Here is a 57,671-nt window from a genome sequence, read left to right on the forward strand (position 1 = left end):
CGGAATTTAGCGCCCGAATTTCTGCGGTGGACGCAGAACTCGGCATGCGCAGGTATAATGTTCACTTTGTGTACATTATACCATATTCACTTCGTGAATACGGTGTCTCCGACGGAATTTAGCGCCCGAATTTCTGCGGTGGACGCAGAACTCGGCATGCGCAGGTACAATGTCCACTTTGTGAACATTATACCATAATACCAGTTTTATTTTTTAGAAAATAGTTCCACATAAAAAATAACCGCCATAATAATTAAGCTGAGAAAAAACATGACGGGAAAAGCCATTGTCTGTCCGCGTGGCCGGGGATGAAATATCTGCCCTATGTCAGATGTTTCTTAAAAATAGATAAAATTTTAACATATTTATTGCACAAGTAAAATACGTTTAGTATACTAATAAATATCCCGGTAATGCAGTGATACGCAATTAACCGGACAGAGTAAGGTAACGGAGTAATCAGAAATCAGGTGGCGGTTATGATATTTATCGGCGGAATCAGTTCCGGAATGAAACAGATAGAATATTTAAAAACGGTAATCTGCAACAGATGCGGAGCCTATGGAAGATATCAGGTTTATATGACCTATATGTATTTCAGCTTTTTCTTTATCCCTCTGTTTAAGTGGAACAGGCGCTATTATGTGAAGATGTCGTGCTGCAATGCCGTGTACGAGCTGAATCCGGAGATTGGCCGGATGCTGCTTCGGGGAGCGGATGTCGAAATCCGTGACGAAGACCTGAAACTGTGCCGCGAGGGAAATGGAAACCCGTGGGAGCAGGAGGAACGTGCAGGACATACATATGGGGAACAGAACGGCTCCAACTGCCTGCCGGAGCATTCGGGAAAGAAGTGCCCGAACTGCGGATACGAAGCGGCGGAAGATTTCTCCTACTGTCCGAAATGCGGCAGCAGGCTGGAAGATTAGATTTACGTTTGAATCAAAGAAAAGAGAGGTAGAGAAGATGTTAAAAGCAGGAATTCAGGGAAGACAGGAAGTAATGGTGACAGAGGACAATTCTGCAAACGCTCTTGGAAGCGGTCTTCTGGAAGTATTTGCAACACCGGCTATGGTGGCTCTTATGGAAAAAACAGCATGGATGAGCGTTGCCCCTTATATGAATGATGGTGAAGGAACCGTTGGAACGAAGCTGAACATCAGCCATATGTCCGCCACACCGACGGGAATGATCGTATGGTGTGAGAGTGAGTTAACGGAAGTTGACGGAAGAAGATTGGTATTCCATGTGGAGGCCTTTGATGAGAGCGGAAAAATCGGCGAAGGCGAGCATGAGAGATTTATTATAAAAAATGAGAAATTTATGAGTAAGGCGGCGGCTAAAAGGAAATAGTGGATGAAAAATGAGGACGCCGCCGGACGGCCGGGGGACGGGGCGGTGGTGTTAGAGGTTATGAGTCTTTGGTTTCGGGCGGATGGTGTCGTGAGGTGGGGGAGGAGGAAGAAAGAAACCTCCTACGGGGACCGCTTCCGCTTATGGAATGCGCAGCGCTTCTAAGCTCGATAATACCTCGCTAAGAAGCGGCGGATTCCAACGTCCCCTGCGGAGGTTTTTTCTTCCTCCTCCCCCACGGGAGTCTATGAACCGGAACCAAAGACGCCGGGGGTATCGCCCACCCCGTCCTCCCGGCCGTCCGGCGTCTGAACTGTCCTATTTCTTCAAAGGGGGGAGGAGGGATTGCCGAGGCCACTACCCGTATCAGAAAGAGGTAAGGGAATTATGGTTGGAATAATAGATTAAATGCGTAACAAAATGTTTCTATTTTTGCTATGCGCTGCAGCTTCAAATTAAAGAGGAGATTAATTGCCTTTGCTAAACGAACCGCCACCTCTATATGTATTTACAGTACAGGTATACGTCTGACCGCATTTAGGACATTTTATGACATGATAAATGACATCATCTTTCCATTGCCCATTCACATCTTTGTGACAACCTAATTCACAGTTGCCGTCAATTAAAACGAAGTGTTGGATATCAATAAGTTCTTTGATATAGTTAACAGCCTTTTCATACTCGTTAGGTGTCTGAAATTTGTTTTTCAACTCTATTTTAGAGCAATAATCACACATACCGTTACCTTTCTTAATTTTCTTTCCATTTCTTTCACTAAACCCTTATGCGAACTGGATTTTATTGGTGGGTTATTTCGGTACTTCCCATACGCCTGTTTGCTCATTTTTCTTCAACACCAATGTATACCCACCATCACCCTGATAGAAGTAAATCTCCAAATCATCTGGTGCTATATCTAGTGCAAACGAATTTTCAGAACCAAACGAACTATTTAATCCACCGAAAGTAGAGTAAAACTTCAAGTAGTGAGGTTTTACACCACCACCTTCATCTTTATAATCTCGGATATAGCCCATAGAGGATGCAACTGCAACATGGAGTGTTATTTCAGTGCCATCTTCTGATTCAGAATAATCAGTCAATACTACACTTGTCTGCTTCATAAAACCTGTCCCCACAAGGTAGAACACGCTCATTGAAATTGCAACAGTTAATGCGGCTGCTATGATTTTTTTCAAGTTTCGTACCTCCTTATCTAATTCTGTATTTTGAACTTCTGCGATATATATTAAGCATTGATATGTAAAATTTTCTTCTCTAGTTTGCCAAATATCCGCTGAATTTTACGTATTACGCGGTGGTCCATGATTCAAAAAAAATATACTCATCTCCCGTTTCAATCAGATAATCGAAAGAGTTCCAAGCATTAAGATCACCATATCGAGTTATAGAAAGAACAGGAGATGGGATTGCAATATCAAGTAATTTATTCTTAATATCGAATCCGTCTATGGCATCCGCCTGCATATATTTGATACTTGAAGCGCCCTCACACGAGAAGTATTTTGGTATCCAATAATCCTTTAAATGTTTTTTCCACTCATCAGTTTTGAAATTATTCTTCCATGGTTTCTCTGTTTTCTGCCATTCCTCATGCTCATATAATGAATAGATAAAAAGGATAGGAAGCGCCATTTCTAAGGAATTACAGCATGATTTAGAAACTGCGCAAAAATAGGCCCCTTCTTCCCTACAGTCATGTGAATATACGCTATTGCTGCGTATGCTGTCTTTATAATTTTCTATAGCTATTTTTGAGGCACATTCAGCAAAATAATCTATATCGCCAAATAACTTACTTACTGTATTTTTCATAAAAACAACCTCCTGTTTCTATATCCGTACTTAGTGTCTAATATAAATTGCCGTTCCTTCGCTCTCCTTGCCTAATGCGCATTATTTCCAGCTATTTGTTTCATTCTACGTTTTCTATACAATTCTGTCAAATGTACATAGAGCGCCTTAAGGCTTCTCGCATGCATCCCCCTCGCCCCCAAAATCAGGACAGACAGTAGTGGCCGTTCCGGGACGGGGTGGACAACAAACCCGGCGTCTTCAGTCCCGGGTCATAGACTGCCCGTGGGGGAGGAGGAAGAAAAAATCTCCGAAGGGGACGTTGGAATCCGCCGCTTCTTAGCGAGGTATTATCGAGCTTAGAAGCGCTACGCATTCCATAAGCGGAAGCGGTCCCCGCAGGAGATTTCTTTCTTCCGTAGCCCCCACCTTACGTTATCCATCCTCCCGGGACTGAAGACTCACAACCTCCCACTCACCACCCCGTCACCTGCCGTCCTCATTTTTCATATTGAAGCCCCCCGGCTTTTAGAATATAATAAAGAGAACACAAAACTCAGCATTCAACACACGATGGCAGGCAAGGAGGCCGAAAATCCATGAAAATAACCTATATACATCACAGCTCTTTCTCCGTAGAGTTTAACCATGTAACCATGCTGTTTGACTACTATGAGGGGCCTCTGCCCGATTTTGACAGGAGCAGGCCGCTGGTGGTTTTTGCCAGCCATTTTCACGGTGATCACTTTGCACCGGTGATATTTGACCTGGCGGAGGGGAGAGAGGATATTCAATATGTTCTCTCCAAAGACATTAACAAAAAGAAAGTGCCGGAGCATCTGCTTGATAAAGTGATGTTTGTAAAAGCCGGTGAGAAATACAGGCTGTATCCCGGGAAAAACGAAAAGACGGAGGAAGGCGGAAATGCGGAGCCGGACGGCGTTACCATGGATATAGAGACTTTTAAATCCACCGATGAGGGCGTGGCATTCTGGATTTCCTGTGAGGGAAAAGAGATTTACCATGCCGGAGATTTGAATAACTGGTGGTGGGAGGGCGAGGACAAAGCCTGGAACCACAATATGGCGGCCAATTATGCAAAAGAGATGGATAAGATGACGGGACGCACGGCGGATGCGGCTTTTATTCCTCTGGATCCGCGCCTGGAACAGTGGTTTTATCTGGGGATGAAAGAATTTATGGAAAAAGCCGATGCAAAAGCCGTAATTCCGATGCATTTCTGGAAAGACTACAGTATAATTGAAAAGATGAGACAGCATCCGTCCAGCAAAGGATGGAGAGAGCGTCTGATAGAGATTCACAGAGAAGGAGAGGAGCTTGACATATGAAATTCACATTTGCACATAATAACTTTAATGTAGTAAACCTGGAGAAATCCTTAAAATTCTACGAGGAGGCGCTGAACCTCAAAGAAGTGCGCAGAAAAGAAGCAGCGGACGGCAGCTTTATTCTGGTGTATCTCGGCGATGGTGAGACGGGCTACCAGCTTGAGCTGACCTGGCTCAGAGACTGGGAGAAGGATTCTTATAACCTGGGAGATAACGAGTTCCATCTGGCATTTGTAACGGATGATATGGATGCATCCCTGAAAAAGCATAAGGAGATGGACTGCGTCTGCTTCGAAAACCCGGCCATGGGAATCTACTTCATTTCGGATCCGGACGGATACTGGCTGGAAATTGTGCCGGCAAAATAAGAATGCCGCAGCCCTAAGGCCAAATGGAAATTGGGACAGTAACCAAAACAACAACCGAAACAGTGAGGAGAAAATCATGCTTATAAAAAACGGACGGGTCATAGACCCGGATAGCGGCTTTGACGGCCCCGCCGATTTACTGGTTGAGGACGGGAAGATAAAAAAGATAATCAGACGCGGAACCAATGAAAACGGCCCCGCCGAAGCGCCGGAAAACAGCGTCGGGGAAGTGATCGACGCGTCGGGGCTTATCGTTGCCCCGGGACTGGTGGACGTGCATGTGCATTTTCGCGATCCCGGACTGACATACAAGGAAGACATCGTGACGGGAGCGGCCGCGGCAAAGGCGGGCGGTTTCACGACGGTGGTCTGCATGGCAAACACGAAACCGGCTGCCGACAATCCGGAGACGGTCGGATATATTATTGAAAAAGGGAAAACAACCGGGATTCACGTGCTGGCGGCCGCGGCCGTGTCAAAGGGCCTGAAGGGACAGGAGCTGACCGACATGGAAGCGCTCAAGGCCTGCGGAGCCGCCGGATTTACGGACGACGGCATTCCCCTGATGGATGAAAAACTGGTGAAAGCAGCCATGGAGAAGGCAAAAGAGCTTGATCTGCCCCTCAGTTTCCACGAGGAGGATCCTGCATTTATCTTCAATAACGGAATCAACCGGGGCGAAGTTTCTGAGAAACTGGGCATCGGAGGTTCTCCCGCGCTTGCAGAGGATTCTCTGGTGGCCCGTGACTGTATGATCGCCCTCCACACCGGGGCGGCGGTCAATATCCAGCATATCAGTTCCGGAAATTCCGTGAAAATGGTGGCTCTGGCCAAGGAGCTGGGCGCCGATGTGTGGGCGGAGGTGACGCCGCATCACTTTACACTGGATGAGACGGCTGTGCTTGAGCATGGGACTCTGGCAAAGATGAACCCGCCCCTGCGCACGGCAAAGGACAGGGAGGCGCTGATTGAAGGGCTGAAGAGCGGAGCGATCGATATTATTGCCACGGATCACGCCCCGCACAGCAAAGAGGAGAAAGAAAAAACGTTTACGGAAGCGCCAAGCGGAATTATTGGCCTGGAGACCGCCCTTCCTCTGGCAGTCACAAAGCTTGTAAAGGCCGGACATCTCACCTACCTGGAGCTGATGGAGAAGATGTGTCTGAATCCGGCCAGGCTCTACCGCCTGGAATCAGGGCGGATCAGAGAGGGCGGGGATGCCGACCTCGTGATTTTCGACGACAGCGAGAAGTTCATTGTCAGGGAGTTTAAGTCCAAATCCTCCAATTCTCCATTTGCGGGAGAGGAGCTTTACGGTAAAGTGAAACTCACAATCTGTGGTGGAAAGGTGGTATATCGGGCGTGAGCAGACATTATAAAGCGCTTTTAATGGATGTGGACGGCACACTCCTGGATTTTGACAGGGCGGAGGCCGCGGCATTTGTAAAGGTGCTGGCAAAATACGGTTTAGAGCCGGAAGAGCGCTATGTGCAAGAGTATCACAGAATTAACCAGGAGTGCTGGGAGGCATTTGAAGTCGGACAGATGGAGCGGGATGATGTTCTGACGGTCCGCTTTGAGCGCTTCTTCGGCGCCCATAACCTGCCGGTGAGCGGCAGGGAGGCGGAGGATGCATACCGCGTCTGGCTTGGAGAAGGTGCCTACCTGATGGAGGGCGCGCTGGAAATTCTCGATTATCTGAAAGAACGGTATGAGCTCTATGTGGTGACCAACGGCGTCGGCGCCACACAGAGAAAACGGCTTAAGGCCTCGGGACTTTCCGGGTATTTCCGGGAGCTTTTTATCTCCGAGGAAGCGGAAAGCCAGAAACCGCAGAAGGAATTCTTCGACTACTGTTTTGCCCGCATTCCGGATATCAGGCCGGAGGAGATGATGGTGATCGGGGATTCCCTGACATCCGATATCCAGGGCGGAGTGAATGCGGGAGTCGACACATGCTGGTTTAACCCGCAGGGGAACGAGAACAGGAAAGCGCTCCCGGTAACAAGAGAAATACGCAGGCTTTCTGAGCTTAAAACATTCCTGTAATACTGACAAGGAGAAACAATGATGAAAACAATGTTAAAGCGCGGAGCCGGTATTCTGATGCCGATTTTCAGCCTGCCGTCCCCATACGGAATCGGCACTTTTGGAAAAAGCGCATATGAATTTGTGGATGCCCTGAAACGTGCAAGACAGAATTACTGGCAGGTGCTCCCGATGGGGCCGACCAGCTACGGCGACAGCCCGTACCAGTCCTTTTCCGCCTTTGCCGGAAATCCTTATTTTATCGACCTCGATACGCTGAAGGAAGAAAAGCTTCTGACCCAGGAGGAGATAGACGCCTGCTACTGGATGGAAAAGCCGGAAGAGGTCAAATACGACGCAGTGCATTATTACCGTTTTCCCCTTCTGAGGAACGCATTTGAAAGAAGTTTACATAAAGAGACGGAAGAGTATGCAAAGTTCTGTGAGAAAAACAGCTACTGGCTTCCCGACTACAGCCTCTATATGGCCCTTAAGAAACATTTTGAGGACAGAGAATGGCTGACCTGGGACGAGGACATCAGACTCCGGGATCCCGAGGCGATTACAAGGTATGAAAAAGATCTGGAAGAAGAGATAGACTACTGGAAATTCCTGCAGTATAAATTCTTTGAACAGTGGGAGAAGCTTAAGGCCTACGCGGCGGAGAATGCGGTAAATATTGTCGGGGATATCCCGATCTATGTGGCGCTTGACGGTGCGGACGTGTGGAGCCATCCGGAGCTTTTCCAGCTGGATGAGAACGAGCTGACGCCGGTCAGGGTGGCCGGAGTGCCGCCGGATGCATTTTCCGACGAGGGACAGCTCTGGGGGAATCCTCTCTATGACTGGCAAACCATGGAGAAGACGGACTTTGCCTGGTGGAGGGAGAGGATGAAAGCTTCTGCCGAGCTCTACGACGTGATCCGCATCGACCATTTTATCGGAGTGGTCCAGTACTACTCCATTCCGTACGGAGCCAAAGACGCGAAGGACGGAAAATGGGAGAAGGGACCCGGAAGGAAGCTGACGGATGCAATCAACGAGGCGGTCGGGACGACAAAAATTATCGCCGAGGATCTGGGAATCTTCAGCCAGGATGTAAAGGATTTGCTGGCGGAAACAGGCTATCCGGGAATGAAAATCATCGAATTTGCTTTCAGCGGAGACCGTTTTAATGAACATCTTCCGCACTGCTATGATCCGAACTCCGTTGTGTACGGCGGAACCCATGACAATGAGACGCTGGCCGGATACTTTAAGCCGGAGAAAAGACAGTGGTGGGAACTTCAGTATATCGCGGATTATCTGGGCGCGGCCCATCAGACCGAGGTCGTAGACAAGGTTTTCCGCGCGGCCTACGGTTCCGTGGCAAGCGTGGCGATTTTCCAGATGCAGGATGTGCTCAAACTCGACAACTGGGCGAGGATGAACACGCCGAGCACGGTGGGGGAGAACTGGAGATGGAGGATGAAACCCGGACAGTTCGGCGACGAACAGACGGGATATCTGTCCTGGCTGGTTGATACATTCGGGCGTTTCCAGGATGGCCGTTAAATCAGACTCAAACCGACAACCGAAGGAATTATGACAGGAGGACATTATATGCAGAAAAGAAAGACCGGAAAATATGCAGCAGCGCTGCTCTTAACAATATCCATCGCGGCCCTGGCAGCCGGCTGCGCAAAGAAGACGGATCCTGCGGGAACGTCACAGCCGCAGGGAGAGACGGGAACCTCCCAGGCCGTAGTTACAACGGAGGAGAGCACCGAAGATCCGAGGACAATGCCGGAACTTAAATCCGAAGATGAGATTAACATCATGTGTGGCACCGTGAAAGACGCGGGAATGAATACGCTGGTGGTGGCTAATGAGGAGTACCCGGGCGGCGTCGTGTTCGCCAAAGAAGATGCGGCGGTGAGCCTGTCCGAGGGACTTGTCATCGATCATGAGGTCACCGTATTTTACCGCGGGAAAATAAACCTGACAGACTCCAAGTCCGTGACCGCCGAGCTGGTCCGGGACCCCAGAGAGGGAGATAAAGACTGCCGGGCGGGCGTTGTTTCAGGCGAAGTGCTCGGTGTCGGCATGAGCGTCATCACAATTCGTACGGAAGAGGGAACCGAAGTCTCCTTTGAGCAGGATCCCAAGCCGGTTAATCTCTCGGCGGGACCCGTGGAGGGCGATGAGGTCACGATTTTCTATTCCCACAAAAAGGACGGGACGATTTACGTGCCGGAGCTGATCCAGGATAAAGAAAAGTAACCGGGAGTCGGTGACGGAATCAGGAAAGCCGAAGGCCCGATGGCACAGTAAGAAGAATTCAGAATTTAAACGCAAAACGGACAGGACTGAAGAGGCCGATTTACCTTCAGTCCTGTCCGCTTTTTTGTAACACGGTAAAACTTTTCCCAAACCTGCATTTTCAGCATAGTCGGCATAGATTACGAGTATATTTACGGTTCCTGGCTGACGCCTTCCAGAACAATATTACCGCTGGACAGGAGCGCGCCTCCGCAGCCGTCTATGCGCTTTGTCCCGGCTGCGTAGAATTCGCCGCCCTTCTGCATTACGCTGTTTACCATGGTGCTCATGGCCTGGTCCACGGCAATGCGCACGGGGCGGTGGCCTTTTTCTTCCAGCAGCTTTACCGTATCTTCGGATATCCCAAACTCAATTTCCAGCCCCTGCGCCCTGGTCAGGCAGTTCACGTACGGAGCGTTTACGAGCTGTTCCGGGTTCATGCCGAAGTCAACCGCATTGATGATTCCCTGGAGCGTACCGGTGATGATTCTGGGGCCTCCGGCGGCTCCGATGGCGAGAAACGGTTTTCCGTCTTTAAACACCATGCTCGGGCTCATGCTCGACAGCGGAGTTTTGCCGCCTTCAATGCTGTTGGCGCTTCCGTAGGCCAGGCCCTGGCTTGTCATCGCTCCTGCGGCGGCCGAGAAATCGGACATGGCGTTATTCAGGATAAATCCCAAGCCGTCTACCACGATTCCGCTTCCAAACCAGTCCCTGACGGTCTGGGTCTGGGAAACGGCATTGCCGAACCGGTCCATGATGGAGAAATGGGAGGTATTTCCCGGATACTCCTTCGCCTCGATTCCCTCGGCCGGCGCATATTCACCCGCATGGCCGTCCGTCAGCCGGAATCGTTCCCCGGCATGTGTTTTACTGGTCAGGCGTTCGGTGTCCACCGCCACAAAGTCCGGGTCGCCCAGAGCAATGCTGCGGTCGGCAAATCCCAGTTTCATCGCCTCTGCGATCGCGTGGATGCTGGCCGCGGTATTGTGCCCCATGCTCTGCAAGTCACTGTTTTCCAGGATATTGAGCATCTCGATCAGTGCGCATCCGCCGCTTGGGGGAGCGAAGGAAACGACATGATATCCCCGGTAGTCCGTCTGAACCGGGCGGCGGAATTTAGGCTGATACTGTTCCAGATCCGACCGCTCAAAACAGCCCCCGCGCCTGTTGATTACAGCCACGATCCGTTCTGCAATTTCACCGCTGTAAAATACGTCGACTCCCCTGTCTGCGACGGTTTCCAGCAAAGCGCCCAGCTCGGGATTCTTCTGAGTTTCACCAAAACGGTAAAATTCTTTTTCTCCCTTTAAGTACAGCTTCCGGAAATCCCCGGAAAGGTCCATTTTGCGTTTCACGGAGTCATCATACATGGTCAGCGCTCCGGTGTAGCTGGTTCCGAATCCTTCCTTCGCATACCGGATGGCGGGGGCGGCAGCTTCTTTAAAGGACATTGTTCCGAACCGTTTCAGCATATTGTCCATCGTCCTGAGAAGGCCCGGAAGGGCTACGGACTGTCCTCCCAGATCCTTCCACTCGTCCTGAACTTCGCCGTCCTTTAAGAACAGATCCGGCCCAGCCTGCGCGGGGGCGGTTCCCCTTCCGTCGAGAGCGTAGACCTCGTCGTCTTTTTCACTGTACAGGAGGCTGAAACAGCCTCCGCCGATTCCGGAATGATGGGGTTCCACCACGGATAATGCCAGAGAGACGGCCGCCGCCGCATCGAAAGCATTTCCCCCGTTTTTTAATATCTGGAGGCCTGCCCTGGCTGCATAGATATTGTTGCAGCTCACCGCGCCGTAATCACCGCGGGCGACCGGTTTATCCCAGTGGGACGGCCACATGTAAATCTGTTTTTTCTGTTCCTGGCACATATTAAGCTATCTCCTTTTTACTCGTCATAAGCGAGACAATAATTCCGACTGAATATGTAACAACCACAACCGGATATACTGCTTCCATCTTGTCGGTCAGTCCGAGAAGCATCCAGGTAACGCCCACTACCATACCGGTCAGCATGCTCCAGAAAGCGCCCTGCCTGGTGCAGCGTTTCCACATTAAACCGGCCAGGATTGCGAAGCTGACCGGGGCTGCCGCTACGTGCTGAAGCGTTAAGAACAGGTTGGTCAGAGACTGGCTGGGAATCAGGAAAGCCGGAATCAGGGTAAGGTAGGCAAAAATAAACGTAACGGATTTGGAAATTTTTAAGACCTTCTGATCATCGGCTTCCGGTGCGATTTCCGTCTTGTAAATATTCGTGATGATGGTTCCCGTAGCAAGCATCATGGTTGCCATTGTAGCGGCGATGATCATGGTTGCAAATGCAAAGATGACACCGGCGAAAACAGGACTGCTGAAGGTTTTAACGGCATAGGCAAAAGCAGTTGAACCGTCGCCCAGATCGGCGCCGGACGCTTTTGACAGCATACCACAGATTGCCGTGAAAAAACAGATCGGTGCGGCGATCAGATAGCCGAGAATTGAACCGGTCCTTGCAGCCTGAGGGCTCTTTGCGGCCAGAAGAGGCTGAAGCACGGCCTGCATAACCGCGGTGCTGATGCATCCGCCCAGGATCCACGCAACGATACGCTGTGTCGGCATATTCCCCATGGAATCATATTTTTCAGGAAGCTGGTCAAATAAGCCGCCGAGGCCTCCGAAATTGGAAAGCGTTGTGAAGGTAAAAATAATAAGCAGGATGTAGATACCGATGCAGACAACACGTCCTACGGCCGATGCTCCCTTCATACCGGAAAAGCTGGTGTAGAGTACGGCTACGGTAACGCCAATCAGCATTGCGGCCATCAGGTTCATACCCGGCAGTACAATCTGGATGATGCTGGCTACCGTCTTTAACTGAATCGGGATATAGAGAAATCCGTAAACGATCCAGGCGTAGGAGTATAGGCGCGTGGTCTTTTTGTCAAACCGGTTCTGCAGATAAGCGGGAACCGATTCGCCGGGCATTCTTTCCCGGATAATTTTGGCGAAGACGGCCAGGGCGATAAAATAGAAAGAACCCGCGATGGAATACCATGCGCCGGAAATTCCGAGATTGTAACCGTTCTGCGCCGCGCCGACAACGGCCATGCCGCCGATTTGCCACGCTGCAAAAATACAGCCGAGGGAAACGGCGCCCATTGTCTTGTCTCCGCCGGACCACTGATTCGCCGATTTCACTTTTGTACCGGCATAAACTCCGACCCCAATGATCAACATAAATGTAATAATCCATACAGCAATTAACATACTTCTCCTCCTTTGATTGTTTGACAATGAAGAGCCGCCGTAGCGTACTTTCCGTTGTTTACACTGACACTTTGTTTAGTTTAGCATTGCCGATAAAATGAACGTCCTTCCCCTCCTCACCTTCCAGTAATATATTACATATTACATGTTACATATCGATAGTATAGCACGATTGACTCGGATGTCAATTATTTTTCGCGGAAAATGTCTGTTTTTGCGGTTCGCGCTGCTATCCTCGGGTTTTCTGTGGACTTTCGCTACGCTTCACTCACAAAAAACACCACGCGGGATCTCGGCTGTAAATAGTAACGTCTGAACCCGCTTTTTCTCTCAATTTAAGGCGGTAACCCAATTCCCGAGTGTGCGGGTTTCCGTTGCATTTTTTTGCTTTTGTCGTTATACTTGTTTTATGGATATGTAATATATTTGATATGAGAGAAATTTGAGAGAAAACTGTTTTACAGAAGTAACCGTTTGGACGGCCATACTTTATGAAGTGGAAAATGATAAGGCCGCCGGGCCGTTACGCAGATTAATAAATGGAAGGATTTTATACTTATGAATGATGAATCTCTGCTGGGTGGAGGGTATATCCACACGAATACATTTAAGGAACAGGCATATGAACTGATTAAGGATGCCGTGCTTTACAACCGTTTCCGGATTGGAGCGGTCTATTCACAGGAAGCAATCTGCAATGAACTGGGAATCAGCCGCACGCCGGTGCGCGAGGCCCTGCTGGAGCTGCAGAAAGAAGGTTATGTCTGTTTTTGCCGGGGCAAAGGCGTGAAAGTAGTTCCCGTGACGGAGGATGACGCCAGGGATATTCTGGAGATGCGTATGTTAATGGAACGCAATAATGCCAGGCTGGCCGCCGTGAGGAGCACGGACGAGGAGATAGAGGGGCTGCTTCAGTGTCTCGATGAACTGAAAAGGAATCTGGATTCCAGGGACAGCCGTTTCCTCTACCGGATCGATCACAAATTCCACCGTGGGATTGCCAATGCGACCCACAATGGATGGATGAGCCGCGAGACGGGGCTGCTTTTAGACAATTACCTGCGCTTTGAGGTTAAATCAGTGTATAATAACTCGATTGATGCCCAGATTGTATGGGAAGAACATCAGGCTATCGGCGCTGCCATCCGTGATCGCAACCCGGAAAAGGCCGAGCAGGCCGTGAGCCGCCACCTGAACAATTCCTATAAGCGGACGCTCAGTCCATTATGGGAGGAGTAGGGAAACAAAAGTACGGTTTAAAATGCCGTTGGATTTACACAGATATTCCGAAATTAAAAATACACTCAAAGACCCGCTCTTCGAAGACCCGCAAACTGGTTTCGAGGGGCGGGTCTTTTATCAAACTTCCCATTATTCTGTTTTTTCTTTATCCTCATAGTCCACCAGATATCTCTCATAGGCATTAATTACCGTGGTATCACCATAAACGGAATTCCGCTTGAAATTTCCCCCATAATTTGCGTGGACATGGCCATGGATAAAGTAGGCCGGTTTGTATTTTTCCATCAGCCTGTTAAACGCCTGGAAACCGGTGTGCGGGAGATCCTCCCCGTCGTTAAAGCCGTAGGCCGGGGCGTGGGACACGAGAATGTCAAAGCCGCGGCTGTAGGCCAGTTTGGGCCAGAGCCTGGAGACACGCCGGTTCATGGCACCCTGGGTATACTGGTGGACGCCGTCGCGGTAGCGCATGGAGCCGCCCAGACCCAGGATCCGGATGCCTTTGTAATTGTAAATTTTATCTTCAATGCAGATACAGCCTTCCGGCGGCGTCTGTTCATAGCAGTCGTCGTGGTTGCCATGGACATAGAGCACCGGAGCGTGCGTAAACGTGGCCAGAAAGGAGAGGTACTGCGGGGCTAAGTCACCACAGGAAATGATAAGATCGACCCCGTCCAGCTTTGATTTCTCAAAATAATCCCAAAGGGATTTGGACTCCTCGTCAGCCAGTGTCAGTATTTTCATTTATAAAATCCTCGTATGTTATTCTGAATCCGTATCCCGTCGGATGCCTGCCGTCCTCAGCCCGGCCGGAATGGGCGGGGCTGTACAGGAACCATGGGTTACTGTGTCTGGTATCGTTTTTATGCGCTATTAACTTTAGAGCCAGATATGGCGCCGTGGTATCACCCGGAGTGTGATATCGCCCCAAAGCGTGATATTGCCTTTGGAGTTTAATACCGCCTCAGATGTCCTTGGGCCTGCGGAGTCCCTGCAGGCGGACAACCGGCCGGGCCTCGTCGGCCAGCATCTCAAAATCGGGAATTGTGCCTATAATATTGTCAGCCAGCCAGTCCATCGTGATAATTTCCTCGGGGGTTAGGATGTGATCGTCGTCCTTTTGAACCATACCGTCCTGGGAATACAGCGTTCCGGAAAATGGATGGAATGAACCTGATTCCACGGCGCGGCGCATGAATTCCACCAGCTTTTTGGTGCCGGGAGCAAGATTCTGGGTGTAAATAATATCCACAACCCCGGCCGACAGACCCCACCAGTAGTTCAGGGCCCTGCTGTCGGAGGATTCATTCTCATCCCAGGATCCGCTGATGATACTGCTGATAATTTTTTCGTAAAATTTTCCCCAGTTCCACAGCGGTGTGGCCGCGTTGAACGGCATGCTGCCGTCTGCGGCGTTTTCGAAGCGGTACAGGCCGAACTGGCGTGAGGCAAACCGCGGGATAATCATATCCTGGCTGGATATATAGGAAATATGGTGTTTTCTGAAATACTCCACGATATCATCCTCTTTCACCGTGGACCATTTCAGGTAAATCTCGGCTCTTGGATTCACCATCCGCGCGCCCAGGGCGAACGCGTTGATATTGGCCGTCATGCCGTATATCGGATAATCGGCAATGTAGCCGATGTGGTTATTGTCCGCCAGGGAGCCCGCAATCATTCCGCACAGAAACTTTGCTTCATACATCCTCCCGTAATAGGTTCTGATATAGCGGTGGGAGGTATTCAGCGAACAGTTCAGTATCTTGACGTCCGGGTATTCCACCGCCGCTTTCAGGCTGGCGGGAATAAATTCGGGGGTGGTGGTGAAAATAATGTCGCATCCTGCATCAATGGCTTTCTTGATTGCCGCCTGGGCATCCTCCCCTGCGGTTACGTTGTCGATGCAGATCGTCTCGGCCTGACCCTTGAAAATCTCTTCCACATGGCGTCTGCCCAGTTCATGGGCGTAGGTCCAGCTTGATGTGGCGGCGTTCTTGGAGTGGATAAACGCGATCCTGACCTGTTTTGGGGAAGGTGGAAGCAGGATGTCGATAAATTTTTTCCTGGGCGAGGCGTCCACGGGATCCATGACCAGTTCCACGGACTGTTTTTCCTTGAGAAGCGTAAATTCATCCCAGATTTTCGCCATGTTCTCTTTCACTTTGGACGACGGCTCGTTAAGAAGCGACGCATAGCCGTATATTTCAATATAGGACAGAAGAGCGTCGCCGGTTTTAACGGGGAGCCGGGAACCGCCGCTGGCCATGTAGGCGCTGCGGAATTTTACATAGGCTGCGGCAAAATCCATCCGCATCTCCTCGGACCATACCGTCTTACTGTCACCGGCCACGGCGGCGGCCAGGCGGGTGAAGCCGCCCTCACGTCCGAACAGGACATAGTTGATATTGGTCAGCCTGTGGAAATTCATATACTCATAGTAAATGATATTGTCGGTTTCCTTCGTCCTCCTCGGAATCAGCCGGGTGACAACGGCGGGGATAAAGGGGGAGTCAAAATACTTCAGGACACTGACCCGTTTATTACCCTCCATGATGTAAAAACGCCCCATAAATTCGCAGGCGGTTACCGGCTCACGGATCCCCTCCTTCAAATGGGAATCACAGAGATTAATCCATTTGGAGGCAAATTCCGAGTGGGGATCCAGAAGCGGCATGTAATTTGGGGCAAATGCCGTCCGCCTGCCGATACTCCTCGTTCCGGCAATCAGCTCCGCCGGAATCTGCTGCAGTCCGAGCCGCACCTCAGATACAATATCGATATGGGAAATACTTTCATCAAGGGCCTGCAGGTAAGGATAGCTGCCCTCCGAAAGATGGCGCTGGTATTCCTTTTTTCCTGCTTTGTAGGCTTTTGAATAATCATCATAAGACATAAGGGACCTCCTGTCTGGTTCGTATAGCCGGAGATTTTTTGTTGGTTTGAGTATAGCACAGGTGGGCGGAGGGTGCAATGAGGGAGAAGTGGTTGAGATGCGAGGACGCTTCTGTAAGATGGCGGACGGGGGAGTGGGGTGGTGTATATGAGTCTTCAGTCCCGGTTTGTAGGGGGTGGTGAGGGGGAATCCGGAGAAAAAAATTCCTGCGGGGACTCGCTCCCGCTTATGAAGCGCACAGCGGATGCTAAGCTCGTGAGGGACCTCGCTAAGCACCGGCGGGCTTCAAGGTCCCCTTCGGAAAGTTTTTCTCCTCCTTCCCCGGGCAGGTTGTCGACGGGACTGAAGACTCAGGGAAGGTGTTGCCCCGTCCGTCAGCTTCAGAGGCTGATTGTCTCTTTCGTCAAGTGCGGGGAGAGGGATTGTCGCAGCCGCCACACTACGCAGAAACGTAGTGGTTTTAAGAATAGTTCCCTCTTGAAGAAACAGAACAAATCAGCGGCCGCAGGCCGGGTTTCGGAATGGCGGTAAAACTTTGCGTCTTCAGTCCCGGGCCATAACCCTCCTTCCCCATTCCGCCCCCCGACCGTCCCGGCGGCGTTCTCTTTCTTCAATAACAGTGGCGGTTTTTTCGAAAATTGCCGCAAACCCCTTGTTTTTCAGGGATTTTGTGAAATCGGTCTTGCAAAATTATTATTTTCCTGTAAAATAGAAGAGACGCAGTGGGAGGGGCATGAAAAAGCCTCTTTTTCTATCCCTGCAGTTTGTCAGTGAACGAGAATAAACAGTCAGTCATTATAAAGCAGTTAATTATGAAAGGGAATCAATATGATTAGTACAAGTAATGTAACGTTACGTGTAGGCAAGAAGGCATTGTTTGAAGATGTCAGCATTAAATTTGTCGAGGGAAACTGTTATGGAATGATCGGCGCCAATGGAGCCGGTAAATCTACATTTTTAAGAATTCTGTCCGGACAGCTTGAACCGACCAGCGGAGAGGTCGTTATCACCGCGGGACAGAGACTTTCCTTCCTGCAGCAGGATCATTTTAAATATGATGCCTATACGGTTCTGGACACCGTTATTATGGGAAATGCCAGACTGTATGAGATAATGAAAGAAAAAGAAGCAATTTACATGAAGGAAGATTTCACCGATGAAGATGGAATCAAGGCCGCCGATCTGGAGGGCGAGTTTGCCACGATGAACGGATGGGAGGCGGAATCGGATGCCGCCAATATGCTGAACGGACTCGGTATCGAGACGGACTTACACTATAAAATGATGGGCGACTTAAACGGCGCTCAGAAGGTAAAAGTCCTTCTGGCCCAGGCATTATTCGGAAACCCGGATATTCTGCTGCTCGATGAGCCGACCAACCATCTGGATCTGGACGCTATCGCCTGGCTGGAGGAATTCCTGATTAATTTTGAGAACACGGTTATCGTGGTATCCCATGACAGGTACTTCTTGAATAAGGTCTGCACCCAGATTGCCGATATCGACTACGGCAAGATCCAGCTTTACGCAGGAAACTATGATTTCTGGTATGAATCCAGCCAGCTTATGATTAAGCAGATGAAGGAAGCCAACAAGAAGAAGGAAGAGAAGATCAAGGAACTGCAGGAATTTATCCAGCGTTTCTCGGCCAACGCCTCCAAGTCAAAGCAGGCTACTTCCAGAAAGAAAGCGCTTGAAAAAATCGAACTGGATGAGATCAGGCCATCCAGCCGTAAATATCCTTATATTGATTTCAGGCCGGAGCGCGAAATCGGCAACGAAGTGCTGACCGTGGAGAATCTTTCCAAGACAATCGACGGAGTGAAGGTCTTAGACGGAATTTCATTTATCCTGAACAGGGAAGACAAGGTTGCCCTGGTCGGACCGAACGAGCAGGCCAAGACGGTACTGTTTAAGATTCTGGCAGGTGAGATGGAGCCGGATGAGGGAAGCTATAAATGGGGACTTACCACATCCCAGGCATATTTCCCGAAGGATAACAGCGCCGAGTTCGACAACGACGATACGATTGTGGACTGGCTGACCCAGTACTCTCCGGTAAAGGATGTAACGTATGTCCGTGGTTTCCTGGGCAGGATGCTGTTTGCCGGTGAGGACGGAGTGAAGAAGGTAAAAGTTCTTTCCGGTGGAGAGAAGGTCCGCTGCATGCTTTCCAAGATGATGATCTCCGGAGCCAACGTGCTGATCCTAGATGAGCCGACCGACCATCTGGATATGGAGTCCATCACGGCGCTCAATAACGGTATGACAAAATTCCAGGGCGTAATTATTTTCTCATCACGTGACCATCAGATCGTGGAGACAACGGCGAACCATATTATGGAGATTGTAAACGGCAAGCTGATCGATAAGATTACCACATACGACGAATATCTGGCAAGCGATGAGATGGCCAGAAAACGTCAGGTATTTACAATAACAGACAGCCAGGAAGAGGATGACTGATTTGTATCATAATCAATAAACAACGAAAAGCACGCTTCACGAGCTTTTCATTGCCACTCAATAAAAAAGGCAGATGTTCCGGTCATGGAACATCTGCTTTTTTTATCCGCTGCCGACGGCCTGTCCTGCTAAAAATCGTCACTTCATTGTGGCAGATTCTTTGGCTTTTCATCTTTCTTCAGCTTTTCGGTATTTTCCAGATAGGTGAGATAGTTAACATAATCCACCAGCTGCCTCTTTGATTTACCGCTGAATGAATCGATTCGGCAGACAAAATCGCCGATTGTGACATTCTGAATCAAATAATTGGAAAATTCAGGAGGGATCTTGGGATAATCTATGCGGCCTAGAAGGAAATCCGTACTGACATTATAGTAGGAGGACAGGTTAAGTAAATGCCGGACAGGAAGCTCCGTTTTACTGGTTTCGTAACGTGAGTAAATCTGCTGTGTTGTACCAATGACCCGGGAGATATCCTCCTGAGTCTTGCCGTTCTTTTCACGCAAAAGACGGAGACGTTCACCGACAATTCCCATGCCATCACCTCCGGTTCTACAAACTTACACAATTTAGTTGTAGAACCAATTTATCATACATTGATTATATTGTATTTCAATACTCATAAAATGATGTATGGCTATGGACTTTTACTCTTTTTATTTGTAAAATAATAATCAAATACTCTTAATAGGACCTTCTTTTCTGTATTGGACCGGCGATTTACCAACCTCGCGTTTAAAAACCTGGGCAAAATATGACTGGGAGGAGAAACCGGCCAGCGAGGCTATCTGGGCAATGGAATGATCGGTCGTGGCCAGCAGTTCTCTGCTGATTGCAATACGGCGGGCATTCAGGTAGTTGATTGGAGACAGGCCCGTATATCTGGTAAATGCGTGAACGAGATAGTATTTGCTCATATGCGCCAGGGAGGCCAACTGATCCAGGGTGATATTGTCCGCGTAGTTAGAATCCAGATAACGCTTAATCTGGCTGCATTCCTTTGTCATCCTGGAAGCGGTAAAGTGTGTGGGCAGCAGATTCTGCCTGCGCGCGATCCGAATCAACAGAACTTCCAGAAGAGCCTGACAGGCGGTGCCTGAGTAGTCTTCCTCACTTTCCGCTTCCTCCAGAAGAAGTAAAAGCACTGAGAGAAGGTTCGTGTCCGTACCGTAGTGACAGATAAAATAGCGTTCCAGGCATTTGCTGTCCCGGAAGGAAACGCCGTTTACCCCAACCACGATATATTCCAGCGGGTGCAGGGGAACGGAGCGCTCCGTATGCTCCATGTCGGGGGGAATGATAATAAGATCACCCTCGACCACCGGGTATTCCTCGCCCTCTAAGATAAAGCGGCCCCTGCCTGCCGTAATATAAATAAGTTCGGAAAAATGATGGATATGAGGGATGCTCTGCCAGTCATCTTCATACTTGGATGTGGATACATATAAGAGACTGCCGGTCAGTTTTTGGCCGTCGTGGTTTTTTAAAATAAAGCGATTACTGCTCATAATAGTACCTCCTGATTGGGATGTTAAGAAAATTATAGAAAAAATAAAAGAATTTGTAAATATCAGGTTGAATATTGTCGATATGGGAGCAAGAATTATAAAAAAGCAGGCAAGAAACTGATAGCGTACAGGTGTGAGAATGAATATAATCATAGTACAAAGAAAGACACTTGAATAATGCAGTACAAAAGATTTTGGAGGAAGCGTAATAATGAATGTAAGAGGAAGACTTACTCTGCCCACAGACGTGGACATGGTGGATGAGACACTTAAGTTAAAAGAAAGACTTGACGCAGATGCACTCAGAGACTGCGACGGGACAGAGATGCCTCCTGAACTTTTAAAAACAGGAGCAAAGATCTACGCTACTTATTATACAACGAGAAAAGACAACGACTGGGCCAGGAATAACCCGGAGGAGGTCCAGCAGGAGTATCTGATTACAGACCGTATGACAGCCAAGAGCTGGACGCTCTCCATTGAATTAATGAAGGGATTCCATACACAGCAGCTTAAGGTCAATACAATCGACGATCCGAAGCGCTGGTGGGAGGTTGTGGACAGGACAACCGGTAAGGTGATTCCGGTTGAAAACTGGTTTTACGACGATGCTACGGGGGAAGTTATTATAAAAAGTATCCCCTATCATCAGTATACGGTCAGCTTTCTGGCTTTCCTGATCTGGGATCCGGTCCATATGTACAATTATCTGACTAATGACTGGCAGGGAGCGGAGCACCAGATGACGTTCGATGTGCGCCAGCCCAAGACACAGGCTTATGTCAAAGAAAAGCTGAGACGCTGGTGTGAAGAGAACCCGGATGTGGATGTTGTCAGATTCACTACCTTCTTCCATCAGTTTACCCTGACCTTTGACGATCAGAAACGGGAGAAATACGTGGAATGGTTTGGCTACAGCGCCAGCGTCAGCCCCTATATCCTGGAACAGTTTGAGCACTGGGCAGGCTACCGGTTCCGTCCGGAATATATTGTAGATCAGGGCTATTTTAATTCCACCTTCCGTGTGCCGTCCAGAGAATTCAGGGACTTCATCGAATTCCAGCAGATTGAGGTCAGCAGGCTGGCCAAGGATCTGGTGGATATTGTACATGCCTATGGCAAGGAAGCCATGATGTTCTTAGGCGATCACTGGATTGGAACGGAACCGTTCGGCAAGTATTTTGACAACATTGGACTGGATGCCGTGGTGGGCTCCGTCGGGGACGGTGTAACAATGCGCATGATTTCCGATATCAAGGGAGTAAATTATACGGAGGGACGTCTTTTACCGTATTTCTTCCCGGATGTTTTCACCGAGGGCGGGGATCCAATCGGTGAGGCGCAGGACAACTGGATGAAGGCCAGAAGGGCGACCCTGCGTTCTCCTCTGGACCGTATCGGTTACGGCGGCTATCTGAAGCTGGCTTCGGAATGGCCTGGTTTTATTGAACAGATTGAGAAAGTAGTAGGGGAATTCCGCCAGATCCAGGAGGCGATGGAGGGAACCAGCTCCTACGTGGCCCCGTTCAAGGTGGCAATCTTAAACTGCTGGGGAGAGCTGAGAAGATGGATGTGCAACCAGGTCCATCATGCAATCTGGCACCGCGAGATTTATTCTTATGTGGGCGTCATTGAATGCCTGAGCGGAATGCCGGTCGATGTGGAATTTATAAACTTCGACGATGTGCGCAACGGAATTGATCCGGACATCAAAGTAATTATCAATGCCGGAGACGCTTATACGGCCTGGAGCGGAGCGGAAAACTGGGTGGACGAGAAAGTGGTTACCGCCATCCGCCGCTTCGTGGATCAGGGAGGCGGATTCATCGGAGTCGGAGAGCCGACCGCGTTCCAGCACCAGGGACGGTATTTCCAGCTCAGCGATGTGCTGGGGGCCGACCGTGAGATGGGATTCTCCATGAGCACGGATAAATACAACGAACTTGCAGAGAATTATAAAGAGCACTTTATCCTGGAAGATATCAGCGGAGACATTGATTTTGGAGAGGGCAAGAGCCGCATTTATGCCCAGGGAGAGGGATACCAGATCCTGGATAAAGACGGGGAGTACAGCAGACTGATCGTAAATCAGTACGGCCAGGGACGCAGCGTGTACTTTACAGGACTGCCGTACTCGCCGCAGAACTGCAGAATTCTTCTCCGGGCCATCTACTTTGCCGCCCACAGGGAAGAAGAGATGAAGAAATACTATGTTACCAACGTCGAAACCGAGGTTGCCGCATTCGAGAAGGCCGGCCGTGTTGCCGTAATCAACAACTCGAAGGAGGCTCAGAAGACGGAGCTGTATATCCATGGCTCCTTAAAATGCAGTCTGGATATGAAGCCGATGGAAATGATATGGGTTGAGATTTAGGCAGTGTAAAAAGACGCGGATGGGAGAGCGTGGACATGGTGGTGAAGGGAAGATAGCGGCCGGGACTGAAGATGCGAAGGGCGGCGCCGCCATCGTCCCGGACTGCCGCCGCCGGGTGTCCTGTTTTACCGGAAAAACAGAACTTTTATTTAGTCCAGAAGGTTGAAGCGGTGGAGGGTTTGAAGCCGATATTGTAATAAAATTGCTGCGAGGAGCCGACATAGGCGTGTTTAGCACCCAGTGCGGCGCAGCGGCGGATGGCTTCGAGGACAGCCGCCCGGCCGAGCCCCATTTTCCGGTAGACAGGATCCGTAGCGACCGGTTCCACCAATACGTCCGTCGAGGCATTATCCTGCCACATACCGCAATAAGCGGCGAAATTTCCATCCGGCGCCACAATCGCAATTTTCAAGTCAAGATTTACATTAGGGCGTTCAAATTCCTTTCTGAACCCATCCAAATCATCCTGCGAGGGCAGATAGGGGCCGTCCCCGTCCAACTCGTGGTTAAACCCGTTCCAGAGAATCCTTCCATACTGATAAGGGTCAAACGTATCTCTCATACTGGTAACAACAAATCCTTCAGGCAACTCAAATTCAAGCCGGTTTTCATCCATCTCAAAAATAGAAGTACAGTCCTTATACTGAGTCGGCCGATATCCCATCCTTAAAGCAGCATCCTGAAACCTTCCGTCCTCATCCCGGACAGCAAGCATCACCCCATCCGGCCCCGCCAGATGCGTTTCTGCATATGCAATCATCTCCACATAAAGATTGTCAAAGCCATCCTTCAAAGAAAAGAAACAGCACCCATCCAGCACCGTATCATACAAAACAACCCCAACAATCTCCCCGTCTTTTTCCCATATACCAATCCGCGGCAGTCCCTCCACATCCAGATAAGCATGTGAAATCATCCAATCCCACCGCCCAAACGAAAAACCGGCCCTGCCGTTAGTAAGAAAAAACTTCCTCAACCGACAATAATCAACGCCATACCGCGTATCCATAACATAATTCCGAAACAAAACAAACACCCCCTCTTATCCTCCCAGCATTCTATATCCCATACTCTACCACACATCCCCTCACTAATACAGTTCTATCTCTTCATCAATCCCAAAGTGTTCCCGCCCCCCTCCCCTCCCCATTCAAAAAAGTCCCGGAAAAATCAGCCGACGCGAGGATGGCGGGCGGTTCCGATCCCACCCGGTCTTCAGTCCCCCGGAGTCCCCGAACGCGAATCATATCCCGGGACTGAAGAAGCAGCCACCCCAACTGCGCCCGCCATCCTCACGCCGGCGTCCTCATTTTTCAACACACCATTCTATTTTTGAATGCAACCCATAACTATTATTCAGTTGCGTAATACATAAAACAAGCCTATGATGAACTCATAAATAGTTTCTGCGACACGAAGCACAGGGCAAAAACTATTAATTTCAAAGAGGAAAGGAAGAAGATTATCATGGCAAACAAAAAAGTGGAAATTATGATTGACGATGTCAGGCTTGTTGCGGAGCTTTATGTTGACGACGCTCCGGTAATCTGCAACATGATTTTAAACAATCCGGGACAGAGGGCGATCATCCAGCACGCGAAATTGAACGGGCAGTTATTCTTCGGCACGCTCCCCTATGCCTGTGGATTTGAGAACCAGTGCAGAGGCGGAGATTTGGAGACATTTGATCTGGCATATTATCCTCCAAGAAACCAGCTCTGTTTCCTGTATGGAGTGGGAACGGACGAGCCGCTGCCTATCAGCCGCATCGGCCGTATCGTAGAGGGCATGGAGGCAATGCAGGTAGTTGGAATCAAGAACTGGTTAAAACAGGGCAGTATGATGACAATTGTCGGTGAAGTAGAATAAGGAGGTGCACGTAATGAACTGGAAAGCAGCGATAGACAAATTTGAAGAGAGACGTCTTGCAATCTGGGAGAATATGCCGCAGGATGTTTATGATCTGAGTAATGGTAAGGTACCGGGCGACACCAATGTGTACGGCCAGTATGTTACAACGATGATGTATGCCGATTCTGAGCTCAGGACCCTGTGCGATGAAGTGCTTTTTTATATGATTGAGACGGCAAAGGAAGGGGATGTGGATCTGCGCACACTGGTTCACTTTGCAAAACGTATTCTCGACTATAAGGCAAAATTTTTCGTGTTTACCGGCGTTCCGATGGCCAGTGAACTGTTATTCATGTATCTGGAGGCAATCGACACCGTGGAGACTCTTGAGGAGTTTATCCACCTGAGCAATGCCGCACTGAAGTATTTCAACCGTCACCACATGTGGGTTGACCTGGTTATTCCGTGGGGTGTATACAACGGCTTTGCAAAGCAGGATTTTGCACAGTATCTGTAATGTGAGACATAGGTAATAAAGAATAAAGCTAAAAGGAGTTTTTGCCGTACAGTGGCAGAAACTCCTTTTTCAATTCATAGGAAATTACGTCCTATGAATCAAAAACGCTCCGCGAGGATGCACATGCCGCGCAGAGGTAAATGGTTGCAGAAGCAACCGCGCGGCAGCACAAGAGTTCCGCAAGCGGAACTCTTTGTTCTTACTGGCCGGGCCGGAGTCCCTGTTGGCCGGTCAGCATTCCCTCGGTTTTCAAAAACTCTTTAGTGATGGATATAAATTCCTCAGCAGCCGGGGAGGCGTGTTTAATGGAACGGATTGCCAGCCCCAGGACACGGCTGTGTTCGCGAATCAAAGGCCTGGTAACAATGTTGTCGAACTGGAACGGCAGGGCTAGTCCGGGAATCAGGGATACGCCCAGATTCTGGCCGATCATCGAGATGGTAGCCATGTCTCCCTTGATCCGGTACTTGATTTCCGGAGTAAGATTTTCCGCATTCATGACCTGCCACACGTCCTCATCGCCTCCGTCATGCGGGATGATAAAGGGGTAATTCACCAGCTCCGCCGGATCCACTTTCTCACACCGGGCCAGAGGGTGTTCGGTGGGGAGCACGGCCATAATGGAATCCTTATACAGAGGGATAAAATCATAGTTCTCCGGCACGGGCATGGACATGAGGCCGATATCGATAGTGCCGTTTGTCAGCCACTCTTCCAGTTCGTAGTGATTTCCTTCAAAGACCTGCAGCTTGACGCCGGGATGAAGGGAGGAGAAACGGGAAACAATCGGCGGCACCCATTTTACCGAAGTGCTGTAAAATGCCCCTACTTTCAGGGAACCTATCTCAATACCCCTTATCTTACAGGAAATTTCCTTCAGCGTATCCTCGGCGGACACAATCCGCTGCATGTAATAAATCAGAGGCTCGGCATTCTCGGTGGGAAATACGCCCTCCTTGCCGCGGACCAGGAGCGGAAATCCCATCTCCTTCTCCAGGGAGGAAATCATATGGCTGATTCCGGGCTGGGTATAAACAAGCGCCTCGGCAGCTTTTGTGAGACTGCCATACTCAATGGCCTTCAAAAAGGCATTGTATTTCAGAATACTCAATTGTTCGGCCTCCATTCAAGTTTGTTATGTGATCCATAATAAATATTCAATTGCTTAATATGTTGAAATAATATACCATACATTTATAGATAATTCAATAGCAAAGTGCGTAAAAATCAAGCAAATAAGAGGAAAAACGTAATATAAAATAAAATTTTAACAATAGTTCCGTGGATAACAGATAAAACGGAGGTGGAACGATTCGGGAGGCCAACAAGCCCAACAGGAGCAGCCGGATCAGGAGCGCCCGGATCAGCTTAAACAAAAGGATTGGAGGAGACAAATGAAGAAGATTATCAACCGACCGGAACAGGTAGTGACGGAGATGTGCCAGGGGATGGCGCTGGCTCATCCGGAACTGGAATTTTCGCAGAAGTACAAATTTATCACGAAAAAAAATCTGAATCAGGACAAAGTGACTCTGATCAGCGGCGGTGGCAGCGGTCATGAACCGGCGCATGCCGGATTTGTCGGGGAAGGAATGCTGGATGCGGCAGTCTGCGGAGATGTTTTTGCCTCACCCTCCCAGATTCAGGTTTACCAGACAATCAGGGAGACGAAGAGCCGGAAAGGGACTCTGCTGATTATCAAAAACTACAGCGGAGATATGATGAATTTCAAAAATGCCGCTTACATGGCCCGGGAGGACGGAATCCAGGTTGATTATATCAAAGTGGACGACGATATTGCGGTTCAGGACAGCCTTTATACCGTAGGGCGCCGCGGTGTGGCAGGGACGGTTTTCGTACATAAAATCGCAGGCGCGGCGGCCGAGGCGGGATGCAGCCTGGAGGAGGTGAAGGCCGTTGCAGAGAAGACGGCTGCCTCCGTAAAATCCATTGGATTTGCCCTCACATCCTGCACCGTACCGGCCAAGGGAACTCCCACCTTTGAGATTGGGGAGGATGAGATGGAATACGGCGTGGGAATCCACGGTGAACCGGGTATTAAAAGGGAAAAACAGACGGATGCCGATACGGTGGCCGAAAGGATGACGGCACAGCTTCTGGAGGCGCTCGGGCTAGAAGAAGACGCTGAGGATGAAATAGCAGTATTGGTAAACGGCCTCGGAGGAACGCCGGCCCAGGAATTATACATCCTTAACCGCTCGCTCAGAAAAGCACTGGCCAAAAGAAAGATCAGGACACGGTTTTCCCTGGTGGGCAACTATATGACCAGTATCGATATGATGGGGGCGTCGATTTCCATTTTAAAGCTGGATGAAGAACTGAAGAAATACCTTTTTGCACCGTGCAGCACTCCTGCCCTCAAGATAGACCATGCGCCGGAAACAACCGGTTTCCAGGAATTGGAAGAGGAGGGGAGAGCCGGAGAAAACGCGGAAAATAGTGCCGGAAAATCAGGAAAATACAGGGGAGAGGGCAAAATCAGGGACGAAAAAATCACTCTACACAATATGATTTTTATGATAGATTGTATAGGGGGATACATCATACAAAATGAGATTCCCTTTTGTGAACTGGACTCACATGCAGGCGACGGGGATTTCGGAATGAGTGTGGCAAAGGGCTTTAAACAGCTCAGAAAGGAGTGGGGAGAAGTGATCGAATCATCCGGGGATATCGCTTCCTTCCTGAACGCCTGCTCTCTGATTATTATGGAGCACTGCGGCGGAGCCTCGGGGCCCATCTGGGGCTCGGCATTTAGAGCGGCGGCCAAGTCCGCGGAGGGGAAGGAAACACTGGAGGCGGAGGATATGGCCGTGATGCTGGGCCGGGCGGTGCAGGGGATTCAGGCAACGGGAGAACGTTCCTTTGGAAGGGGAGCCGTTCCGGGAGATAAGACACTGATTGATGCGCTTGTTCCCTGTGCGGATGAATGGACCCGTCTGACCTCAGAGAGAGCTCCTTTGCTGGAAATCTTCAGACGGGCAGCCGAAGCGGCAAAGGCGGGGGCTGAAAGCACCAAAGCGATCGTAGCCAGAATGGGGCGCGCCGGAACGGTGGGAGAACGCAGCCTCGGCTATCCCGATGCGGGAGCGTATGCCCTGGGAGAAATTTTCGGGGACCTGGCCTGCAGACTTGAGGAGGTACAGTCACAGTAAACATAGGTACGCTGGAGGGTGAAAAAATGGACTATCAACTGGAATTAATCGACGTAGCAAAACAGTATAAAGAGTTTCTGGCAGTGGACAGTGTGAGCCTGCAGATCAAAAAGGGAGAGATCGTCTCTTTCCTGGGCGCCAGCGGCTGTGGCAAGACGACAACGCTGAGGATGATCGCCGGCCTGATTGAGCCGACCAGGGGAACGATCCGCATTCAGGGACAGGATATGAACGGAATACCGCCCCATAAGAGAGATATTTCCATGGTGTTTCAGAATTACGCACTGTTTCCGCACCTCAGCGTATATGAGAACATTGTATACGGACTGAAGACGAGGAAGATCAAAGACAAAAAGGTGCTGATGGACAAGGCCAGGGAAATGATGGATTTAGTCCAGCTTGAAGGCGTGGAGAACCGCCTTCCCAAGGAACTTTCAGGCGGCCAGCAGCAGAGGGTGTCACTGGCCAGGGCCATGATTGTGGAACCGAAGGTCATGCTTTTCGATGAACCGTTAAGCAACCTGGATGCGAAGCTGAGAGAGAAGACAAGGGTAGAAATCAGAAACCTGTTAAAGAAAATGAATGTGACGGCAATCTATGTCACCCATGATCAGGAGGAAGCCCTGACCATCTCCGACAGGATTGCGGTAATGAATAAAGGAAGAATTGAACAAATCACAGAGCCAAGCTGCCTTTATACACGTCCGGCCACACGGTTTATCGCCGGTTTTGTGGGCCATGCCAATATTGTGGAGGGCAATGTGACGGCGGTGACGGAGGACAGAATCGCAGTAAAGCTCACAAGAGGGGAAGAATTGTGGGCCAGGGCCGATACAGGGAAGAAGGTGTCCTGCGGGGACGCCGCTATTCTGATTATAAGGCCGGAAAACGTGCAGCTTCATGAGGAAAAACCGGATAAGAAAAATATACTTTCGGGGAAGGTAAAAGCTAAAATCTATCTGGGTTCCACTCTCCGGTATGTGGTAGAGATGGCGGGAAACAATGACTTTGAAGTGGATCTTCACACCAAGGACGAAGGGAAAGCGGTCGAGGGGGATACGGTTTATCTGGAACTCGAAGAAAACGGTCTGGTCCTGGTTGAAAGATAAAAATGAGAGGAGAGGTACAAATGAAAAAAACAATCAAATCGGCAATGGCACTGTTAATGGTATGCACGATGACGGCATGCAGTTCATCCGGCACGGCGGAAAGCACCACAAAAGCACCCGATACGGAGGCTCCGGCCGTGGAGACAGCAGACACGGAAGCAGCATCTGCGGAGGCAAAAGATTATTCCGGCGAGACTCTGGTAGTCCAGGTCTGGGGCGGAACTTATGAGGAAACGCTCAGAAACCACATTATTCCTGCCTTTGAGGAGAAGACAGGGGCAAAGGTTGAAGTAGTAAGCGGCGCGGCTCCGCTTTCCCAGCTTGCTACGGAAGGTGACGCGGCTTCCATCGACGTCCTTCACGTAGACTGCAGCGAGGTGGTGCAGGGAACCAATATGGACGTGCTTGAGACACTGGATTTCAGCAAAATGTCGAATGCACCGGATTTATATGATGAAGCCCACATGTATGATACGGCGGTTGTAACAAACTGGGGTACATACGGCATTATCTACCGCAAGGACCTTGTGGAGAAAGAGCCGACAAGTTGGCTGGATCTCTGGGATGACGCATACAAGGGCGGAAAAATCGGCGTTATTGATTACAGCATGGGCGGTGGACTGGAATTTGCGGAGGCAGTTTCCCGAATCCAGGGATACACCGTGGCAGACGAAGAGAACTGGGACAATCTTTTTGCAAAGATGTCTTCCCTGAAACCAAACATCGGTGTTTACGCCAGCCAGCACTCCGATATTGAAAGTATGCTGACCAAGGGCGACATCGTGATGTCGGTAGAAACGAACGGACGTGCCATCGGTCTGATGAAGGAAGGAATCGATATCGGATTCTGCCAGCCTGAAGAAGGCTCCATCGCCATGACCTCTCTGGCAGCCATCAGCAAAGGTTCCACAAAGAAAGAACTGGCTTATCTGTTTGTCAATGAACTGATCTCCCCGGAAGGACAGAAGGCATACGCGGAGAACAACTACTATGCGCCGTCCAACGGTAAAACCGTGATTGACGAAGAACTTCAGGCATTCATGCCGTACGGTCAGGAGCAGGTTTCCAAACTGCTTTATATGGATTCCGAGACACTGGAGCCGGTAAAAGCAGCCCTGATCGAGAGATGGAATAAGGAATTCAAATAATATTTCCAGGACGCCGCCGGGGCGGGGCAGACACCCTGCCCTTTGGCGGCGCACTTAAGATACAGACATAAAAGGAGGAGGGATTTCCTTGGATAAAGAAAAAGACACATGGTCCTATGTGAATAAATGGTACCTGATTATTCCCCTGGCTTTCCTGACATTTTTCTTCGTTGCTCCGCTGATTAAGATGTTCTATCTGAGCATGTTCCAGTTTAACGGGGTGAATAAGCCGCTTGGAGATTTTACCCTGACGAATTATCATAAATTCCTGAAAGACGGGTATTATTGGGGCGTTTTGGGGAAAACAGTGGGGCTGAGCTTTCTCTCGGCAATTATCTGCGTCATCCTGGGATATCCGATTTCCTACCATCTCAGCAGAATGCAGGGAAAAGTGAAAAGCGTTATCACCGCAATGGTCATGCTGCCCCTCTGGGTGTCAATCACGGTCAGGATGTTCGGCCTGATGACGATCATTGAGTGCGGGACATATTTTGCGGTTGAGGTGGGGCTGGTCTACTGCGGTCTGCCCTATATGATTATGATACTCACGGGGCCGATTGGAAACGTGAACCAGAGCGTGGAGGAGGCCTCCTACGTGTGCGGCGCCGGATTCTGGGAAACTTTTTTTAAGATCACGTTTCCGCTCACCATCAAGGGAGTTATTTCCGGTTTTATGCTGGTGTTTGCCCTGAACACGGCGGCGTTCGTCGTGCCGGTTATGCTGGGAAGCGGAAAAATTGTCACGATGACAACCCTGATTTACCAGCAGGCCACTTATATTTATGACTGGGGCTTTGCAGCAGCCATATCCGTTATCTTCCTGATTGTATCCATGGCTCTCACCAATTCGGGAAAGCTTTACGACGTTTACTGTGAAAAAAGGGCGAGACGTTCCTCTAAAATTCTGAGGGAACAGCTTCGCAGGGAGGGGGAATAAAGATGAACCTTACAAAAATAGCGGGAAAGTTATTCAGAATATTTGTGTATATGTTTTTACTCTGTCCCCTCGGCGTCGTTATCTGTACGGCATTCAGTGATACAAACAGGGTTATTTTCCCGCCGAGAGGGTTTACGCTCAAGTGGTTCGGGCAGGCCTTTGCCAATGTGGAATTTATGAATTCGCTTCTTTTGAGCATCCGGATCGCCTGTGTCAGCGTCGTGATTGCCTGTGTGCTGGGCACGATGGTCAGCCTCTGGTTCTGGAAATCGGGAAGCCGGACAAAAGGGATATTTGAAACGCTGTTTCTGTCCCCGATCGTCATTCCGACCATCATCAGCGCCGTGGCATTCTTACAGTACTTTGCCATTTTCGGCAACATGTTTACAAACTACTGGAAACTGTGCCTGACCTATGCGATTATCGAGATTCCTTACGTCATCAGGACCGTTACGGCCAACCTGGTGGGGCTCGACACGGGATTTGAGGAAGCGTCCCTGGTGCTGGGGGCATCCCCGGTTAGAACGCTGTTCAAGGTGACGCTCCCCTGTATCCGCCAGGGCATTATTGGAGGGGCCGTGTTCTCCTTCGTGGTGGCTTTTGATGAGTGCGTTATCATTATGTTCATGAAGAGCGCAAAGACAGTGACCTTCCCGCTGCGCCTCTATTCCTACATAACGGAGTCGTTCACCCCGCTGATTTCGGCCTTTGCAACACTCTTCATCATTGTGGCCGGAGTCGTGATCTATATCGTGGAGAGAAAGATAGGACTCAGCAAACTGTATTAATATAGTAGAGCGGGATGAAAATCTGCTGATATGAAAATTCAAAAGAAACTTAATTAAGAAAATCCCTTTTCCGATGGAAAGGGATTTTCTGACATTTACAGCGCGGATTGCCGGGCGGAAAAATGGTAGGATGCCGGGGTAATAATAAATTGATAATACCCATAATATGGGTACGTAAAAACTTGCAACATGAGAATACCAAAAAAGCATGCCTGATATAATAATATCAGAGGTGTGCTATGACCAAGAAGACGAAAGTGGAAGCTATTTTAAAAACGGATAGTAAACTGAGGGAATTACGTAAAAAACGCGATTTAAAACAGGAGCTGCTGGCGGATGAAATAGGCTCATCACAGCAGACGGTCAGCCGCATTGAGAATGATAAATTATTGATGTCGGTTGAGACTTTAATACGCCTTTCCGCCTATTTCAATGTTACAACCGACTATATGCTGGGAATTTCAGATTTTGGACCCTCGGAGGAAGAAGACGACAGTAAGGCGCAGGAGCTGGCACAGTTGTACATGGCACTGGGGGAAAGAGACAGGGAGCTGTTATTCAGCCAGGCCAGGAAGATGTATGAATTAGATCATAAAAAGAAAGAAAAATAGGAACTGTTCAGGCAGGTACCGGACAGTGATATAAAATAATAAACAAGTGCGGAAAAGGGAGGCCTTCAGCCTCCCTTTTTCCGACGGTATCGGCAAGCGGCAGACAACATAGCGGTTACAGGTGTTTTCTCTGAGGTCTCTTTGCCCTCTGCATGATGGACGCGCGGTATTCGGTCGGCGTCATGTCGGTGATTTTCTTAAACTGCCTGGAAAAGTAGTGCACCGAGGTGTAGCCCAGGGCATCCGCTATCTGGGTAAAGTTCATCTGCTGGTTGCGGATCATCTGTTTGGCAGCGCTTATCTTCATCTGGTTAAAACACTCCATCACGCCGCTTTTCTGGTAGGTCCGGAACAGCTTTTTAAGCTGCGACGCACCGATCAGGTTGTCGCGGCATATTTTTTCCACGGTGAGCTGCCGGCCGATATGGCGGTCCAGGTAGTCGATAATGCTGGCAAACAATTCATTTCCATCCGAGAGCGCCGGAGTCCGGCCGGGATTGTAGAGGGCAGGCAAGGGCTTTTCTTCATTATAAGAGAAGGCGCCGGAAAAAGTGCGGAACAGTTGAATCAGAAACTGTTCCAGATGTATTTTAATCATCTGCTCCGCGCCGAAGGGAATGTTCTCCCTGCGGCTCAGCACCTCCATATAAGGGTCGTCCATCGGTCCGTCGAAGGTGTCGCGGGCTTCGGCAATAATCTGGGACAGAAGGTTGCGCTCGCTCTCGCCGACCGTCAGGATCTTGTGCTCAAAAAATGCCATGCACGGTTCGCCGGCCTCAAAGGAGATGACAACCAGGTTCGGCGCGATGACGTTGTTGGCGGCCAGGGCGTGGAATTCATTGGGCCGGTGGAAAATAATCTGTCCCTGATGAAGGACAAATTTCTCACGGTCTGCCGTCACCTGGAGTTCTCCCTTATCCACATACATAAACTCCCAGAAGTTGTGAGATTCACCGGGAAATGTGAAATCACTCATATATTCAAAATAATGCAGGCTGACGATTTTTCCGATTCGCAGCTCTTCTTTTAACTCGGTAAACTGATAGGACATAGGCGCCTCCTGTGGGATGGGTTTTCCGGCGGCTTACCAAAACTGTGTCTTCCGGCCGTATAACCGTAATTGAGACTTTTTTACATTTTAACCTGAATTCCGGCAGGTGTAAAGAAGAAAAGAACTAAAAGTGCAAAAAAGGAAACGATTTGTATAAAGAAATTTGGCAATTAGTATAATATCATAGAGATATGAATTGCACTAAATGTGAAAATTCACTAAAAGTGTTAAGGAGGAAAGTTTTTATGAAAAAAAGAACGTTAAGCGTACTTTTGACAGCAGCTATGGCGGTTACCATGCTCGCAGGCTGCGGAAGCAAGAAGGAAAGCGCTCCGGCTGAGACAGCAGCGCCGGCGGCAACAGAGGAAGCAGGAAGTGAAGCAGGCGGGGAGGCAGCAGCTCCGGCCGAAGGCGGCACACTCGTTTACTGGTCCATGTGGGAGTCTACCGAGCCACAGGGTCAGGCGATTCAGAAAGCAATCGATGCCTTTACAGCAGAAACAGGCATCAAGGTTGACGTACAGTTCAAGGGACGTACCGGTATCCGTGAAGGTTTACAGCCGGCTCTTGACGCAGGAACCAATATCGACTTATTTGACGAGGATATCGACCGTGTCAACAAGACATGGGGACAGTACTTATTAGATCTGGAAGACCTTGCAAAAGCGGCTGACTATGAGTCTACAGCCAATGCAGGACTGATCAATGCATGCCGCGAAGTTGGCGACGGGACATTAAAGTCCATTCCTTACCAGCCAAACGTATTTGCAATGTTCTACAACCAGGATATTTTTGATGAAGCAGGCGTGACAGCAGTTCCTACCACATGGGCAGAACTGGATGCAGCTTGTGCAAAGATTAAAGATGCGGGCTACGTTCCGATTACAGATGATGACGCATATATCACATGCTTATTCGGATACCATATGTGCCGTCTCGTAGGATACGAGAGAACATCCGAGATCGTTAAGAACGGCGAGTGGGATGACCCGGCAGTTCTTCAGACAGCAGAGGCTTTCGCAGATTTCGCAAAGAAGGGTTACTTCTCTGAGGATATCGCTTCCAACGTATGGCCGGCAGGTCAGAACATGGAACTGGCAGGCGGAACAGCCGCTATGTACTTAAACGGCTCCTGGCTTCCAAACGAAGTTAAGGATATGGCCGGTGACGACTTTAACTGGGGATGCTTCAGCTACCCGGCAGTTGAAGGCGGAAAAGACGGAACAAACGCATCCAACTACGGTGCTCAGGTACTCGCTATCAACAAGAATTCCAAGAACGCAGAAGCAGCTTTCCAGTTAATCTGCAAGATTACAAAGGGCGAATATGACAAAGTATTAGCTGAGGACAGCAACGGTATACCGGCAGATACAAGCAACACAGAGTGGCCTGCAATGGTTAAATGCGCACAGCCTGTTATGGAACAGCTTACAGTTCGTTATCCATGGGCAGCAGGCGCTGAAGACAACGCAGATATGACTCCAATCATCAAAGAGAACATGCTCAAACTGGTTGGCGGTTCCATCTCAGCTCAGGAATTCGTTGATGCATTAAAGAAATAATGATAAAGTAGAAGCGTCCGCGCTTGAATGAAAGACTACTGAATGAAGATTACATGGTGGCACCGATAAATTCATCGCTGTCACCATGTTTTTTAAAAACATATTCAAAAATAAAGATGAAAAGGGGGAAGCAGCTTGAAGAAGAACAAGGCAATGATTGTCACTTTCCTGGCACCGGCAGTATTTATGTTTATTATGGTATTCCTGTATCCAATCTGCCGTACGGTCGTGATGAGTTTCTTTAAAATAGAAGGAATCACGGATTCGGTATCCAAGTGGCAGTTTACCGGAATTGACAACTACGTCAAACTTATGAATACCACATTGTTTAAGACCTCCATGTGGAACCTGTTCCGTATCTGGTTTATCGGAGGTATCATCGTAATGTCTCTGGCTCTCTTATTTGCGGTTATTCTGACAAGCGGAATACGCTTCAAGAGCTTTTTCAGAGCAATGATTTACCTGCCGAACGTAGTCAGCGCCGTAGCTCTGGCAACGATGTGGCTTCAGTATGTATACAACAACAAGTACGGTCTCCTGACCGGCATTTTTAAGAAGCTGGGTCTGACCTCACTGGCCAAAATCCAGTGGCTGGACAGCGACCATAAGTTCTACGCGCTGTTGTTTGCCTACTGTTTCGGTATGGTAGGTTACCATATGCTGATTTTTGCCAGCGGCATTGAGCGTATCAGTGAGGATTATTATGAAGCGGCCACTCTGGACGGAGCCAATAAACTCGGCCAGTTCCGCTATATCACCCTGCCTCTTTTAAAAGGGGTGTTTAAGACGAACATTACCATGTGGAGTGTTACATCCGTAGGATTTTTCGTATGGTCGCAGCTGTTCTCCTCCGTTACGGCGGATAATCAGACGATCACTCCGATGGTTTACCTGTATATGCAGATATTCGGCGCCGGCAACAGCGTGACGGAACGAAACTCCGGTCTTGGCGCGGCGGTCGGTGTTATGCTGAGCATCTGCGTGGTCCTCATCTTCTGGCTGTGTAACCATCTGCTGAAAGATGACGACCTGGAATTCTAAAAGGAGGGGAAGTTATGGCGAAAGAAAAGAAAGTGCGCGAACGCGTTAACTGGAACAGAGAACTGAAACTTGCCCCCGGCTATTTGATTCTGTGTCTCTGGATTTTATTTACCGTTGTTTTGCTGGGATGGGTAGTGGGCGCCAGTTTTTCCACGACAAAGGCGATTTTCGCAGGAAAGATTATGTCCAGTGGATTCCATCTCGAAAACTATGCGAAGGCCTGGAACAACTCGAATGTTTCTACCTTCTTCATGAACTCACTGGGGTATGCAATTATTTCCTGCACCCTGTTAATTCTGATCTGCGCTCCGGCGGCATATGCTTTGTCAAGATTTAAATTTATTGCCAATAAGGTAATCCAGACCGGATTTGTATCGGCCATGGGCGTTCCGGTTGTTATGATCGTGCTCCCGCTGTTCGGACTGGTAGCGGGAATGGACCTTTTAAACCACGAGCTGTCCAACCGTTTTGTGCTGATATTCCTCTACATAGGAATTAACGTGCCGTATACGACGATTTTCCTGATGACGTTTTTTGCCAACATATCAAGGGCGTTTGAGGAAGCCGCGGCGATCGACGGCTGTTCACCGACCAAGACATTCTGGCTGATAATGCTGCCGATGGCACAGCCGGGTATCATAACAGTAACCATCTTCAACTTTATCAATGTATGGAATGAGTATTTCATTTCCCTGATTTTCGGAAACTCAGACAGGATACGTCCCGTTGCCGTAGGTCTTTACTCCATGATTAACTCCATGAAGTACACAGGCGACTGGGCCGGTATGTTTGCGGCGGTTATCATTGTATTCCTGCCGACGTTCATCCTGTACATCTTCCTGTCGGAGAAGATTATTGCCGGTGTAACAGGCGGCGGTGTTAAAGGTTAAATATGAAGTTTCAGGTTACGGTTCACGGCCCCGCTATAGAACGCGGTCCTGTGGACCGTAACCCGGCAGTATGAATCCAAGTGAAAGGAAGTATAGACAGTATGGACAAAAAACCGGTTTTAGTAATTATGGCAGCCGGCATGGGCAGCAGATACGGCGGTCTGAAACAGATTGACCCGGTAGATAAAGACGGAGATTTGATTATTGATTTTTCCATCTTCGATGCAATCGAAGCGGGATTTGAGAAAGTCGTCTTCATTATAAAGAAAGCAATTGAGGCAGATTTTAAAGAGCATATCGGTAACCGGATGGAGAAACATTTGAAGGTTGAGTATGTTTATCAGGAGACCGATAAGCTTCCTGAAGGGTTCGAGGTGCCGGAAGGCCGTGTAAAACCCTGGGGAACGGGCCATGCGATTCTCTGCTGCAAGGACGTGATTGACGGACCGTTTGCCGTGATCAATGCCGATGATTTCTACGGTAAATCCGCATTCAGGGAGATTTACGCCCAGCTTGCCGCAAACAGTGATGCCGGGAAGTACCAGTACACGATGGTCGGCTATGAGCTTCACAATACTCTGACGGAGAACGGTTATGTGGCCAGAGGCATCTGCAGCACCGATGAGGCCGGGAAACTGGTAGATATCCATGAGAGGACCAGGATTGAGAATCACGGCGGCAGGGCGGAATATACGGAGGATGACGGAAAGACCTGGGAATTTCTTCCGGCCGGAACCATCGCTTCGATGAACATGTGGGGATTTACAAAGAGCATTCTGGCCGAGCTGGAAGCCCGATTTGTACCTTTCCTGGAGAAGAATCTTCCGGAAAACCCGATTAAATGTGAGTATTTCCTCCCGTTTGTTGTGGATGAACTCCTGAAAGAGGGAAAAGCGGAGGTAACTGTATTAAAGAGTGTTGACCGCTGGTATGGCGTCACCTACAAGGAAGATAAACAGATGGTGATGGACGCCATCCAGGGCATGAAAGATCGGGGAATCTACCCTGAAAAACTCTGGGAGGACAGATAGAGATGAGCTGCGATAAGGCACTGAAGACAGAGGAGGCCATGGCAAATATGTGCTATGAAGGCACGGTGACGGAATATTACCGTTACGGCCATGGTCATATCAACGACACTTTTTATGTTAGAACACAGGCGGAGGACGGTGAACACGCTTACATTCTGCAGAGAATGAACCGGGAAGTGTTTAAGGATCCCGTTTCCCTGATGAAAAATATCACGGGTGTCACCGGCTTTCTGAGAAAAGAAATCGAGAAAGAGGGAGGGGATCCCCTGAGGGAGACCCTGAATCTGGTACCGGTGAAAGACGGAAAAGATTATTATGTGGACAGCGACGGGGAATACTGGCGCTCCTATCTTTTCATCGCCGATGCCACCTGTTACGACAAAGTGGAGAAACCGGAAGATTTCTATCAGAGTGCGAAGGCATTCGGCCGTTTCCAGCGTCAGTTGTCACTGTATCCGGCAGATGAACTGTCCGAGACAATCCCAAATTTCCACAATACCCCTGTCAGGCTTCAGACATTCAGGAAAGCTGTGGAGGAGGATGTGTGCGGCCGTGCGGCTTCGGTCCGGGAAGAAATTCGGTTTGTACTGGACCGCGCGGATGAGGCAGGAGCCGCGATGGAGATGCAGAAGGCGGGAAAACTTCCGCTGCGCGTTACCCATAACGACACAAAGCTCAACAATATCATGATAGATGATGAGACGGGAGAGGCCCTGTGTATCATTGATCTGGACACCATCATGCCGGGATTATCCATCTTTGATTTTGGAGACTCCATCCGGTTCGGCGCCAATACGGCGGCCGAGGATGAGCCCGATTACTCATTGGCAGGACTGTCGCTTCCCCTGTTTGATATCTACACAAAGGGATATCTGGAGGGCTGTAAGGGAAGCCTGACCAGGGAAGAAGTGCAGATGCTCCCCATGGGCGCGAAGCTCATGACCTACGAGTGCGGAGTGAGATTCCTTACGGACTATCTCCAGGGAGACGTCTATTTTAAGATTACCAGGGAAAACCATAACCTGGACCGCTGCCATACCCAGTTTGCTCTCGTGGCGGACATGGAGAAAAAGTGGGATGAGATGAAGGCAGCCGTTGAGAAATACGCAGGACAACAGTAGTGTGCATTGCATGCGGCAGGAAAACAGGACATTTCTGGATGCCGCCGGACGGAGTTACAAGACTCCGGCTGGCGGCATTATTGAGTTGAGCGAGGAACGGGAACGCCGGCCATTCCGGAGCCGTCCCCGCATCACAACTAAAGCAAACCCACAGTTTCTTACTAAAATAGTGCTGGAAATAGCTGGGAAATGTATTATAATCAATATAGGTGTTATAAGAAAATCGCAGAATTTTATGCGGGAAAGGAGAAGCTGGATGGTAGAAGAAATTTTCGAATCAAGGCCGCAGGAGGTTCTGGTTGTGAATATGTTCGGCGGTTTTTCGATGACATATGCGGGCAGGAAGATAGCGTTTTCGAGAAGCAGCAATACAAAGTTTATTCAGCTTCTGCAGCTTTTGCTTTTAAATGCCGGCCACGGGATTTCCAAGAAAGAGCTGATTGACACGCTCTACGGCTGGGATGAGGGCGTCAACCCGAATAAGAATCTGAACAACGTCATATACAGGCTGAAAAAGCAGCTGATTACGGCAGGTCTGCCGGAGGAGGATTATGTCATTCTGGATAACGGCATGTGCCGCTGGAACAGCAGCTTTCCCGTGGAGACGGATACGGTGCTGTTTGCAAAGTATGCGGCGGCCGCGGAGAATAAAGAGGGAGACGAACGCATCAGAGCCCTTGAAAAAGCAGAACGCCTTTATGCAGGAGAACTGCTTCCGGAATTTTCAACGGAGCTATGGGTAATAGAGGAGAATCTAAAGCTTAAGAACCTGTATGAACAGACAGTGAAAGCTCTGGGCGCGGTCCTGAGAGAGGCGGGAGAGTATCAGGAGGAACTGAAGCTTTACCGCAAGGCGGGAAAGATCTATCCCTTTGACAAATGGCAGGTTCAGGAGATTGACTGCCTGATGTTAATGAAAGAATACAAAGAAGCGTACGATGTCTATCAGAATACGGCCAGCCTGTACTGCGAGGAGATGGGAGTGCCGCCGGGACCCGAGATGGTGAGCCGCCTGCGTCAGATAGAGCAGCAGATTAAGAATCCGGTCGGTAATTTTGAAGACCTGAAACAGAATTTCCAGGAACAGCAGAACAGGGGGGCGCTTTACTGTCTGTACCCCAGCTTTCTGGATTCCTGCCAGCTTATGTCAAGAGTGGCTGAGAGAACGGGAAGATCGGTCTTCCTGATGCTCATAAACCTGACTGATAAGATGGGAAAAGAGATAACGGATCCGGCGAGACTGGAGACTCAGATGGATTTGCTGAAAGAGGTAATCCGGTCGACCTTCAGAAGAGGAGATTTGTTTACAACATACAGCAAAAGCCAGTATATGATTATCCTGGTCGGAACGGAGAAGGAGAACTGCAATAAGGCATTTACCAGATGCATTACCCGGTGGAAGAATACGGAGGGAGCAAGGGGCGAACTCAGTTATTCCGTGGAGTCCCTGATCAAGATGCTGAATCCGGAGCTGTCGGATGAGGAAAATACATCTTCCTGGAATCGGTTTTGAATGAATAAACAGTAAAAAAATACATTTATTGGTAAATATAAGAAAAAGTTTAAGAGCTGCTTTTGGCGAGGTAATTCGCGAGGCAGCTCTTTTGTTATGATAAAACAAGAATAACCGGAAAAATGCTCCGAAAACGAGAGCGTTATAGAAAAAAGACGATGGGGAAGTGAGAACCAGTTGAATAACGGTGAAATTAATTTATCGGCGCCCAACCTGATGTGTATCTGTGTGGACGGCCGGAATCATTCGGATATAAGCGGCAGACTGTACCACAGGGGCCGGAAAGAACCGGTTCCCTTTGATAACAGCGGCCAGGCCCTCTTTGAGATGGAAATGTGGTGTGACCGGGTGGGATATCCCCAGTCCGGGGTGGTGGCAAGGAAATTTAAGACAAAGCCGCCCAAAGCGGGTGATGCGGCAGGAAGAGAATGTGACAAAAGACCGGAGCGGTCCGGCGGCAGGGAGACAGAGGAGGCAATGCCCGTGGCGGGAGAAGAGATTTTAAATAAAGAAGGCAAAGAAGGAACCTTCGTGGTTCATATCAAATATAGACAAAACGCTACCTGGCAGGGCCAGGTAACATGGGCTGAAAAGAAACAGACCTGCAGCTTCAGGAGCGCGCTGGAACTTTTGAAACTGATCGATTCCGCGCTGGATGAAGAACCGGCGGACGCAGAGAAAAGCCGGGAAGACGGCCTGCATGAAGTGATTGATAAATAAAGAATTGAGATTAATAAAGAATTGGGATAGATAAAGAGGAGAAAAAATGGCGGGATTAATCAGGAAATTAAGAGAGGATGGAAAGTTTAAGAGAACGGTGGCTGCCTGGCTTGGCGTCTGTATCGTGGTACAGATGGTGGCAGGCAGCTTCGGTGCTGTCAAAACTTATGCCGATGATACCATATATCAGGTCATCACAGTAAAAGAAAGTGATATTATCAAGGGAGTGAAACGGGCGGCCGGAAAAGATCAGGAGCATGTTCCGACGATCAAGAAAAAGTATCTTCCTTATTCAAGCAATGAGCTGAAAGAGGATGCCATTGACAAAATGACCCCGTTTCTGATGGGAACGGCGATTGTAAAGCAGGATACGCTGAAAAACAACTGTTCCTATATCGTGGCGGTCAGCGGAGAGGAGCTTCCCGCATCGGGCAGCGAGGTCCGGTATGCGGCGGAGGACGTGGTTTTTATCGGATTGAACGGCAATAAAGACAGGGACTGCGTATTTACGCTTCAGATTGTGGATGCACAGGATATCGTAATCCGCTCCATGACGATTATCACTTACCGGCAGGACGGCAGCGCGGCCACATCGTCGGAGGCGACCGGTTCCGAGGCGACACCGTCCGAGGAAAGTGAGGAGCCGGCAACCCCTTCTGCAGCAACTTCATCCGAGGCAACCTCCTCGGAAGCAACGGGTTCGGAGCTTCCCGGATACGGATTTGTGGAGGCGGGCAACAGGGAAGAGCTGAGCGAAGATGAACTGGCTGACTTAGTACAGACAGGCGAAACAGCCACACCGGGAGAGGCAGGAACACCGGACGGACCGGTGGATCCCAAAGATGCGGCCGGACCGAAGATGAGGGTTCCGGCGGGCGGGTTTGCAGTTGCCTACGCCGAGAGCAGTACCAATGCACGCGGCAAGGTTGCACAAATCAACGCATTTATTGCTGAAGGTGAAGAGAGCATAAAATCAGGCGCAGTCGGAACGTTCCACATTGCCGCCGATTACAGCGTCATTGACGATAAACTTCCGGATTATGCTTACTTTACGGTGGAATTCGAAGTAAAGGACGAGAACGGGAACGAATATATCAATTATATGGGACCGGAGAGTGAATCCACTGCCAAACCTATCTCCTCCCTGAGCAGTGAAAAGCAGAGAGAATGGAAAGAAATCAACGGCCTGATGGCCGAATCAGATGAATATGAGGAAGCAGCTGGATACGACGACTGGCAGATGATTACGGCGGAGACCAACACATATTTTTATTCCAGGACTGCCGGTCTGGCTGTTTTCGGAATAAAGAACGGCGGAACGGCAATCACGGATCTTCCGATGTTTTTCAGTTTTGACAATTATGTTACCCGGATCGGTTCCACTATCACGGCTACACCGGGCATTTTAAACAAAGAGGAATTAAAGAATGCCTATGAGAGCAGCGCAGGCCCCGCACACAGCGGTGAAACGGCGTTAATTATCGGTGATGAAGCCACGCTCACAAGCGAAGCGGAATTCTGGTGGCAGAATGTGGAGCAGAGCAGCACGGGCAAGATCGGCAATATGGCGGCCGGCACCACCGACGGAGAGATTGTTTTCAAAACATCGGCCAAAAAGGACTATCAAAGCGATATGGGACGTCTCTATACAACGGACTACACCATTACCGACACCATCACGTTTGAGGGCTTTACCCTGAACGTTTCCGGGTATGGAATGTCAACGGATACCAACAGTAAGATTGGTGAATTATATCTGACCAAAGACGGAAAAAATGTGGTGAAACTGATAGGACTGCAGCTTCCCGGCGGCTATAAGGCAGGGCGGGTGGAAGTTACACCGATCTACCGAGACGGTGATTCTCAATCCGGCATCATCACAGGATTTGAGGTGAAATACACAAGGGCTAACGCATCGCTGGACGGCGGCAGCCCGGCTGATATGGCCGATGTCGCAAAAGAACAGATGAACGTTTATCTTGGGCTTGGCTCTATACTCAGCAAAGTGAAAAATATTGTGGAGTACGATTCGGATGCCGCGGCGGCCGGCAAAAATCCGTCCGTGACAAGCAGGGTGGAATTTGAAGCCCATTCCATCATGTACGATAAAACGTCCGGCGGCAGCGGGATACAGATAAATGACGGGGAGACGAACCACTACAGTGAGGCGGCGGTGACTCTGACGGCAGGCACCGATTATTCCCTGGCAAAAGCCGCTTACACGGACAAAGACTGTACCAACGCGGCCACCGGGAACAGTAAAATCTTTGAACCGGGGGCTAAGGTGTATTACAAGATTACCGTGAAGAATAACGGCTACTCCGATGAGAAATTTGACATTGTCGATAAACTTCCCGACGGTCTGGTTCCTGCCTCCGTCAAGACGGTTAAAGTAACATCAGCAGGGATAGAGATTACGGCGGCGGATAACCGTTTTACCGACGAGGCGGCGGTTGAAACAGAGGATTACGCCGTCAAGACATGGGGGAATATCCTGATTCCGTCCGGGCAGCAGGCGGTTGTAATATTTGAAGCGGAATTTAAAGGCAAAGGCGAGTTTTCAGATAAAAATATCAGCACCACCCAGACGAACAATGCAAAATGGTACCGCAGTTCGGATACCGGAAGAAATACGGTTCTTGGAAACGGTGACGCTACGGTATATGTAAACCTCAATACACTGACGGCGCAGGACGTGGAATTTGCGAAGACGATCGTTCCTGTATCCGGTGATACGGCTAAGAGCGTACCCGCGGTAGGCAGCGATGTGACCTACAAACTGCATGCGGAACTGACAAAAGGGGTACAGAATTCCCACTGGATTACGGTGAGGGATAACTGGCCGGACGGAGTGACACTGAAAGAAATATCAAATATCCCGTCACAGGCGATTGTCGTTATCAAGGATAAAACAGGCGGAACCGTACTCAAACGCTATGAAAATACCGGCGGAAATACGGCGGCCTGGAGTAATATTACAGGTTTGGATAACAAGTCCGTAACCGTAGAAGCCCGGGTATATCTGTCACCGTCCAGCCCGGAAGCAAACCTGACGCTTAAGGGAACTATCAATACGGAAGGTGAGATTAAAAACGAGGCTCAGGCCGAAGGAGGAGAGGGCGGAGGCTGGACGAAACCCGATGATCAGACTTTCTATGCAATCGGCGCCGCCATAGAGAAAAATGCCTATTATATTTCCGCCTCACAGGCGGGTTCCATTACCGAAGCAAACAGCAGGAACCATCCCGTCGACCAGAGCGTGACCTTCAGAACGGGGGATGTCGTATGTTATGAGATGACGCTTAAGAACACGGGCAGGGATACCTTTACAGCTACGGTCAAGGATGATATCTCAGAATTGTTCGGAGCGGGAATTACACCGGAATTAGCGGCGGCGAAGCTGGATGAAGAAGGCTCCGTATTCATGCGGGAACCGGGAACGAAAGAGTGGAAGAAGATGAACCTCTCCCAGAACGGAACAGTTCTGGAGAAGGAAGTGGAGCTTCAGAAAGATCAGGAAACAGTTTTCCGCATCTACATTGAAATTCCGGGCAATGACCCGGAAAACGGGGAAACGGTAAAGCTCCGTCCAGTGAATACGGTGAGCGCATCCCTGACCTATACGAATCAGCCGAGGCATACGATTGAGGCGGAAGCCACGATTACAATCAACCAGGACGTCCAGGAGGCCTCCATTGACAAAGAGGTATATGCGGTTGCCAGGGAACTGGAACAGAAAAACGGCCGTGTTTACTTAAAGGGAGCCAGATGGAACAACCCCAGACTGGGTACGCAGGGCAGGGGCTATGTACCGGATGAATCAATCCTCAAGGTCGGTACGGGAGATTATGTTTTCTACCGGATCACAATCAACAATGAAAGTGAGGAGGAAGCGCTCCGGATCCATGAGATTGAAGACTGGCTGCCGGAAGGCATGAAGTTTGTCAGGTTCTATGAATTCAACGGCCAGGGCAATAACGAAAAGCAGAGAATCCCGGGGGAGACCGGCGGTACGGAAGGGGACACACTGGATCTGGGCGTTTCCCACTGGTCGGAACCGCTGACCGGATCGGGCGCCAACTGGCTGTACTATACCGATGCAACCGCAGGAAACTGGCAGAATGCGGCGGCGGCGGTAGGCCATGGCAATGCACACAAAGTAATAAACGGTACAACGTACCGAGCCAGATTATATAATCAGAATGTTAATACTTCCTCCAAGGATATTGCAGCAATTCCGGCGGGAAAAAGTATCGCGTACGGCATTATTGCACAGGTGACCGGCGATTTCGAAAGCGGAGTGATCCTTGAAAATACAACCGGAGTAGTGGTTGACAAATCGGCTGGAACGGATGAGCGGAATGATGAATCAGTAAAAAATTTAAGCGGTTCGGTAGGCGGAAGGTCTTATTCCGACGATTTGTACAAGATAACAACCGATACGGCCAAAGTAATCACTACGGGGATTTATACGCCCGGTATTGAGAAAGATCTGGCACAGTACAATTCACGGGGAACCTGGACGGATTATAAGAAAGACGGAAAAAATGAAAACTTCCTTCCAAACTATCCAATGCGCTGGAAAGTGACGCTTAATAACGGAACCAACAGCTACATGACCAGGGGACCGATTGAAAATTATACAATGAAAGATACTTTCCCAACCGGCCTTACCTACAACGGCGACGATGCGGACGGAAACTATATCGTGAGCACGGGCGGGAAAAAGGTGATGCTGCCAAAACCGTTAATGGGAGTCGGTGAAAACGGCAATGTGACGGCTTCCTGGACCGTCGAAAAACAGGACGGCGGATATACGGTAACGGGCGAGGACGGAGCGGTAATAACGACAAAGGAAAACCTGTCTATTCCGGCCAGAGGGAAGCTGACGGTGCAGATTGGAACCAGGGCTGCCGGAGACGGAACTGCCAAATACGGAACTTATGTTAACCAGGCGGACTTAATTCCTTCGGATGAATACGAGTTCATGGAGGCCTGTGCAGGAACCGTTGTGAGAGACGACGGGGGAGTGCCGGCAGCCGTACATGCGGAAGCATCGGTGGATATCTTTTTTGGCGACGGCAGGACCGAAGCATGGAAGGAGATTGATGGATCCTTTAATGGAGTGAAGGGAAGCGGTGACGGAAGAGACAGTTCCGGCAATTCCATTATAGCGGATGCGGGAAGCGAAGTAGTTTACACACTGAACATTAAGAACCAGGTGGAAAAGGGAATTAAGAATCTTGTGATTGTGGATCGTCTTCCGGCAGTTAAGGATAACGGCATTGTAAACAATATGCAGAGAAACTCAGATTTCAAGGTTTCCTTTACATCCCATCCGGAGATCAGGGTTCAGGTAGAAAAAGAGGACGGCACGTCGGCAGCGCTGAAACAGAGTGACTATAAAGTTACCTATACAGACTGGAATTCCAAATTCGGCAAGGGTTCCGCCCTGCCTGCCGAATACTGGGAGAAAGGACACAGCGGCGGCTGGGAAAATTCAAGTGCAGGTAATGATACATTCCGCCTTGAGGTGGAAGATGAGGCCCTTAAGGGACTTTCCAATAATGATACGATCGTAGTGACCTATCACGCTCAGCTTCCGGAGGCGGATGAACTGGATTTGACAAACGAGCTGATCGCCTGGAATACGTTTGGTTATGCATATATGGCGGTTGAGTCACTGAACCACTCCACAATTACGGTAGAGCCTGCCAAAGTGGGAGTCCAGATTCCTACGGCATCCCTGGCCGTAACCAAGAAGGTTGAAAGCCGGTTTGAGGAAGATAAGAACAGCCGGTTTACCTTCATCCTGGAGACACGGGACGGTAAGGGAAGCGGAGAATGGAAAAGTGCAGGGGTCATGTCTTACCAGATAACATCCGAGGCTTCGGAAAATACGGCAGCCGGAAAGACGGCGGCGGACGGAGGGTTTACGCTGGCGGACGGAGAGACGGCTAAATTTACCGTGCTGGCAGGGCACAGCTACCGCGTCAGAGAGAAAAATGCGGATGGGTATTATGTAACGGTTACGGATTTTGATGGAACTACATGGGACGGCACAGGCGATAAGAGCAGCCTTCTCTTTAATCCTGATACCCCTCCGGCCGCAGTTCTCGATAAAGCGGTAAGCGGAAAGAATTATTACTGTTCATTTACAAATGCGAGAAGCAGTTTCTTTCTTCCTGAGACGGGAGGCGCAGGCACAGATATGTTCCGCAGAAAAGGGGCGGGAATGATGTTCTTATCCCTTCTGATGCTGGCGGGATGTTTTACGGGAAATCCGACCGGCAAAAGAAGAAAAAAAGAGCAGTGAGATGTGAGTCCGATTGAGGGGCAATATAAAATGTGATATAGTTTGACTGTGGTTCCGGCGTCTCATTGGAACGCCGGAGGCCACAGGAACTGGCTGTACTGCCGGAAGACCGGCGGCAGAGCCAGTTCCTGTGACAAGGAGAATAAAATGAAGAAAAAAGGAATTATGATAGTGGCGTTTTTGATACTGCTGGCGGGAGCCGGGGTTTATTTTTACCCGGACATCAGTGATTTATATTACCGTACCGAGGCAGCGTCCAGGATAAAAGAATACCAGAAGGGCGTCCAGGGGCTCAGCACGTCTGAAACGGACGTAATGATAGCTAAAGCACAGGAGTTTAACAGCCGGCTCTCCGGCTCACTCTCCACCGATCCCTTCGAGACAGGGGATGTGAACCCATATGAGGGGGATGAGGAATATAACGATTTATTAAATATTAATGGTGTGATGGGATACATTGATATTCCGAAGATTGATGTCTATCTGCCGGTTTATCACGGCACATCGGCCTCCACGCTGAAAAAGGGCGCCGGACATTTATACGGTTCCGCCCTGCCGGCCGGGGGAAGCGGTACACACAGCGTGATATCGGCCCACAGGGGCCTGCCGTCGGCTAAATTATTTACGGACCTGGATCAGATGCATAAAGGAGATATTTTTTATTTCCATCTGTTTGACAGGGTGATGGCATACCAGGTGGATGAGATAGAGACGGTGGAGCCGACAAAGCTGGAATTACTTGATCCGGTACCGGGCAAAGAATATATGACCCTGTTTACATGTACGCCGTACGGAGTGAACAGCCACCGCCTTCTGGTGCGTGGAATCAGGATACCATATGAGGTTACCAATGCCGCGTCCGCGGCAGAACAGGCGGGTACGGACGGGCCAAGGATGGAGGCGCCGCTTCCGGCGGCGGTCAGGATGGCCATAGCGGCAGTGATAATTATTCTTCTGTCGGCAGCGGTTTATATGTGCAGGCGCAGGAGAAACGGTAAAAGAGGAAAGAGGTAAGAGGTATGAAACAGGCAGGAAAAGTAAGAAAAGCAGGGGCGGCGCTTATCACGGCAGTACTCACGGCGGCGCTTGCAATACAGGCGGCGGTTACGGTGTTCGCTGATGATGAGAAGGCTACATTTACAATACAGGCATCCTCGGAAGGCAATATGGTGCCGGGAGTGGAGTGGTCCGTTTACCGGGTGGCGGAAATGACGCGGGATGGGGAGTTTACCCTGACGGAGAACTTTGCTGAAAGCGGCCTGGATATCGGCAGCCTGAATGAGTCAAAACAGTCCGACATGCAGAAGAGTGCAAAAAAGCTTACCATTTATGTGAAAAATAATGTGATTGAACCAACCGCTTCGAAAACGACGGATGCATCAGGCAAAGCAAAGATGACGGGGCTGGAGCGTGGTCTGTACCTCGTAAGCCAGACCGGAACGCCGGGCACCGGTCTGATCGTGGAATCAACACCGTTCTTTGTGGCGCTTCCGATGATGGTGAATGAAAACGGCAAAAAAGTGATGAAATATGATGTAACGGCATCCCCAAAGATGGAGGTGGAAGTGCCTTCGACCACGGAACCAACGACAGAACCGTCTAGCGAACCATCCACGGAACCAACGAAGGAGCCGTCCACCGACCCGACAAATGATCCAACCAGGGAGCCGGAAACAGATCCCACGTCCGATCCGACCAAGGAGCCGACGACGGAACCCGGAACCGGCGGGACATCGGAGCCGTCCACCGAAGGAACAACGTCACCTACCGAGTCTACGGCGTCTCCAGTAAACCCAACGACACCAAATTCGGGCGGTTCCTCGGGAGGCCGCGACCGCGATAGAGGAAAAACAACGGTGATCTACGACAATAACACTCCATTGGCAAGCTTTCCGCAGTCGGCTCCCGAAGTGGTGGAGATTGAGGAGGAGCCGGTGCCTCTGGGAGCGCTGCCGTCACTTCCAAAGATGGGTGACATGGGAACGGGCGCTTATGCGGCAGGCATAATAATTTCCCTGCTTACGGGATGCGCCGCTTTCATCCGTCGGAAGAAGTATACCGGGGGAGAAGAGTAATTTATGACAAACAGAGTGAAACGCCGGATTTGTACGGCCATATCCGTTCTCAGCCTTCTTTCACTGGCCGGTTTTGCCGTAATGTTTGTGAGGACACAGAATGAATACCGGCACAGCGACAGCGATTTGCAAACTGTGATGGAGCTGCGCGGAGAGGTTCCGCAGGCGCTTACGGAAGAAATAAAGAACCGGATGGATGAGGCATCCCTCAGGGCGGAGGAACATGAAGCCGCCGAAAAGAGGCGGAACGGGTGCCTGAACCTGCAGGAAGAGAACGAAGATGTGGCGGCATGGATTACCATACCGGGAACCGTAATCGACTATCCCGTCATGCATACCCCGGACATCCCGGATTATTATTACCGTAGAGGTTTTGACGGCCGCTATTCCGCCTATGGGATGATTTATATGGATGCGGCCTGTGTGCTGCAGGGAGATGAAGAACTCTATGAGGCCGCGGCAGCCGAAGGAAAAGCCAGCCCCAACGCCATTATTTATGGACATCATATGAAGAACGGATCGATGTTTGCCACCCTTGAAAAATACAGTATGGAGAACTTTTATAAGGAGCATCCGCTCATTCTTCTCGACACCCCCGAGCTGTCGGCAGAATATGAGATTGTGGGCGTGGTCAGACTCCCGGCCGAGAAACTGAGCAAAGAATTTGCGGCGGTCCTGGCGGCCAGGTCCAAAGAAGAATATGAGAGTTTTACACAGTATGTCAAGCAGCATTCCCCCTATGATACGGGGATAACGGCTCAGTGGCCGGATCAGCTTATCACCCTGACCACCTGTGAATACACGCAGAAAGACGGCCGTCTCCTGGTGGTTGCACGGAAGAAAACTGAATAAAAGCAGAACTGCAGCTTTTGGCAGGGCTGTAAATTGCAACGGATGATACCGCACCCCACTTTTAGATACATTTTACTTGTAATGCTGCAGGAAAATGGTAAAATTGAGGGAGAATAGTATGGCGGTAAAGCGGAATGCAAAAGAGCGGTACGGCAAAAAATTCAATTTGCCGTGCCGCTTTTGCCGCCGGCATGCAAGATGACAATAGCGGGGAGGGGTGCCGGGTTGAAATCTAAGCAGGAAGTGCTGGCATTTGTCAGACATTTACAGCATCTGTATTGGGAAGAAAGGGATATGGAGGAGCTGATTCCGTATCTCGACGAAACGACATCCTGGATCGGAACCGGGAGACATGAAATTTGCTATAACCTGGATGAGGCGATACAGGCGTTGAGGGAGCAGGCGGAGGAGTGTCCCTCCCGTTTTACACTCAGAGAACAGAAGTATGAGGTCTTTCCACTGGCAGACGGCATTTATGGAGTTTATGGGGAATTTTCAGCCGTCAGCACGGCGGAGGAGATGTCGGATGTCTGCGGCCGGTTTTCATTAGTTTGTGCGGATCGTGAGGATGGGATGAAGATTCTTCACCTTCACATGTCAAAGCCCGATTTGGAGCAGACGGAGGGCAGTTATTTTGCAAAGAAAGAGATCGGGAGCACAAAAGAGGAACTGAAGGCCCGCGTCGAGGAGACGTCCAGGATCCTCCAGAAGAAGGAGAGCGAGCTGGAAGCGCTGACGGTCAGTGTGCCGGGAGGACTTCACCGCTGCAGGGACGACGGAAAACTGACACTGCTCACGATGAGCGGCAGTTTCCTGGAGATGTTTGGTTACACCAGGGAAGAGATAAGAGCCTGGTTTAACGACAGCTTTATTGAGATGGTGTATGAGGAAGACCGCTACCGTATCAGAAGTGAGATAGACCGCCAGCTCGCGAAAGGAAATACGGTGGAGCTGGAATACAGGATTGCCGGGAAAGACGGGGGGCTGCGCTGGATCCTCGATAAGGGGGTGCGCGTTCAGGAGGATGGAGACGCCATATTTTACTGTGTTCTCCTGGACATTACGGAGCAGAAGAAGGGGAGGGAGGAACTGCGCCTTTCCCTGGAACGCCATAAACTCATCATGGATCAGACTACCGATATTATATTCGAGTGGGATATCGAGGAAGATGAACTGAAATTTTCTTCCAACTGGAAAAAGAAGTTCGGATATAATCCCATACACAACAAAATCAGTGACAGGATTCCTATGTCCGAAAATATTTATCCTGCCGATATGCCTGCATTTATCAAAATTATGAGGGATACGGCAGCGGGCGTGCCCTACTCGGAGACGGAGTTCCGCATATGCGGCAAATCGGGAGATTATATCTGGTGCCTGATACGCGCGACAACGCAGTTTAACGCGGAGGGAAAGGCGGTCAGAGCGGTGGGGGTGATTATCGACATTGACCGCAGTAAGAAACAGAAAGAATGTCTGATGGTCCAGGCGAGCCTGGACTCACTGACAGGCCTGCTGAACAAGAAGGCCGCAAGGGAGCGGATAGAGAACTGGTTTCTGGATAGGGAGATGACGTGCGGGGCGTTTATCCTGATTGATTTAGATGATTTTAAGCATATAAACGACCGGTATGGCCATCTATGCGGCGACAGGGTGCTGTCCGAGATTGCGGAGATTATGAAGAGCCAGACGAGGAAGGGGGATGTGACCGCGAGGATCGGCGGGGATGAGTTTCTGGCATATCTGCCCGGTGCAACGGAAAAAATAGCGGCTGAAGTCGTACGCCGCCTTCAGGAGGCGGTGGACGCGCTCCATCTGGATGGAAGGACCGGCGGGGTCCGGGCATCTGTGGGCGCATCTTTTTATCCGAAGGACGGGAAAGACTATCTGACACTGTTTGCAAAAGCGGATAAGGCCCTGTATTTTGTCAAAGAGACGGATAAAAACAAGTATTATACATATGAAATGCTGAGCGGGAGACTGTGAATCCTCAGTCCCACCGACAAGCTGTCCGGGGAAGACGGAGAAAAACATTCCGAAGAAGATGAAGCTCACTGGAATGTTTTCTTTGCCTTTTCCCTCATCGTATTTCAGCTAAATTCCTATTTCATAAGTCATATTTCATCTGTTTTTTATTTTATAGTTGACTTTCCTCTATTTATATGCTATAGTATAAATAGTGTTTTGATAAAGCCTTGATTTCACATATATCCGTAAGTCATTCTTTTATTGATGATTTACAGCTATATGTTTTTTTTGTTTTATAAAAGCATATTAAAAATTAGGAGGTATCTTTTATGAACAAAGGTACAGTAAAATGGTTTAACTCAGAAAAAGGATTTGGCTTTATCACAGGAGAAGATGGAGCAGATGTATTCGTACATTTTTCAGGAATTAACACTGACGGATTCAAATCTCTTGAGGACGGTCAGGCCGTAACTTACGATTTAGCTCAGGGAAATCGTGGCATGCAGGCTGTAAATGTAACAGCAGCTTAAACGAAAGTATCATTTCAGTATATAATCTTAATCTGCGTGGCAGATATTAGTAATTTATATATTAAATTGGTTAAAGATCCTGCGAAAGCGGGAAATGGAAAAAGAGAGTCTCTTCCGGCGGGAAATCGAATGATTGCGATTCCCGGGCGGAAGAGACTCTCTTTTTCTATTTCCCGCTGCGCGGCAGCGCGAAGAATCACGCTCCCCGGATTCTTTGTTCTGTCCGGCATCCGGTCTTACATCAGCCTCATCTGCATCTGTTCCGAATCCGTGCTGCAGCTTATGCAGGTATCGCGGTTGATTTTGCCCTCACGCAAAAGACGCAGCAGGCTGTTGTTCATTCCCGTCATGCCCTCGGCCATGCTGGTTGCAATTACGTTGTCAATCTGATGGATTTTGCCCTCGCGCACCATTGTGCGGATTGCGTCGTTCAGGAACATAATCTCAAATGCAGGAATCATGCTTCCGTCTGAGGAGGGCACCAGCTGCTGTGATACAACGGCCTGAAGCACCATGGCGAGCTGCACCCGGATCTGCTGCTGTCCGTCGGGCGGAAATACATCGATGATACGGTCGATGGAATTGGCGGCCCCGATGGTGTGGAGTGTGGAAATTACCAGATGCCCCGTTTCGGCCGCGGTCATGGCGGTCTTTATCGTGTCAAAATCGCGCATCTCACCGAGGAGTATCACGTCGGGAGCCTGTCTTAAGGAGGCCACCAGTCCGTTCACATAGCTATCCGTGTCCAGGCCTATCTCACGCTGGGTGACGACGGAATGGTTATGGCGGTGCAGGTATTCGATCGGATCCTCCAAAGTGATGATATGGCTGTTCCTGGTTCTGTTGATTTCATCAATAATGCAGGCCAGAGTGGTGGATTTGCCGCTGCCTGCCGCTCCTGTGACGAGCACCAGTCCCTTTTTCAGATTGGCGATTCTGATGACCTCAGGAGGAATATTCATATCTTCCGGGCGGGGCACTTCAAAGTGGACGACACGGATGACGGCGGCCAGTGTGCCCCTCTGTTTCATGATACTGACACGGAACCTGGCAACGCCCTGAATCGAGCAGGAGAGATCATCGTCTCCGTGGGCGTGGAGTTTATCCATGCTCCTGTGGTTGCTGAGTTCATAGAGGGCCTCTATCATCGCTTCCGTTTCAGAAGGCAAAAGTTTATGATCGTCACATGGAAGAATCTTACCGTTTATCTTGTACGAGAGAGGAAGTCCGGGAATAATGAAAATGTCGGAGGCATTTTTCTCCACGGCGTCGGTCAGAAAATTCAGCATTATTTATATCTCCTTTCACGTTTCACGGCTGTCCGTTTTGCAGCGGTGCAGCAGCCGTTTCATTCTTCGGGGGCGATCCATACGGGCAGACTGTCGTCTATCGCATAATCTTCTTTATTGTAAACATAACTGGCAAGTACGGCCGCATCATCCCCGGACAGCTCGACCCGCAGAGCCTGGCCGGCGTTCATAGGAATCTCACAGTAGAGACGGCCCGACTCATCGATCCCTGATTCAGAACCTTCCGGCAGTGTCCCGGCGGCTTTTTCCAGGGCCTCTGCTGCGGTGCCGTCTTCTTTCAGGGAAACGGCGGCGGCCTGAATGAACAACTGGCCCTGTGTGTCTGCCTGATAGTAGGCGGTTACGGAATCGGCATGGCGCTTTGACAGGACGAGAGCCGATTTTGCATCGCTCAGGCTCAAAAGAGAGAAGACCGCAAGGCACAAAATAATAAAAATCAGGATGATGGAGGCGGTTCCAATATTGATTCTGTTTTTCATCGGAGCCTCCTTTCAGCGTCCAGGCTCCGGGCGCCGTTCAGAGAATAGACGGGCTCCGTGTTTCCGCCTTTCATTTCATGGACCTTGACGTCTACGTACAGCATCCCGTCATTTACATGATGATTGATTTTTACATAATAGGCGGCTTCCGGGGCGTTATATTCACAAGTGTTCCAGTTCCGGTCAAATCCGGATAAAATCTCCCGTGGAGCGTCGTCCCCGTCGTATCCGGCAAACACCGTCTCAATGGAATTTTCTGCGGCGAGAACCGCATGGTTCAAGTTTTCTGCGCTTTTGCTGAGCCGGTCGGCTTTTACAAAAGCAAGGACAAAAATGCAGGCGGCCAGGGCGAAAAAGCCGCAGACCCAGAGCATTTCCATCAGGAAAGCATAAGAAGTACGTTTTTTATTCATTGCCTTGACCCTCCCTCCGGATTTGATGCGCTTCGGAGAAACAGTTTTGCCGTACTGGGCGACGGTTTCCCTTCCAGCGTAATCACGAGCATCTCCCCGGCCGCTGCTTTGTCAATGGCAAATGACACGGGAGGGCATTCCATAACGGGAAGACCATCCTCTGCGGAGAGGCCGCTGCCCTGTTCGGAAAACAGTTCCATAAGGGAACCGTCTTTTGTATAAATCCAGGTTTCATAGAGTACGCCATAATAGTCGGACGACAGGACAAGGACATTCTGTCCGTCGATAGAGCGGACAGCCACGGAGTCCGTCCGGTCGGACTGGCGTACTTTGTTGGTAATATAGCTGAGCGCCGTGTCGGAATAAAATGCGGCGTCGTTTCTGGCTCTTATATTACTGTAAACCCGGCTGCCGATGAGAATTGTGAAGACGGAGCACAGGATAAACACGAGAAACAGGATCATGGAGAAGATAAAATCGATGCTGCCCGAGGGGCGGGAATTTTCTCTTTTCATTGCTGTCCCTCCTTACCGGCCTGCGGGATGACAGGCAGAACGGTGATATCCGGCATTACATTGCTGGCCCAGCCGTCGTAAAATACATTATACCGTCCGCGATCAATGACGACGGCGTAATTCTCCTCCAGATATTCCACGCTGGGAGGATACCGTCCTTCGATGGCGTAGCACTGGACGCTGGCTCTTTTTATCGCAGCCGTCAGCGCATTCAAACGGTCCTCCTCGGTTCTGCTCTGCATGGCTCCCACAGAGTAGAGGAAGAGATACAGGATGATGCCGAGAAGGAGAAACGAAATCAGGTATCCGGGCAGGGAACTCCTGCGCTTTGGGATTTCAATATGTAACATAGCAAACACTCCTTATCCGATGGAGGACAGAACGCCGGCCAGCGGCAGCATAACGGCGAGGAGAACCAGACCGACGGCCACTGCAAGCACAGACACGATAGTGGGTTCCAGGTGTGCGATCATGGAGTCGATCGCTTCGGAGGCCTTTCTGTCGTAATCCTCCGCCAGACTGTCCATAATGTGATCCAACTGGCCTGCGCGGCTGCCTACGCGGATCAACTGAAGCTCAAAGCCGGAGAAAAGACCGGCTTCTTTCACTGAGTCATAGAATCCTTTGCCCTGGGAAACTGCCTCGCCGCAGCTTTTCACCTTCTGCTCCACAGAACGGTTATACACCAGCGTTTCCGCCAGCTTAAACGCCTCCGGCAGATTGACGCCGCACTGGAGTGCCATGGCCATAACGTTGCAGAATCTGCGGTTGGCGGCAGCGCGTGCGATTGTAGAACGCGTTTTGATTTTTTCCAGCAGGGAGAGGGCCATGGCGGACTGTTTTCCGCTTTTGCCGAAAATCCACAGGGCCAGAGCCGTCACAATGAGAACGGCGGCCAGGATCAGGGCGGCCCCGCTGAGGAATCCACCCAGACGGATGGCTGCGGCCGCGGCCGGAGGTATGGATGCTCCAAGCTGTTCATAGACGCCGGAGAAAATTGGCATCACTTTTGTAAACAGGACAAACAGGATGATAATCAGCATGAGGATCATCATGGCCGGATAAGTGACGGCCTTCCTCAGGTTTTCCGCCAGATAATACTCTTTCTCATAGTAGACGGCAAGCCGTTCCATCGTGGTATCCAATAAACCGGTCCGTTCCCCGAGCATGGTCATGTTGACAACATAAGGGGGAAAAC

Annotated in this window: 49 protein-coding genes (1 of these 49 running past the window's edge); 32 read left to right on the plus strand and 17 right to left on the minus strand. The window is 49.8% G+C overall.

Annotation, left to right across the window (positions count from 1 at the left end; genetic code table 11):
* Nucleotides 1-479: 479 nt before the first annotated feature.
* Together QZT18_RS10700 and QZT18_RS10705 are read left to right on the plus strand one after the other, a co-directional pair.
* Entirely contained in the window at nucleotides 480-929 is a 450-nt protein-coding gene (locus QZT18_RS10700) for a zinc ribbon domain-containing protein (RefSeq protein WP_294147632.1), read from the plus strand.
* A gap of 37 nt (nucleotides 930-966) precedes the next feature.
* Nucleotides 967-1,353: a thioesterase family protein gene (locus tag QZT18_RS10705; RefSeq protein WP_125141929.1), complete on the plus strand. Its 387-nt coding sequence runs from the start codon at nucleotides 967-969 to the stop codon at nucleotides 1,351-1,353.
* An 812-nt stretch (nucleotides 1,354-2,165) separates the two neighbouring features.
* Here the strand turns inward: QZT18_RS10705 and QZT18_RS10710 are convergent.
* Nucleotides 2,166-2,555 carry a hypothetical protein gene (locus tag QZT18_RS10710; protein ID WP_294147636.1) on the minus strand — a complete coding sequence of 130 codons (390 nt, stop codon included), beginning with the start codon at nucleotides 2,553-2,555 and terminating at the stop codon, nucleotides 2,166-2,168.
* 112 nt (nucleotides 2,556-2,667) lie between these two features.
* Nucleotides 2,668-3,192, minus strand: coding sequence for a hypothetical protein (locus tag QZT18_RS10715; RefSeq protein ID WP_294147638.1), 525 nt, complete (start codon nucleotides 3,190-3,192; stop codon nucleotides 2,668-2,670).
* A gap of 578 nt (nucleotides 3,193-3,770) precedes the next feature.
* On the opposite strand from QZT18_RS10715, the gene QZT18_RS10720 reads away from it, so the two are divergent.
* The 6 genes from QZT18_RS10720 to QZT18_RS10745 all read left to right on the plus strand — a co-directional run bounded on the left by QZT18_RS10720 (nucleotide 3,771) and on the right by QZT18_RS10745 (nucleotide 9,178).
* Nucleotides 3,771-4,520 (plus strand): MBL fold metallo-hydrolase, encoded by a 750-nt coding sequence (locus QZT18_RS10720; protein ID WP_294147640.1) that lies wholly within the window; start codon nucleotides 3,771-3,773, stop codon nucleotides 4,518-4,520.
* On the plus strand, nucleotides 4,517-4,888 hold the full coding sequence (locus QZT18_RS10725) for a VOC family protein (RefSeq protein WP_294147642.1): 372 nt from the start codon (nucleotides 4,517-4,519) through the stop codon (nucleotides 4,886-4,888). The genes QZT18_RS10720 and QZT18_RS10725 overlap by 4 nt, the downstream gene beginning before the upstream one ends.
* A gap of 73 nt (nucleotides 4,889-4,961) precedes the next feature.
* On the plus strand, nucleotides 4,962-6,254 hold the full coding sequence (locus tag QZT18_RS10730) for a dihydroorotase (protein WP_366925857.1): 1,293 nt from the start codon (nucleotides 4,962-4,964) through the stop codon (nucleotides 6,252-6,254).
* Nucleotides 6,251-6,937, plus strand: coding sequence for a YjjG family noncanonical pyrimidine nucleotidase (locus QZT18_RS10735; protein ID WP_294147646.1), 687 nt, complete (start codon nucleotides 6,251-6,253; stop codon nucleotides 6,935-6,937). The genes QZT18_RS10730 and QZT18_RS10735 overlap by 4 nt, the downstream gene beginning before the upstream one ends.
* 18 nt (nucleotides 6,938-6,955) lie before the next feature.
* The gene (malQ, locus tag QZT18_RS10740; protein WP_294147647.1) at nucleotides 6,956-8,470 is read left to right on the plus strand and encodes a 4-alpha-glucanotransferase; all 1,515 of its coding nucleotides are present in this window, start codon (nucleotides 6,956-6,958) and stop codon (nucleotides 8,468-8,470) included.
* Between the two features lie 48 nt (nucleotides 8,471-8,518).
* Complete coding sequence (locus QZT18_RS10745) at nucleotides 8,519-9,178, plus strand: hypothetical protein (protein WP_294147649.1); 660 nt, start codon at nucleotides 8,519-8,521, stop codon at nucleotides 9,176-9,178.
* Between the two features lie 191 nt (nucleotides 9,179-9,369).
* On the opposite strand, the gene ggt is transcribed toward QZT18_RS10745, so the two are convergent.
* Both ggt and QZT18_RS10755 read right to left on the minus strand, forming a co-directional pair.
* Entirely contained in the window at nucleotides 9,370-11,091 is a 1,722-nt protein-coding gene (gene ggt, locus QZT18_RS10750; protein ID WP_294147651.1) for a gamma-glutamyltransferase, read from the minus strand.
* A 1-nt stretch (nucleotide 11,092) separates the two neighbouring features.
* On the minus strand, nucleotides 11,093-12,466 hold the full coding sequence (locus tag QZT18_RS10755) for a sodium:solute symporter family protein (RefSeq protein WP_294147653.1): 1,374 nt from the start codon (nucleotides 12,464-12,466) through the stop codon (nucleotides 11,093-11,095).
* Between the two features lie 558 nt (nucleotides 12,467-13,024).
* Here QZT18_RS10755 and QZT18_RS10760 point away from each other — a divergent pair.
* On the plus strand, nucleotides 13,025-13,705 hold the full coding sequence (locus QZT18_RS10760) for a GntR family transcriptional regulator (RefSeq protein WP_294147655.1): 681 nt from the start codon (nucleotides 13,025-13,027) through the stop codon (nucleotides 13,703-13,705).
* Between the two features lie 132 nt (nucleotides 13,706-13,837).
* Here the strand turns inward: QZT18_RS10760 and QZT18_RS10765 are convergent, their stop codons facing one another.
* Both QZT18_RS10765 and QZT18_RS10770 read right to left on the minus strand, forming a co-directional pair.
* The gene (locus QZT18_RS10765) at nucleotides 13,838-14,449 is read right to left on the minus strand and encodes a metallophosphoesterase (protein ID WP_294147657.1); all 612 of its coding nucleotides are present in this window, start codon (nucleotides 14,447-14,449) and stop codon (nucleotides 13,838-13,840) included.
* A gap of 220 nt (nucleotides 14,450-14,669) precedes the next feature.
* Complete coding sequence (locus QZT18_RS10770) at nucleotides 14,670-16,601, minus strand: BMP family ABC transporter substrate-binding protein (protein WP_294147661.1); 1,932 nt, start codon at nucleotides 16,599-16,601, stop codon at nucleotides 14,670-14,672.
* A gap of 828 nt (nucleotides 16,602-17,429) precedes the next feature.
* On the opposite strand from QZT18_RS10770, the gene QZT18_RS10775 reads away from it, so the two are divergent.
* A complete protein-coding gene (locus tag QZT18_RS10775) occupies nucleotides 17,430-19,067 on the plus strand; it encodes an ABC-F family ATP-binding cassette domain-containing protein (RefSeq protein ID WP_294147663.1) in 1,638 nt (545 codons plus the stop codon).
* Nucleotides 19,068-19,210: 143 nt separating this feature from the next.
* Here the strand turns inward: QZT18_RS10775 and QZT18_RS10780 are convergent, their stop codons facing one another.
* Complete coding sequence (locus QZT18_RS10780; RefSeq protein WP_125141945.1) at nucleotides 19,211-19,603, minus strand: helix-turn-helix domain-containing protein; 393 nt, start codon at nucleotides 19,601-19,603, stop codon at nucleotides 19,211-19,213.
* Nucleotides 19,604-19,741: 138 nt separating this feature from the next.
* Entirely contained in the window at nucleotides 19,742-20,575 is an 834-nt protein-coding gene (locus QZT18_RS10785; RefSeq protein WP_294147668.1) for an AraC family transcriptional regulator, read from the minus strand.
* A gap of 211 nt (nucleotides 20,576-20,786) precedes the next feature.
* Here QZT18_RS10785 and gnpA point away from each other — a divergent pair, with 211 nt between their 5' ends.
* On the plus strand, nucleotides 20,787-22,949 hold the full coding sequence (gnpA, locus tag QZT18_RS10790; RefSeq protein WP_366925855.1) for a 1,3-beta-galactosyl-N-acetylhexosamine phosphorylase: 2,163 nt from the start codon (nucleotides 20,787-20,789) through the stop codon (nucleotides 22,947-22,949).
* 145 nt (nucleotides 22,950-23,094) lie between these two features.
* Here the strand turns inward: gnpA and QZT18_RS10795 are convergent, their stop codons facing one another.
* Nucleotides 23,095-23,865, minus strand: coding sequence for a GNAT family N-acetyltransferase (locus QZT18_RS10795; protein ID WP_294147670.1), 771 nt, complete (start codon nucleotides 23,863-23,865; stop codon nucleotides 23,095-23,097).
* A 551-nt stretch (nucleotides 23,866-24,416) separates the two neighbouring features.
* Between QZT18_RS10795 and QZT18_RS10800 the strand changes: the two genes are divergently transcribed.
* On the plus strand, nucleotides 24,417-24,818 hold the full coding sequence (locus QZT18_RS10800; RefSeq protein ID WP_227032969.1) for a cyclophilin-like fold protein: 402 nt from the start codon (nucleotides 24,417-24,419) through the stop codon (nucleotides 24,816-24,818).
* Between the two features lie 13 nt (nucleotides 24,819-24,831).
* Nucleotides 24,832-25,317, plus strand: a complete 486-nt coding sequence (locus tag QZT18_RS10805; RefSeq protein WP_294147674.1) for a hypothetical protein — start codon at nucleotides 24,832-24,834, stop codon at nucleotides 25,315-25,317.
* Between the two features lie 199 nt (nucleotides 25,318-25,516).
* Here the strand turns inward: QZT18_RS10805 and QZT18_RS10810 are convergent, their stop codons facing one another.
* Nucleotides 25,517-26,428, minus strand: coding sequence for a LysR family transcriptional regulator (locus tag QZT18_RS10810; protein ID WP_294147675.1), 912 nt, complete (start codon nucleotides 26,426-26,428; stop codon nucleotides 25,517-25,519).
* A gap of 283 nt (nucleotides 26,429-26,711) precedes the next feature.
* Between QZT18_RS10810 and dhaK the strand changes: the two genes are divergently transcribed.
* The 6 genes from dhaK (at nucleotide 26,712) to QZT18_RS10840 (ending at nucleotide 33,086) form a co-directional block, all read left to right on the plus strand.
* The gene (dhaK, locus tag QZT18_RS10815) at nucleotides 26,712-28,493 is read left to right on the plus strand and encodes a dihydroxyacetone kinase subunit DhaK (RefSeq protein ID WP_294147677.1); all 1,782 of its coding nucleotides are present in this window, start codon (nucleotides 26,712-26,714) and stop codon (nucleotides 28,491-28,493) included.
* A 26-nt stretch (nucleotides 28,494-28,519) separates the two neighbouring features.
* Nucleotides 28,520-29,602, plus strand: a complete 1,083-nt coding sequence (locus QZT18_RS10820) for an ABC transporter ATP-binding protein (protein WP_294147678.1) — start codon at nucleotides 28,520-28,522, stop codon at nucleotides 29,600-29,602.
* Nucleotides 29,603-29,622: 20 nt separating this feature from the next.
* Nucleotides 29,623-30,750, plus strand: coding sequence for an ABC transporter substrate-binding protein (locus tag QZT18_RS10825; protein WP_294147682.1), 1,128 nt, complete (start codon nucleotides 29,623-29,625; stop codon nucleotides 30,748-30,750).
* An 88-nt stretch (nucleotides 30,751-30,838) separates the two neighbouring features.
* Nucleotides 30,839-31,687: an ABC transporter permease gene (locus QZT18_RS10830; protein ID WP_294147684.1), complete on the plus strand. Its 849-nt coding sequence runs from the start codon at nucleotides 30,839-30,841 to the stop codon at nucleotides 31,685-31,687.
* Nucleotides 31,688-31,689: 2 nt separating this feature from the next.
* Nucleotides 31,690-32,475: an ABC transporter permease gene (locus QZT18_RS10835; RefSeq protein WP_294147686.1), complete on the plus strand. Its 786-nt coding sequence runs from the start codon at nucleotides 31,690-31,692 to the stop codon at nucleotides 32,473-32,475.
* Nucleotides 32,476-32,714: 239 nt separating this feature from the next.
* Complete coding sequence (locus QZT18_RS10840) at nucleotides 32,715-33,086, plus strand: helix-turn-helix transcriptional regulator (protein WP_294147688.1); 372 nt, start codon at nucleotides 32,715-32,717, stop codon at nucleotides 33,084-33,086.
* A 115-nt stretch (nucleotides 33,087-33,201) separates the two neighbouring features.
* Here QZT18_RS10840 and QZT18_RS10845 read toward each other — a convergent pair whose 3' ends face one another.
* Nucleotides 33,202-34,137: an AraC family transcriptional regulator gene (locus QZT18_RS10845; protein ID WP_294147690.1), complete on the minus strand. Its 936-nt coding sequence runs from the start codon at nucleotides 34,135-34,137 to the stop codon at nucleotides 33,202-33,204.
* 245 nt (nucleotides 34,138-34,382) lie between these two features.
* Between QZT18_RS10845 and QZT18_RS10850 the strand changes: the two genes are divergently transcribed.
* The 13 genes from QZT18_RS10850 (at nucleotide 34,383) to QZT18_RS10910 (ending at nucleotide 53,756) form a co-directional block, all read left to right on the plus strand.
* Nucleotides 34,383-35,699 (plus strand): ABC transporter substrate-binding protein, encoded by a 1,317-nt coding sequence (locus QZT18_RS10850; protein WP_294147692.1) that lies wholly within the window; start codon nucleotides 34,383-34,385, stop codon nucleotides 35,697-35,699.
* A gap of 135 nt (nucleotides 35,700-35,834) precedes the next feature.
* A complete protein-coding gene (locus tag QZT18_RS10855) occupies nucleotides 35,835-36,740 on the plus strand; it encodes a carbohydrate ABC transporter permease (protein WP_294147694.1) in 906 nt (301 codons plus the stop codon).
* Nucleotides 36,741-36,754: 14 nt separating this feature from the next.
* On the plus strand, nucleotides 36,755-37,630 hold the full coding sequence (locus QZT18_RS10860) for a carbohydrate ABC transporter permease (RefSeq protein WP_125141961.1): 876 nt from the start codon (nucleotides 36,755-36,757) through the stop codon (nucleotides 37,628-37,630).
* Nucleotides 37,631-37,731: 101 nt separating this feature from the next.
* Complete coding sequence (locus tag QZT18_RS10865; protein WP_294147697.1) at nucleotides 37,732-38,661, plus strand: sugar phosphate nucleotidyltransferase; 930 nt, start codon at nucleotides 37,732-37,734, stop codon at nucleotides 38,659-38,661.
* 2 nt (nucleotides 38,662-38,663) lie between these two features.
* The gene (locus tag QZT18_RS10870) at nucleotides 38,664-39,782 is read left to right on the plus strand and encodes an aminoglycoside phosphotransferase family protein (protein WP_366925856.1); all 1,119 of its coding nucleotides are present in this window, start codon (nucleotides 38,664-38,666) and stop codon (nucleotides 39,780-39,782) included.
* A gap of 256 nt (nucleotides 39,783-40,038) precedes the next feature.
* A complete protein-coding gene (locus QZT18_RS10875) occupies nucleotides 40,039-41,295 on the plus strand; it encodes a BTAD domain-containing putative transcriptional regulator (protein ID WP_294147699.1) in 1,257 nt (418 codons plus the stop codon).
* Nucleotides 41,296-41,472: 177 nt separating this feature from the next.
* Nucleotides 41,473-42,015, plus strand: a complete 543-nt coding sequence (locus QZT18_RS10880; protein ID WP_294147701.1) for a hypothetical protein — start codon at nucleotides 41,473-41,475, stop codon at nucleotides 42,013-42,015.
* Nucleotides 42,016-42,061: 46 nt separating this feature from the next.
* A complete protein-coding gene (locus QZT18_RS10885; protein WP_294147703.1) occupies nucleotides 42,062-48,331 on the plus strand; it encodes a hypothetical protein in 6,270 nt (2,089 codons plus the stop codon).
* A 147-nt stretch (nucleotides 48,332-48,478) separates the two neighbouring features.
* Nucleotides 48,479-49,345, plus strand: coding sequence for a class C sortase (locus tag QZT18_RS10890; RefSeq protein ID WP_294147706.1), 867 nt, complete (start codon nucleotides 48,479-48,481; stop codon nucleotides 49,343-49,345).
* Nucleotides 49,346-49,350: 5 nt separating this feature from the next.
* Nucleotides 49,351-50,406 carry a hypothetical protein gene (locus QZT18_RS10895; protein WP_294147708.1) on the plus strand — a complete coding sequence of 352 codons (1,056 nt, stop codon included), beginning with the start codon at nucleotides 49,351-49,353 and terminating at the stop codon, nucleotides 50,404-50,406.
* A gap of 3 nt (nucleotides 50,407-50,409) precedes the next feature.
* Nucleotides 50,410-51,258 (plus strand): class B sortase, encoded by an 849-nt coding sequence (locus QZT18_RS10900; RefSeq protein ID WP_294147712.1) that lies wholly within the window; start codon nucleotides 50,410-50,412, stop codon nucleotides 51,256-51,258.
* Nucleotides 51,259-51,483: 225 nt separating this feature from the next.
* The gene (locus tag QZT18_RS10905) at nucleotides 51,484-53,244 is read left to right on the plus strand and encodes a diguanylate cyclase (RefSeq protein WP_294147719.1); all 1,761 of its coding nucleotides are present in this window, start codon (nucleotides 51,484-51,486) and stop codon (nucleotides 53,242-53,244) included.
* A 311-nt stretch (nucleotides 53,245-53,555) separates the two neighbouring features.
* Complete coding sequence (locus QZT18_RS10910; protein WP_227032990.1) at nucleotides 53,556-53,756, plus strand: cold-shock protein; 201 nt, start codon at nucleotides 53,556-53,558, stop codon at nucleotides 53,754-53,756.
* Between the two features lie 236 nt (nucleotides 53,757-53,992).
* Here QZT18_RS10910 and QZT18_RS10915 read toward each other — a convergent pair whose 3' ends face one another.
* The 6 genes in view from QZT18_RS10915 to QZT18_RS10940 are tightly spaced (at most 59 nt apart) and all read right to left on the minus strand, a layout consistent with a single transcriptional unit that may run on beyond the window.
* Nucleotides 53,993-55,045 carry a type IV pilus twitching motility protein PilT gene (locus tag QZT18_RS10915; protein WP_294147735.1) on the minus strand — a complete coding sequence of 351 codons (1,053 nt, stop codon included), beginning with the start codon at nucleotides 55,043-55,045 and terminating at the stop codon, nucleotides 53,993-53,995.
* Nucleotides 55,046-55,104: 59 nt separating this feature from the next.
* Complete coding sequence (locus tag QZT18_RS10920) at nucleotides 55,105-55,545, minus strand: hypothetical protein (protein WP_294147737.1); 441 nt, start codon at nucleotides 55,543-55,545, stop codon at nucleotides 55,105-55,107.
* Nucleotides 55,542-55,958: a hypothetical protein gene (locus tag QZT18_RS10925; protein WP_294147739.1), complete on the minus strand. Its 417-nt coding sequence runs from the start codon at nucleotides 55,956-55,958 to the stop codon at nucleotides 55,542-55,544. The genes QZT18_RS10920 and QZT18_RS10925 overlap by 4 nt, the downstream gene beginning before the upstream one ends.
* Entirely contained in the window at nucleotides 55,955-56,473 is a 519-nt protein-coding gene (locus tag QZT18_RS10930; RefSeq protein WP_294147744.1) for a DUF4860 domain-containing protein, read from the minus strand. Before QZT18_RS10930 ends, QZT18_RS10925 begins: the two co-directional genes overlap by 4 nt.
* Nucleotides 56,470-56,823 carry a hypothetical protein gene (locus QZT18_RS10935; protein ID WP_294147746.1) on the minus strand — a complete coding sequence of 118 codons (354 nt, stop codon included), beginning with the start codon at nucleotides 56,821-56,823 and terminating at the stop codon, nucleotides 56,470-56,472. The genes QZT18_RS10930 and QZT18_RS10935 overlap by 4 nt, the downstream gene beginning before the upstream one ends.
* A 12-nt stretch (nucleotides 56,824-56,835) precedes the next feature.
* Nucleotides 56,836-57,671: the 3' portion of a type II secretion system F family protein gene (locus tag QZT18_RS10940; protein WP_294147748.1), read on the minus strand. The gene runs 214 nt beyond the window's last position; 836 of the gene's 1,050 nt are visible here — the last part of the coding sequence; its start codon lies off the right edge, out of view; its stop codon occupies nucleotides 56,836-56,838.

Source organism: uncultured Clostridium sp. (genome assembly GCF_900547735.1).
Taxonomy (GTDB): Bacteria; Bacillota; Clostridia; order Lachnospirales; family Lachnospiraceae; genus Otoolea.

Excerpts from the sequence above, each read along its gene's own strand:
- QZT18_RS10835 (WP_294147686.1), top strand. The coding sequence starts at position 31,690 with ATGAACCTTACAAAAATAGCGGGAAAGTTATTCAGAATATTTGTGTAT.
- QZT18_RS10715 (WP_294147638.1), bottom strand. The coding sequence starts at position 3,192 with ATGAAAAATACAGTAAGTAAGTTATTTGGCGATATAGATTATTTTGCT.
- QZT18_RS10725 (WP_294147642.1), top strand. The coding sequence starts at position 4,517 with ATGAAATTCACATTTGCACATAATAACTTTAATGTAGTAAACCTGGAG.
- QZT18_RS10720 (WP_294147640.1), top strand. The coding sequence starts at position 3,771 with ATGAAAATAACCTATATACATCACAGCTCTTTCTCCGTAGAGTTTAAC.
- dhaK (WP_294147677.1), top strand. The coding sequence starts at position 26,712 with ATGAAGAAGATTATCAACCGACCGGAACAGGTAGTGACGGAGATGTGC.
- gnpA (WP_366925855.1), top strand. The coding sequence starts at position 20,787 with ATGAATGTAAGAGGAAGACTTACTCTGCCCACAGACGTGGACATGGTG.
- QZT18_RS10925 (WP_294147739.1), bottom strand. The coding sequence starts at position 55,958 with ATGAATAAAAAACGTACTTCTTATGCTTTCCTGATGGAAATGCTCTGG.
- QZT18_RS10770 (WP_294147661.1), bottom strand. The coding sequence starts at position 16,601 with ATGTCTTATGATGATTATTCAAAAGCCTACAAAGCAGGAAAAAAGGAA.
- QZT18_RS10910 (WP_227032990.1), top strand. The coding sequence starts at position 53,556 with ATGAACAAAGGTACAGTAAAATGGTTTAACTCAGAAAAAGGATTTGGC.
- QZT18_RS10745 (WP_294147649.1), top strand. The coding sequence starts at position 8,519 with ATGCAGAAAAGAAAGACCGGAAAATATGCAGCAGCGCTGCTCTTAACA.
- QZT18_RS10760 (WP_294147655.1), top strand. The coding sequence starts at position 13,025 with ATGAATGATGAATCTCTGCTGGGTGGAGGGTATATCCACACGAATACA.
- QZT18_RS10920 (WP_294147737.1), bottom strand. The coding sequence starts at position 55,545 with ATGAAAAACAGAATCAATATTGGAACCGCCTCCATCATCCTGATTTTT.
- QZT18_RS10700 (WP_294147632.1), top strand. The coding sequence starts at position 480 with ATGATATTTATCGGCGGAATCAGTTCCGGAATGAAACAGATAGAATAT.
- QZT18_RS10780 (WP_125141945.1), bottom strand. The coding sequence starts at position 19,603 with ATGGGAATTGTCGGTGAACGTCTCCGTCTTTTGCGTGAAAAGAACGGC.
- QZT18_RS10885 (WP_294147703.1), top strand. The coding sequence starts at position 42,062 with ATGGCGGGATTAATCAGGAAATTAAGAGAGGATGGAAAGTTTAAGAGA.
- QZT18_RS10800 (WP_227032969.1), top strand. The coding sequence starts at position 24,417 with ATGGCAAACAAAAAAGTGGAAATTATGATTGACGATGTCAGGCTTGTT.
- QZT18_RS10895 (WP_294147708.1), top strand. The coding sequence starts at position 49,351 with ATGAAACAGGCAGGAAAAGTAAGAAAAGCAGGGGCGGCGCTTATCACG.
- ggt (WP_294147651.1), bottom strand. The coding sequence starts at position 11,091 with ATGTGCCAGGAACAGAAAAAACAGATTTACATGTGGCCGTCCCACTGG.
- QZT18_RS10845 (WP_294147690.1), bottom strand. The coding sequence starts at position 34,137 with ATGTCCTATCAGTTTACCGAGTTAAAAGAAGAGCTGCGAATCGGAAAA.
- QZT18_RS10890 (WP_294147706.1), top strand. The coding sequence starts at position 48,479 with ATGAAGAAAAAAGGAATTATGATAGTGGCGTTTTTGATACTGCTGGCG.
- QZT18_RS10865 (WP_294147697.1), top strand. The coding sequence starts at position 37,732 with ATGGACAAAAAACCGGTTTTAGTAATTATGGCAGCCGGCATGGGCAGC.
- QZT18_RS10915 (WP_294147735.1), bottom strand. The coding sequence starts at position 55,045 with ATGCTGAATTTTCTGACCGACGCCGTGGAGAAAAATGCCTCCGACATT.
- QZT18_RS10930 (WP_294147744.1), bottom strand. The coding sequence starts at position 56,473 with ATGAAAAGAGAAAATTCCCGCCCCTCGGGCAGCATCGATTTTATCTTC.
- QZT18_RS10840 (WP_294147688.1), top strand. The coding sequence starts at position 32,715 with ATGACCAAGAAGACGAAAGTGGAAGCTATTTTAAAAACGGATAGTAAA.
- QZT18_RS10755 (WP_294147653.1), bottom strand. The coding sequence starts at position 12,466 with ATGTTAATTGCTGTATGGATTATTACATTTATGTTGATCATTGGGGTC.
- QZT18_RS10765 (WP_294147657.1), bottom strand. The coding sequence starts at position 14,449 with ATGAAAATACTGACACTGGCTGACGAGGAGTCCAAATCCCTTTGGGAT.
- QZT18_RS10875 (WP_294147699.1), top strand. The coding sequence starts at position 40,039 with ATGGTAGAAGAAATTTTCGAATCAAGGCCGCAGGAGGTTCTGGTTGTG.
- QZT18_RS10935 (WP_294147746.1), bottom strand. The coding sequence starts at position 56,823 with ATGTTACATATTGAAATCCCAAAGCGCAGGAGTTCCCTGCCCGGATAC.
- malQ (WP_294147647.1), top strand. The coding sequence starts at position 6,956 with ATGATGAAAACAATGTTAAAGCGCGGAGCCGGTATTCTGATGCCGATT.
- QZT18_RS10805 (WP_294147674.1), top strand. The coding sequence starts at position 24,832 with ATGAACTGGAAAGCAGCGATAGACAAATTTGAAGAGAGACGTCTTGCA.
- QZT18_RS10795 (WP_294147670.1), bottom strand. The coding sequence starts at position 23,865 with ATGATTTCACATGCTTATCTGGATGTGGAGGGACTGCCGCGGATTGGT.
- QZT18_RS10705 (WP_125141929.1), top strand. The coding sequence starts at position 967 with ATGTTAAAAGCAGGAATTCAGGGAAGACAGGAAGTAATGGTGACAGAG.
- QZT18_RS10850 (WP_294147692.1), top strand. The coding sequence starts at position 34,383 with ATGAAAAAAAGAACGTTAAGCGTACTTTTGACAGCAGCTATGGCGGTT.
- QZT18_RS10775 (WP_294147663.1), top strand. The coding sequence starts at position 17,430 with ATGATTAGTACAAGTAATGTAACGTTACGTGTAGGCAAGAAGGCATTG.
- QZT18_RS10785 (WP_294147668.1), bottom strand. The coding sequence starts at position 20,575 with ATGAGCAGTAATCGCTTTATTTTAAAAAACCACGACGGCCAAAAACTG.
- QZT18_RS10820 (WP_294147678.1), top strand. The coding sequence starts at position 28,520 with ATGGACTATCAACTGGAATTAATCGACGTAGCAAAACAGTATAAAGAG.
- QZT18_RS10870 (WP_366925856.1), top strand. The coding sequence starts at position 38,664 with ATGAGCTGCGATAAGGCACTGAAGACAGAGGAGGCCATGGCAAATATG.
- QZT18_RS10825 (WP_294147682.1), top strand. The coding sequence starts at position 29,623 with ATGAAAAAAACAATCAAATCGGCAATGGCACTGTTAATGGTATGCACG.
- QZT18_RS10900 (WP_294147712.1), top strand. The coding sequence starts at position 50,410 with ATGACAAACAGAGTGAAACGCCGGATTTGTACGGCCATATCCGTTCTC.
- QZT18_RS10860 (WP_125141961.1), top strand. The coding sequence starts at position 36,755 with ATGGCGAAAGAAAAGAAAGTGCGCGAACGCGTTAACTGGAACAGAGAA.